This is a genomic window from Polyangium sp. 6x1 (genome assembly GCF_029946515.1).
In the GTDB taxonomy this organism is placed as follows: Bacteria; Myxococcota_A; Polyangia; order Polyangiales; family Polyangiaceae; genus Polyangium.
Window position 1 is genome coordinate 1 of sequence record NZ_JARZHH010000003.1, and the last position, 57,429, is coordinate 57,429.

Sequence of the window (57,429 nt, forward strand, 5' to 3'; positions counted from 1 at the left end):
GGCCAGGCGGAGCCCGGCCGATTCACCCCCCGAGGCGAGCTCGCTTCGCGATCTCGCAGAGCATCGAACTATTCGATGCTCTAGCCGAGCCCCTCTCCCTCGCGGGAGAGGGGAGCCGATGCGCCCGCCATACCTCGCCCGGCGGGCGCAGGGCAGGGGTTCTGCGTCGTTCGCTCCGCGCACGGGATCCACACGCGGAACGTCGTCCCTCGGCCGAGCGTGGAGACGCACTCGATGCGGCCTTCGTGCGCGGTCACGATACGACGCACCGTGGCGAGGCCGATCCCCGTGCCCGGCGCGCGTACGCCGGGGACACGGTAAAACGGCTCGAAGATGCGGTCCTTCGCGCCGTCGGGGATGCCGGGCCCGGTGTCCTCGACGGCGAGCTCGACGAAGCCTCCGTCGGCCCGCGCCGCGCGGATCGAGACGCGCCGCTCCGCCGAGCCCGCGATGTACTTGAGCGCGTTGCCGAGCAGGTTGAGCACGACGACGTGCAAGAGCTCGGGCGAACAGGCGACGCGCGTGTCCTCGACGTGGACCGTGACGTCCACGCGCGCCTCGGCGGCCGCCTGCGCGAGCTCCTCCGCGACCTCTGCGACGACCTCGCGCACCGACGCCTTCTGGCTCGTGTCGTCGGGGCGGCTCGATCGCGAGAACGCGAGCAGGCCCTCGAGCACCGCGTTTGCCCGCGTGACCGATCGTTCGAGGGAGGTCGCGATCCGCTCGGTCGCCTCCTTGCCCTCGGCGCGCCGCAGCCGCGGCGGCACGAGCGCGATCGGCGTGAGCAGGTTCCGCAGATCGTGGGCGATGCGGCCGGCGAACGCGTCGAGATCCTCGTTGACGCGCGAGAGCCGCTCGACCGTCTCCGCGAGGTTTCGCCGCGCCTCCTCGGCCTCCGCGCGGGCGCGCTCCTCCCGCGCGAAGAGCGCGAGCCGCTCCTCGGCCGCGCGGTAGAGCCGGTGCATCGTGCGCGTGAGCAGCACACCGAGGCCGGCCGCGAGCAGGACGGCGGCGCACGCGACGATGACGACGAGCCGTGACGAGCGCGTGGCGGCGCGCCGGGCGTTGTCGCGGGCCACCTCGAGGCGCGAGTCCACGAAGAGCTCGTAGTCGTCGATCGCCACCCCGAGCGCCCCGAGCTTCGGGATCACCTCGGCCGCGACGACGCGCCCCACGTCCTCGTGCGTCCCGCCCGCGCGATGCAACGCGAACGCGCGTGCGAGCGCCTCCTGGTGGGCTTTTTGCGCGGTCGCGACGCGCTCGATCCGCGCGCGCTCGGCCGGGTCCTCCGTGCGCGCGAGCAGCGCGCCGAGCCGCGTCTCGAACGCATGCCGCGCCGCGTAGCTCGCTTCGAGCATCTCGGGATCGCCGGTGAGCAGGTAGGCGCGGCCCTGCGAGGCTTTCGTCATCGCGCCGGTGCGCAGCCGCTCCACTTCGAGCAGCTCCGCGCCGTAGATCTCCTCGACGCGGTCCTGGCTCGCGATCACCGATTGCAGGGCGAAGCTCGCCACGCCGCCGATGACGAGCGCGGCGAGGATCGCGACGAGGTACGCGGCGCCGATCGTCTGTTCGAGCTTGCGCCGCGCAATCGTGCGCTCGGCCTCGCCCTCCCCGACGGAAGCGTTCGCGACGGCGAGCGTCCGTCGCATCGGATCGAGCCTGATCATGGCCCACCGCCGCGCGGCGCCCGGCGGGGCGGGGTGGACGATCCGATAGGCCCTGGAAAGGAAGACAAACGCGAAGCCTTTGCAGGAGGCCGCGCGAAGAGGCTGGCCGGCGGGAACACGAATCGCGCGAGGAGCAGGGCCCGTACCATGCGCGGGGTGCGCGGCCCGTGCCCAGGCCGCGCGTCCGGGGCGCGCGAGGGCGCCGGGAAACGCGCTTCGCGGGGGCGCTTTCGGCGCACATCGCCGGGGGATTCGTCTATCGTGTTTTTCGGCTTTTTTATCGGAGAGGTTCGATCATGTCCGGACGAATGGATGACGGTCATGCGGCCGCGCGCAGGCGGGTGCTGCTCGGTCTAGGTGCGGCGCTGTCGGCGGCCGCCGTTGGCTGCGGCGGCGCGGGATCGGCGACGGACGTCGCGGGCGGCGCGGGCGTGGGCGGCGCGGGCGGCGCGGGCGGCGCCGGTGGAATGGGCGGAATGGGCGGCGAAGGTGGCGCGGGCGGCGGCGATCCGGGCGAGAGCTGCACGGATTCGGGCGGTCTTTCGCCCGAAGAGCTGCTCGCGCCGATCGACACGTTCGTGATCCTGATGATGGAGAATCGCTCGTTCGACCATTACCTCGGGAGCTTGCGCCTCCTCGAGGGGCGCGACGTGATCGGCCTCGACGGCACGGAAAAGAACCCGGCGCCGGACGGATCATGGATTTCCGTGTCGAAGCTCGACGACTTTACCCCGGAGGATCCGCCGCACAACTGGGACGCGGCGCACGAGCAGTGGAACGGCGGCAAGAACGACGGATTCGTCCTGGCCCACGCGGGATCGGCCCAGGCGGACGTGATGGGGTATCACGTCCGGGAGCAAATCCCGATCACGTATGCGCTCGCCGACGCGCACGCCGTCTGCGACCGATGGTTTGCCTCCGTCATGGGGCCGACGTGGCCGAACCGGTTTTACCTGCACGGCGCGACGAGCAAGGGGCAAAAAGGAAATCTCCCCGTCCTCGGCTTCGACAGCGTCTTCAAATACCTCGACGAAGCCAAGGTGAGCCACAAGGTCTATTACCACGACATTGCGTGGTGCTCGGGCGCGTATCTGAAGACGACCGGGCTCGCGGGCATCGAGCAGTTTTTCGAGGACGCGGCGGCGGGCAAGCTCCCGAACGTGGTGTTCATCGACCCGCAATTCTTCGGCGGCGGCGCGAATGACGACCACCCGGATCACGACATCCGTCTCGGCCAAGCGCTCATCGCGAGCGTGTATGCGGCGCTCGCCAAGAGCCCGCAATGGGGCCGCTCGATGTTCGTCCTGACCTACGACGAGCACGGCGGGTTCTTCGACCACGTCGCGCCGCCGACGACCGAGGACGACGAATCCGAATTCGCGCAGCTCGGCTTCCGCGTGCCCTCGATCGTGGCCGGCCCGTTCGCGCGGAAAGGATGCACTGTCGGGACGCAGCTCGAGCACGTCTCGGTGATCCGCACGTTGTGCAGGAAATTCGGGATGCCCGCGTGGAACAAGCGTATCGCGGCGGCGAACGATCTGTCGTCGTGCATTCAGCCGGCGTACCTCTCGGACCCGCAGCCCGCGGTGGAGCTGCCCCCGGTGGATGTCTCGATGGCCGAGCTGATGGCGCGCCGCGAGCACACGGAGACGCATGCGGAGCTCAGGGAGGCGCTCGATCGAGGGCTCATTCCGAGGCACCTCGATCGGCGCGGGGAGGGGATGGCGATTGCGAAGAGGGTGCTCGAGGCGGGCGCGCGGCTCGGGGCGGTGCGGATCCGGGAGTGATCCGATGCGTCAGCCAGGCGCGCCGGAGGCCTCTTCGGGCGCCTGGCCGCGCTCGCCGCGCGTGCCGTACAGGTGCGTCAGCTCGAATGCGGCGGCGAGCGCGGGTTGCTTCGTCTCGCGGGCGGCCGCGCGCGCGGCTTTGCGCGCCGAGCGCGCGAGGGTGACGACGATTCCGTCGATCAAATCGAGCTGCTCGGTCGCGGCCACGGTGCTCTGTCCCTCGCGCTCCTTGGCGGTGGCGCGCAAGGCGTCGGCGGCGATCCCGAGGCGGGCGATGGCGTCCGGGCCGCCACGGTCGTGCACCACGGCCGTCACGCCTTCCCGCTTCAAGACATCCCGCAGGGTATCGAGCTGCACGGCGAGCTTTTCGGCGTCGTCCTGCGCGGCGCGCGTTTGATCGAGGGCGACGGCGATCGCATTCGCGGTGGCCTCGTCGCCTTTCTCTTCGAGATCGTTTCGCCCGGCGTGGAGGACGCTGCGAGCGGTCTCTCGCACGCTTTTTCCTTCCTTCAGTGCGGCGACGAATCCCTTGTTCGTGAGCTTGCGCTGGCCTTCGACCTCGGCGCGCCCGATACCGGCGGCGATGAGCGCGTCGCGCGCGTCCGAGAGCCGCGCGCTGTCGGCGCCATTGAAGCCGTGATTCTTGAGGGTAGGGGCGTACTTGTGGAGGGCTTCGAGCGTCTTGTTGGCCTGGTTCAGGGTATCGGTGGAGCCGAATTGCTTGCCGATGCGGAGGTACTCCTGCCGGGCTTTGGGGGCGATGGTGGCTGTGTCGAGGGGCATGGGGTGTCCTTTCCGTGAGAGGAAGGCGAGGCGTGATGTCGCGTGGGGACAGGAACGCTCGGGAGTGCCTCGGAAAGGTCGGATTCGTGCTCTGGAACGCTGGGGAGCGTCTCGAAACGGCTGGGAGGCGTCTCGAAACGGCTGGGAAGCGTCTCGAAGGAGGTTCGGGGTGTCGATGTACGGCGAGGAGGCGCCTCGAAGGAGGTTCGGGGCGTCGATGTACGGCCGGGAGGCGTGTCAAGGCGAGGCGCGGCGGCGTCGAGGTAGGCGTGAGGCGCGTCGAGGCAGAGGTGGCGCGCGTCAAGGCAAGGCGCGAGGCGCGTCGAGGCAGAGGTGGCGCGCGTCAAGGCAAGGCGCGAGGCGCGCCAAGGCAGAGGTGGCGCGCGTCAAGGCAAGGCGCGAGGCGCGTCGAGGCAGGGGCGGGCGGCGTCGAGGTAGAGGGGAGGCGCGTCAAGGCGCGAGGGCAGGGCTGCGCGGGGGAGGGGTCGCGGCCCACCATGCCCGCACCGCAGAGCAGTGCCTAGGGTGAGCCCCCGTGGGGGAGGGCATGCATCGTGCTCTCCTCGACGCGCGCGTGCGTCCGCACCGCCCTGACCACTTCCTGGATTGCGGCGACGACGAGCCGCGGCGCATCCTTGTGAATATAGTGCCCGCTGTCCACAGCGGTGAAGTGCACGCTATTGGACGAAAGACGAGGAAGCTCGGACTGCATCTCGCGCCATACCCGCGCCATCTGTGCGCCGAGCTCGGCCGAGCCCCCCGGCGGCGGCCCCTCCTTTCCATGGGTCAGCACGACCAGCGGCATGTCTCCGAGCGACCGCTTCGAATTGCGCACGTCCGCCATGCTGGCAAGGAACGCATCAAAATCGAGCCCCTCCGGGTGGTCGGCCAAGGAGGTCCGAAACCCACGCATGTCCTCCTCCGGGATCAGGCTCCAGAAGCGAGTATCCTGCTCCTCCGTCGTCGCGTCGACCAGCACCATGCCGACCACTTCGCGCGGGTGCTCGCTCGCAAAGAACCGGACATTGAGGCCACCGAGCGAGTGACCGACGAGCACATACGGACCGGCGATCCCCGCTCGCCCGAGCAGCGTGTGGAGCTCTCGGACCATCTGTCGGCTCGTGTGGGGTCTCGGCGCAGCGCTGCTCTCGCCCGTGCCAGCGCGGTCATAGGCACAGGCGCGCGTGAAACGACCCAGCTCTGGCTGAACCTCGCTCCATATGCCACCGTCATCGCCGAGCCCGGAGTCGAGCACGACAACCGGGATTCCTTTTCCAATGCAATGGATGTGCAGGGACAGTCCGCCGATATCGACCAACTCGTCCATGACCCCTGCGGGCGTTGCGGTGGGCGTGGTGGTCGCTCCGGGCGTGGCGGGCGGAACGCTCGGCCCCTGGCATGCGGTGAGTGTCATCAGCAGACCGACGCGGTACCAGAACGACATGAGCCCTCCGCTCGACCTACCTACCCGGGTGTAGCAGTCCACGTGAGCGTTCTTCGTTCCTTCGCCGGTCACCCCGCGTTACGGGCCGACCCACAGCGCCATGTAGATGTCGTCGATGTACGCGTTTGGACCGATCTTCAACCGCCGCGTCTTGCGCCCCTCTTCGACGAACCCGAGCGAACGATACAGCGCGATCGCGCGATCGTTCGACGAGCGCACCTGGAGCTCGACTTTTTCGACGCGCGGGTTCGACCGCGCCCAGCGCAAGAGCTCGTTCATGAGGGCCCTTCCGACGCCCTGGCCTTGATGCCCTTCGTGCACGGCGATCGTCAATCGGACGACGTGCGACGTCACCGCGAGCGGGAGCGGCTCCAAGAGCGCATGCCCGACGATCGCGCCCGCGCGTTCGGCGACGAGATACATGCCGCGGCCGCGCTCTTCGAGGTCGACGATCATCCTTCGAACGGCGTCATCGTCGATCTCGTCGGGCCTCGACGCCAGCATCCCCGGCACGCGCGCGATCGCGCGCTCGGCCGCCGCGAGCTGCGGAGCGTCCTCCGGTCGTGCGTTTCGAATCGAGAGCGCGTCCGAGCCCATGACGGCCTTCTTACCACGCGGCGCTCCTTTCGCGTAGCCGTTCGGTCAGGCCAGATCACCTGGACGAGTGCCCCGCTCCGTCGCGCGGCGAGGTAAGGGGGCGGGGAGGAGCGGCGCGTCAAAATGTGCAACCGCCTCGAACCCGGCACGAACTCGCGCCGCTCGGCGTTCGGCGCAGTCCTCGCGACGCTCGGCGCGTGCTCGGCATGGGCGCGTGCTCGACGGCGCAGCCCTCGCGGCGCTCGGCGCGATCGTGCTCGGCGCGCGCCCTGGGTTCGTCCGGCTCATCCACCCCCTTCCGGCGGTCTATTCGATCGTGTACCGTGCCCTACTCGACCCGCGCGTCTTTTGCTGTCAAGCACCATCCCGCCAATGGACCCATGAGAGTGCGTGACGGACGACCAGGAGGCGAATGTAATGGGACGGTTTGCAGTTCATGTGCCGCGGTTTCTGGTGAATGCGTTCAGCGGAGCGGCGTTAGCTGTTTCAGTGGCGGCCTGTGGTCCCTCTCCACCAACGATTGATGACGATGTCTGTCATCGAAGAATGGTGGCCTGTCAGAATCGGTGCGCCAAATCCGGCTTTAGCTTGGCGTGTGATCTTTGTTGCCACAACGAGGCGCGTAAATGCGATTCCGATGGTGGCAACTATAGCTTCTCAAGCTGCGAGGAGTAGTCAGGACTCGCGGAACATGCGCCGGTTGAGCAATGGAATGGGCCACGTGAGCCAACGGTGACGAGGGAGGAAAGGCGATGAGGCGACACCTTTTACTTGCAGTTGGTGCAATCGCCCTGTTCGGACTCCTGGTTCTTGCTGCGGCTACAATGCAGCCTATAGGCCATCGATCGCGACAACGGAACGACGCCGCAAAGCCGACATGTGCAGACTATCAGGAGGTCTGTTACAGTGGCTGCAATACGCGCGGGTTGGGCGCGGATTGCACCGCATGCTGCGACAGGGTAAAAGCCGAATGTGACGCAGGCGGTGACTATATGAGCCAGGCCAAGAAATGCGGAGTCGCCTCGCCATCGGGAAGTATGTGAACTCAACCGTTTCGGTTTGGAGGAGCCGTCGTCCGCGAGTTCAGAAGTGACGGGTTGTTTTTGCTGCATCAAGGCACAATCGTCGCCGCCACAGTCGTCACATTCGCCATCCCCGGCACAGCCGCCACCGTCACCTGTGCTCCAACGACCCGCGCATGCTTCAGCGCCCCTCCCGTCGCATACACGATCTCCGCGTTGGCCCCTGACAAACCGGAAAGCGCGACCGGCGCGGAGGACGTGGTCTGCGGGACCTCGACCGTCGTGACCGCGCCCCACGCCCCGTCCTTGCCACGCACGAAATAGATCCCCTCGTTCAGCACGCCGCGATACGCGACCACGAAATCGCCCGTGATCGTCGCGGCCACCGACGGCGAAAGCCCGGTCGCCGCCGTGCCCACGGTCTCCTCCGCGCTCCACGCATTCTGCGGGGTGATCAGCTTGACCGTGCAGATCAGGTTGTCGCCTTGCCGCACGTAAAAAATGCGGAGGTCCTGGTCCGCGTCGACGAGCGCGAACGGGCGCAGCCAGTTCGCCACGGTCGAGGTCGGCACCTGCGACGAAAGCGTCCACGTGCTCCCGGGGCCGCTCTTCGTGACGTAATAAAGGCGCGCGTCGTCGCCCGCATACACCGCGTACGCCCCCGCCGCGCCATCGCTCGCGAGCGCCGTCGTGCTCGGGCCGAACGCCTGGAGATGCACGATGCCGGCGGGCAGCGGGCTGAACGGACCAAAGGCGCCGCCGTCGTTTTGCGCGAAGTAATGCTTGTTGTCCGTGCCGAGGAACGTCATCAGCGTGGCCACGCCGAGCGGGGATGCCGCGGGGCCGTCCTGCGCGAATCCGAAGTTGCCGACCTTCTGCACGGCCCCGAAGCCCCCGGCCTTCGTCCACGTCGCCCAGAAGAGCTCGTTGTTCTCGGCCGCATCCGCGCTCTGACGGCGCAGGACCGCGACGACGCCCTCCGGCTTCGGCGCCAGCCCTGCCGCGGAAAACTGGAGGTTGACCGAGCCCGTGGCCCAGCCGGCGGCCGGATCGTAATGGGCTTCCCCCGCGCCCGGACCCGCGAGCACGAGCATCGTGCCCGTGGGACCGCCGCCGCCCGCGCCGCCCATTCCACCGGAGCCGCCCATTCCACCGGAGCCGCCCGCACCGCCCATTCCGCCCCCACCGCCGCTGCCGCCGCTTCCGCCCGCGCCGCCATTCCCGCCGCCGCTTCCGCCCATGCCGAAGGCGCCGCCATTGCCGCCCGTGCCGGCGCTGCTGCTCGCGGACGACGAGCTGCTCACGGCGAGCGACGCGCCAGCCCCGGACGTGAAATCGGGCAGCTCGGCGCCTTGGGCGCAGCCGAGGAGCGGGACGAGCGGGGAGAGCGCGAACAATCGGGGAAACATGCCCCAGTTGTCGCTTACTTCGTGGTGACGTCAAGCTTGGAGGAAAATGGGAGGCGGGACGGATGGGGGCGGGCAGCCACCCCCATCCCGACGGATCACCGGATGGTGATCGCGAGCTTGTAATCGAATTCGGCCACGGGGTTGCCCGGCGTCGCCGAGAACGGCGCAGCCTGCACGAGCACGTAATACGTGCCGCCCGCGAGGTTGTGGGCGAATCCGTGCGTCGGCGTCGCGCCGAGGCCGTCGATTGCCGAGCAATACCCGCGACCGCCGTCGTCGTCCGAGCCGAGCTCGACGCCCGCCGCATCGTAGAGCGTCAGATAGCTGTCGATGGGATCCGCGCCATTCGCGCACGACTCCGCGGCCGTCCCCTCGATGACCTCGGCCCGCAGCGATTTGCCCGCCGGGACCGTGATCTCGAAGTAGTCGTAATCGTCGAAGGTCGGGTGCGCGGCCGTGACGACCGTGTCCCAGCCCGTCGCCGCGTTCGCGTCGGCCGTCTGATCGTTCGGCTCGGCCTCCGGGCCGCTCTCCGTGAGCACCTTCGCCCGCAGCATGTACGAGGCGATCGTGCCGTCGTTGTTCATCTCCTCGACGCCGACGTAATACACGCCCGCGGCGAGGTTCATCGTCAGCGCCGAGCAGGAGCCCTCGCCGCTCACGTTGTCGGTGTCGATGAGCTGACCCGTCGAATCGAGCAGGCGCAGCGTCGAGGTGAAGCCGCAGCCGATGCCCGTGGCGTTCAGCGTTTCGAGCACGAGCACCGCGTCCGATGCGAGGTGGAGAGGGAAGAGGTCGACGTCGCCCGCCGCCGCGATGGCGCCCGTCACGTTGCCCGAACCCATCAGCATCACGCCGGAGGCGTCCGCTTCGGCCGTGGCGTTGTTCGGCTCGACCTCGGCCATCGACTCCAGCGCGCACGTGGCGCTGCAGCCGTCGCCCGCCATCGTGTTGCCGTCGTCGCAGGCCTCCGCGCCGTCGAGGTAGCCGTCGCCGCAGACCTCCGTGCGATCGCAGGTCGCCTCGCAGCCGGCGCCGCCGTCGCACTCCTCGCTGCCCTCGATCACGCCGTCGCCGCAGACGGACTCCACGGCCATTTCGAGCAGATACCCGGGGATGACCGTGTTGTTCTCGAAGTCCTCGACCTTGACGAAATACGTGCCCGGGGCGAGGTGCCGCGCGCCCGCGTGCGTCTTGCCCGAGATGCGCGAGCAGATGTTGACGCCGCCGTCATCCGCCGTCGCGAGCACGGTCGTGCCGTCGGGGCCGTAGAGCGTGATCACCGTGTCGAGCGGCAGCGCGCAGGTGCCGGGGCCGTTCGCGTCGTGCGTCTGGAGGCGGACGTCCGAGATCGCGCTCAGCGTGAAGCTGTAGACGTCGACGTCGCTGCCCGGGGTGATCGCGCCGCTCACGATCGCGTACGGCGTGAAGGGGCCGTTTGCGGTCGCAGAGTCGTTGTTCGGCTCCGTCTCCAGCGTCGACTCCTTCATGCACGACGCGTCGCAGCCGTCGCCGGCCGTCGTGTTGCCGTCGTCGCACGTCTCGGGCGCGTCGATGATGCTGTCGCCGCAGACCGCGTTGCGATCGCACGTCATCGAGCAGCCCGCGCCGCCGTCGCACTCCTCGGCGCCCTCGACCTTGCCGTTGCCGCACGTCGCGTCGAGCGTGACTTGCAGGCGATAACCGGGGATCTCCGTGTTGTTGAGGTAGTCCTCGACCGAGACGAAATACGTGCCCGCCGGCAGGTGCCGAGCCGCGGCGTCGCCGGCTTTCTTCGAATCGATCTTGCCGCACGCGCCGAGGCCGCCGAGGTCGCGCTCGAGCAGGAGCGTGGTGCCGTCGGTGCCGTAGAGGCGGAGCAACGTGTCGATGCCGTTGCACGTGCCAGGGCCGTTCACGTCGAACGACTCGACCGTGAGGTCGCTCGTCTGGTCGAGCTTGATCGCGTAGAAGTCGACGTCCGTCGCCGGGCTGATCGCGCCCTGGTAGAGCGCGGGCGGGGCGAAGCCGCCCGACGCTTGCGCGTTCGTGTCGTTCGGCTCCGTCTCCATGAGGACCGACGTCTGGCAGGTCGCGCTGCACGTGTCGCCGTCCATCGTGTTGCCGTCGTCGCAGGTCTCGGGCGCATCGACGTTGCCGTCGCCGCAGACCGCGATGCGATCGCACGTCGCCGCGCAGCCCGCGCCGCCGTCGCACTCCTCGGAGCCGCTCACGGTGCCGTCGCCGCAGAGCGCGTCGTACGTCACGACGAGCTTGTAGCTCGGGATCGCCTTGTCATTGCCCGCCTCTTCGACCTTCACGTAGTACGTGCCCGCCGCGATGTGCCGCAGCGCCGGGCTCGTCGTGCCGTCGAGGCGCGAGCACGCGTTCGTGCCGCCGTCGTCGTCGGAGGCGATCACCGTGGTGCCGTCGCTCGCGTAGAGCGTGACGAGCGTGTCGATGTTCGCGCAGCTCGACGGGCCGGACCCGTCGTACGTCTCGATGTGCAGGTCGACCGTCGCGGGGACGGTGATCTGGATCCAGTCGGCGTCACTGCCGGGGCTGATCGCGCCGCTGACCAGGACGGGCGCCGAATACGGGCCGTTCGCCGTGGCAGCGCCGTTGTTCGGCTCGGTCTCCGTGAACGTGTCGACCACGCACGTCGAGCTGCAGCCGTCGAGGTCCTTCGTGTTGCCGTCGTCGCACTCCTCGGCGCCGGCGACGATGCCGTCGCCGCAGGTCGTGCTGCACGCGCTCGGCTGACCCGTGCAGGTCCAGCCGTTCTCCACGGCGCACAAGCTGCACCCGTCCATGTCGGTCGTGTTGGCGTCGTCGCACGCCTCCACGACGACGACGATGCCGTCGCCGCATTCGCTCACGCACACGCTGGGCTCGCCCGTGCACATCCAGCCCGGTTCCTGCGCGCACGTGGCGTCGCAGCCGTCGTCGGCCGTCGTGTTGCCGTCGTCGCACGCCTCGCCGCCGAGGATCGCGCCGTCGCCGCAGGTCGGCGTGCACACGCTGGGCTCGCCGGTGCAGCTCCAGCCGGTCTCCGTGGCGCACGTGGCGTCGCAGCCGTCGTCCGCCGTCGTGTTCCCGTCGTCGCAGGTCTCGGCGCCGGTGGTCTGACCGTCGCCGCACACGGCCATCGAGCCGCCCGCGCCGCCCTGGCCGCCCGCGCCGCCCTGGCCTCCTGCGCCGCCCTGGCCTCCTGCGCCGCCCTGGCCTCCTGCGCCGCCCTGGCCGCCCTGGCCGCCTGCGCCGCCTTGGCCTCCCACGCCGCCTTGGCCGCCTTGGCCGCCCTGGCCTCCGGTGCCCCCGGAACCGCCTTGTCCTTGCGGAATATCACTCCGATCGACCGCTGCGATCAGCTCGCAGCCCATGGATCCGAACGATCCAAGGCCGATCACGAGCGCCATACCCACGTGCCTCGTTAGCCTCGTCATGCGCGATTCTTCGCTCCCAATGGTTCGCGATGTCTCGCCCGACGCCTGCTTCCGAGACGCGTACCCGAGGGCCTCTGCAAGCGAAGAGCCCGGATACCTCAATGAATCAACGGGCCGGCGTCAAGCGTTCATTGGTCCGAAGTCCCGTCACGCGAGCGTCGCGAGGAACGAGCGCACGGCGTCGTTGAAGGCCCGAGGCGCATCCATGTTCACGCAGTGGTTCGCGCCCGCGATCACCACGTCGCCGCGACACGACGGATCCCGAAGGGCCCACGCGGGTCCTTGTTTCGCGATCGATCCGGCGCGGCTCAGCGCTCCGCGCACGAGCACGAACGGCTTCGGGATGCGGTCGTCTGGCGCGTCACGCAGGCAGCCGAGGACCGCCCTCATCACCTCGATCGTTTCGTGCTTTTCGAGGCGCAACATCGCCTCCTCGCAGTACACACGCACGCTCTCCACGGCCGAGACCGATTGCGCGCTGTGCCTCAACAATGCGCCGTACGGATAGAGCCAGAGCATTGCAGGCGCGAGCCATAGGCCGAGGCGCTCCATCCAGGAGAGCTCCGCCGTGTTGCACGCGCAGTCCACGAGCACGAGCGCGCGCACGCGATCGGGGTGCCTCCGGACGAGCTCCTGCACCAGGTTCCCTCCCATGCTTTGCCCTACGTGCACCGCCGGTGGCGCGCCGACCGTGTCGAGCAGCGCCACCAGGTCGTCGATCACGGTCTCGACCGTGAAACGTGTCCCCATCGGTCGCGAGAGCCCGTGCCCGCGCACGTCCCAGAGGAGCACACGATGCTGCTCGGCGAGCGCTGCGACGTTGTCGCGCCACATCCGGTGATCGAGCCCCGCGCCGTGGGTGAGCACGACGAGCGGACGCCCCGCGTCGCCGACGAGCCAGTAGTGAATCGGACAGCCTTCTCGCTCGAGAACGCGTGGCTCCTGACCCACCCACGTCATCCCATGCAACGTAGAGGCTCCGCGAGGCAACGCGAAGTCTCTTCACCGCCGGCAGGGAATCTCCAGGGTGAAGGTGACGCCCTTGCCCGGTCGATTGTCGACGAGCACCCGGCCGCCGTGCGCTTCCGCCACGCTCTTCACGATCGCGAGCCCGAGCCCCGTGCCGTCGCGATCCGCGTCCGTCGTGAAGAACCTGTCGAAGATGCGCGGCAGGATCGCAGGCGGCACGCCGGGGCCACGATCTTCCACGGAGATGCGGATCACCGCCTCGGGCGGCCCTCCCTCGACGCGCAGATGCACCGGCTCTCCCGGCGGTGAGAATCGCACGGCGTTGTCGAGCAGGTTCCCGAGCGCCGTCTCGACGTCCGTGGGCCGGCAGTACACCTCCCGCTCGCGCGCGGAGAATTCGAGGATCACCGGCTGATCCGGCCCCGACGCGCGCTCCTTCGCCGCGAGCGCGAGCGCCGAAAGGTCGCAGACGCGCATCGGCTCGGCCGAGGCCTCGATGCGCGAGAGCTGGAGCAGGCGCGAGACCAGCCGATCGAGCCGCTCGACGTCGAGCTCGATGTTTCGCAAGAAGCGCACGCGCGCCTCGGGATCGTCGTGCGCACCTTCCCCGAGCAGCTCCGCCGCGCCGCGGATCGAGGTGAGCGGCGACTTGAACTCGTGCGCCACGTCCGCCGCGAACTCCGAGATGTACTGCATGCGCGCGTCGAGCCGCTCTTTCATCGCCGCGAACGACTCGCCGAGCTCGCGGATCTCGCCGCCGCCTCCGATCGGCACCACGACGTCCCGCTCGCCCGCCGCGATGCGCTTGGCCGCGCGTGAGAGCCGACCGAGCGGCCGCGAGATGCTCCACGCGAGCACGAGCGTCACGAGGCCCGTGCCGAGCAGCGCGACCAGGAGCACGCGCCCGAGGCCCGCGCGGATGCGGTAGAGCTCGAACAAAACGGGCTGCGTCGATCGCGCCACGTACACGACGCCCGTCACCTCGCCGCCCGCGCGGATCGGCTCCGCGAGGAAGAGAATCACGCCGGGGTCGCGGTCACGCACGCGCGTGCGTGTCGCCTTCTTGCCGTCGAGCGCCGAGCGCACTTCGTAGCGATCCGCGACGAGAGGCCATCTCTCGCCGGGCGCCGCGCGCATGTCGAGCACCCATCGCACGTCCTTCGGACGCGGCAGCATGAGCGGCGGCGGCGGCTCCGGCCCCTCGGGCGGCCCCTCCGCGTGCGAGTCGCCGATCACCTCGCCGCTCTTGCCGAGGAGCCGGATCCGCGTCCGCGTCCGCTGCGCCGCCGTCGCGAGGATCTTCTGGTGCTCCGGATCCCCGAGCGCGCGGCCCGCGCGGAGGTCTTGCTCGACGAACGAGCGCACGAGGATCGCCTGGTTCGACATGTCGCGCTCGAGCCCGTTCAGCAGCTCCCGCTCGTGGATCCGCGCGAATTCGAGCCCGATCGCGGGCACGAACAGCGCGAGCAAATTCACCGCGAGCAGCCGCACCCGGATGCGGCCGAGCAGGACGAGCAGCCTACGCACCGGCGACCTTGTATCCGACGCCGTGCACCGTCGCGATCGGGTCCTCGCCGCCGGCCGCGCGGAACTTCGCGCGGATCCTGCGGACGTGCGTGTCGATCGTGCGCTCGGTGATCAGGTTGTCGTAGCGGTAGGCGCGCGTCATGAGCTGGCTGCGCGAGAGCACGATCCCGGGTCGTTCGAGCAGCGCGCCGAGCAGGCCGAGCTCCGTCGCCGTGAGGGTCACGGGCGCGCCGTCGAGCCGCGCCTCGTGCCGCTCCACGTCGACCTCGATCCGCCCGTGCGTGAGCACCTTGCGCGTGGCCTCGCCCGGCGCTTCGAGCCTGCGAAACAAGGCTTTTACGCGCGCCACGAGCTCGCGCACCGAGAAGGGCTTCGTGAGGTAGTCGTCGCCGCCGAGGTCGAGCCCGAGCACGCGATCGATCTCGTCACTGCGCGCCGACAGGAACAGGATCGGCACGCGGCTCTCGGTGCGGATGTGGCGGCACGCGGAGAGGCCGTCGACCTCGGGGAGCATCACGTCGAGGATCACGAGGTCCACAGAGCCCTTCGCGACGGCCTCGATCGCCTCGCGGCCGTCGGTCACGACGGAGACCTCGTAGCCCTCTTTTTGCAGCGCGTACTGCAAAACCTCTCGGATGCGCGCCTCGTCGTCGACGACCAGGATGTGCTTGCTCACGTCTCGATCGGCTCCTCGGCGCGCAGGCTCTCTTCGGCTTCGAGGGCGGCGCCGAGGCCCTCGACCCGCGCCTGCACCTCCGAGACGATACCACCGATGTCCGCCGCGGAGGATCCGCTGAAGCGCGCCACCGTCACCTGCGTGCGCAGCGCCTCGGCGAGCGCGCAGAGCTCCTCCAGGGCGCGCGCGTCCCGGTCGCGCAGCAAGGACAGTCGGCGGACGTTGTCGAGGTCGAGCCGCGCCGTCGCGAGCGCGCGGCTCGACCCCGAGGCGCGCTCGATCTCGCGCACGCGCGCCTCGGCCCGCGAAAGATCGAACGCCTCCTTCCGGAGGAGCGCTTCGAGCTCCGCGTGCCGCTCGACGCGCCGCGCGACCTCCGCCTCGATCCGCGCCGCCGCTTCCGCCGGCAGCACGCTCGCGAGCGGCGTCCCCCGCGACGCCTCGACGGCCTCCGCGAGCGCCGCTTTCACCCGGACGAGCGCGCTCCCCGCGGCGCCCTTCGGCGTGTCCGCCGCGCGCTTCGCGGTCAGCGCGATCGGCGCCCAGAGCGGCCAGAGCGGCACGGCCAGCGCCGCCGACACCGCCGCGCGCGAGCCTCCCTCGGGGGACGACCGATAGATCGCTACCGCGCAGCAGATCCCCGCGACGAGGTAGAGCAGCGACAGATCCCGCAGGCTCATTGCCCGCCCTCCTCCTCGAAATCCTCCTCGACCTCGCGCGACCGCGTGCGGCCCTCCCACGCATCGGACGCGGGGGCAGGCGGCGCGTCGATCCGATACGGCCGGTCGCTGTAGATCGCGGCCGACGTCAAGCTCGTCAGCACGGACTCGGCGAAGCTGCCCTCGCGGTCGCGCAAGAACGGCACGTTCGTCGCGCGCGGCCGCACCAGATACGGACGCAGGATCCACGCGGTTTGTCCGCCGACCGCGAAGAACACGCCGATGAACGCGATCGCCGTCGTGATCCGCCCTTTCCCTTCGCCGAGCCCGCGCACGAGCAAGGACAGCGCCGCGAACCCGGCCACGGCGTACGCGCCCGACGCCACGATCGCCGCCGTGTGGTAGCCCATGCCGAGATCGAGCATCAGCCAGAGCGCGGGCGCGAACGCGAGCAGCACGAGCGACGATCGACCCGCCGACGCGAGCGCGAGCGCCACGATCGATCGCATCGGCCAGGGCCGGCCGAGCACCGCGGCGAGCGCGTGGAACGCCGGCACCGAGAGCGCGAGCGTCGCGAGCACGGCGAGCGGCACCTTCGCCGCGCCGTAGAGGATCTGCGCGCCGCCGCGGAAGCTCCCGATCACGCCGCCGAACGCGGCCGCGCCGAGCGCGATCGAGGCGAGCGAGGTCGCGGCGATGGCGCGCACCTCCGGATCGTCGTCGCGACAAGCGCGGGCGACGTCACCGGGCGAGCGGAGCAAGCGGGCGAGGACGGTGGCGCTCACGGGGCACCTCCGAAGATCGGCAGCGTGCTCCACCAGACCCGCGCCGACAGCGCCGTCGCGAAGATCGCGAAGCCTGCGAGCGCGAATCCGCTCATCGTTCGCACGCCCGCGGGGGCGCGCCCGAGCGGCGTCCCGATCGCCCCGAGGAACGCGCGAAGCCCGAAGATCCCCGCGAGGAGGAGGCCGAGCCCCGCCGAGAACGCCGCGCCGATGCGCGAGCTCGACGTCGTCACGAAGAGCGCCATCGCAGGCGCGAGACCGCCGAGCACAAGGCCCGTCGTCGCGGCCCCGCGCGCCGCGGCCTTCACCGCGGCCGGCGGATCGACCGGCGCGTCGAACATCGTGAGCACGATGAACAGCGCGGGCACGCCGAGCCCTGCGACGGCGAGCGGCGCGAGTGGCACCGCGGCCGCGTGCTTCAGGATCGAAAGCCCGCCGTCTCGCGTCCCGATCGAAAGCCCGTAGAGCGCCGACAGCGCGAGCGCCGTGGCGAACCTCCGCGCGTCGTCGCGCAGCGCGGCCGCGACGCCTTCCGGCCCATCGCCGAGCAGCGCCTTCGCGAACGACGGAGCGCCCTCGTCGGCGGGGGGAACGGGGGCGACGACCTGCGCCTCTTCGGGCTGGCTCGGGGGCGGGGCTCCCTGGGGCTCGGGCGGGGCGTCGCCCGCGAGGGCATCGACGTACGAAGCGTGGGCTTGCATGATTCCTCCGGTGTGGCGGCCACGGGCCGCGCCAGACCCCTCCTTCGTATCGCCCCGGTTTGGCGCTCCTCTGCCTTCCCCGCGGAAGACTCGTGGAATGAATTCGACGAAATTGTGGCAAGGTGGATCCTCGATGATCCACCCACGCGCCGCCGACCCGTTGTGTCGTCCTCGGTTTCGCTGCTAGTAAGGGGGCCATGAAGGTTCTCGTCATCGGCGGGACGCGGTTCGTCGGTCCGCTCCTCGTGCAGCGGCTGCTCGCGGCGGGGCACCAGGTGACCTTGTTCAATCGCGGGACCCTGCCGGATCCGTTTGGCGCGCGGATCGAGCGGCTCCAGGGCGACCGGACGACGGCGGACCTCGCGCGGCTCCTGCAAAACCGCCACTTCGACGCGGCCGTCGATTTCGCCGCGTATCGCGCCGAGGACACGCGCGGCGCGGTGGATGCGCTCGGCGGCCGCGTGGGGCACTACGTCTTCATCAGCACGGGCCAGGTGTACCTCGTGCGCGAGGGCGCCCCGCGGCCGTCGCGGGAAATCGACTATGCCGGCCCCGTCATGCCCCGCCCGACGGACGAGGACGAGCTCGGGAACTGGGAATACGGCACGGGCAAGCGCGACTGCGAGGATACGCTCGTGGAGGCCTTCGAGACATCGCGCTTCCCGTCCACGCGTATCCGTATCCCCGTCGTCAATGGCGAGCGCGACTCGTCTCGCCGCATCGACCGTTATCTCTTCCGCCTCGCCGATGGCGGCCCGGTCCTCGTCCCGGACGGCGGGACGCACCTGGTTCGTCACGTCTATGCGGGCGAGGTCGCGCGTTTCCTCACGGACATCCTCGGCAACGCGCGGACGTTCGGCGAGGCGTACAACGTCTGCCAGCCGGAGATGCCGTCCCTCGTCGAGCTGCTCGGGATCCTGAAGGGAATGCTCGGATCCCGGTCCGAGCTCGCGCCCGTCCCGTCCGCGGACGTCGTCGCCGCGGGGCTCTGCCTCCGCGACGTCTCGCCGTTCAGCACCAAATGGATGTCGATGGTGGATCCCTCGAAGGCCGAGGCCGAGCTCGGCTTCCGCCACGAGCCGCTCACGACGTCGCTCGGCAAGATCGTGGCGAGTTTCCTCGCGTACGGGTATGCGACGCCGCCGCCGGACGGCTACGAGCACCGCCCGAAGGAGATCGAGCTGGCCACGCGCTGGCTGGCGGCGCGGTAGAGCGCGTTTTGCGCGGCGGACGCACGATCTGCGCCGCCGCGCAAAGCGCGCACGTCCCCGGCCGCTCGCTCTGCTTTCGCGCTGCAAAATGAGGCATTCCTGGTGATGGCATGACGCTTGCCAATGCATTCCCTCACCAGCCACCTGCACCTGGAGAGCGATGATGCAACGTACGATGAGGGCCGCGGTCGTTCGGGCGTTTGGACAGCCGCTTGCCATCGAGGAGGTCCCCGTCCCCGTGCCGAGCGCCGGCGAGGTCCTCGTTCGAATCGTGGCGAGCGGTGTTTGTCACACCGATTTGCACGCGGCGAACGGCGATTGGCCGGTCAAACCCGCGCTGCCCTTCATCCCTGGCCACGAGGGCGTCGGTCACGTCGCGGCGCTTGGCGCCGGCGTCACCACGCTCAAAGAGGGCGACCGCGTCGGCGTCCCCTGGCTCCACAACGCCTGCGGCGCCTGCGACCATTGCATCACCGGCTGGGAGACGTTGTGTCCGTCGCAGCAAAACACGGGGTATTCGGTCAACGGCGGCCACGCTGAATACGTCGTCGCGCCCGCGGCCTACGTCGGGCGTCTTCCGGACGCGCTCGGCTTCGTCGAGGCCGCGCCGATCCTCTGCGCCGGCTTGACCAGCTACAAGGGCCTCAAGGAGACGGAGGCGCGCCCGGGGCAATGGGTCGTCGTCTCGGGGATCGGCGGCCTCGGGCACCTCGCGATTCCGTATGCAAGAGCGATGGGCCTGCGCGTCGCGGCCGTGGACGTGGGCGCGGACAAACTCGACCTCGCCCGCGAGCTCGGCGCGGAGCTCGTCGTCGACGCCCTGCACGTCGATCCGGCGGCCGAGGTCCAGCGGCAGATCGGCGGCGCGCACGGGGCGCTCGTCACGGCGGTCTCGCCGAGCGCCATCCGTCAGGCCCTCGGGACCCTTCGATCCGGCGGCACGTGCGTGCTCGTCGGCCTCCCGCCCGGCGATTTCCCGACGCCGATCTTCGACGTCGTGTTGAAGCGCCTCACGCTCCGCGGCTCGATCGTGGGCACGCGCATGGACCTGAAAGAAGCGCTGGAGATCGCCGCGCACGCCGGGATCAAGCCCACCACCGAGGTCCAGCCGCTCGAGGCGATCAACAGCGTGTTCGCGCGCATGACGGAAGGCACGATCCACGGCCGCGTGGTGCTCGCCCTGCGCGCGGATGAAAAGGGAGAGGTCAGCGCGCCGCGCTGATCGAGAAGAGCTGATTGACGCAGGGCGCGCCGAAGAGCCCGCCGAAGCAGCTACAGTCCGACCCCGTGAACGTCATCTGATAGAGGCCCGTCCACGAATTCGGCCCGTTGAAGCTCCCGACCAGACTGTACGTCTCCGTGCAGCCGCCGGCGATCGAGGCCGAATTGCTGAAGTTCCCCGACGGGCAGGTCGTCGCCTGGCCGGCCATCGTCGCCGGGTTCGACGGCGACGAGCCGATGATGGCCCCGTCCCCGGCAAAGACGAACTTCGAGATGTTCACGTTCACGGATCCATTGCAGCACGTGTAGCTGATCGGATTGCCGACGATCGTGTACGTGCCGTCCGGATCACACGCGGCCGCCTCGATCTGGCACGTCGCCGAGCACCCGTCGCCGGGGGCCTGGTTGCCGTCGTCGCAGCCCTCGCCGGGGTCGATCTTGCCATTGCCGCAGGGGTTGCAGCTCGACGTGTCGAACGTGCACATGCTCGCGCACTTCAGCGTCCCGCTGCCGAACCCTTGCGTTACGCACGTCTCCTTGTCGAGGTCCGGGCCGTCGCATTCCTCGCCCGGGTCGACCTTGCCATTGCCGCAGGGATCGCAGCCGGCCGTGTCGAGCGTGCAGCTCGGCGAGCATTGCAGGTTGCCGCCCCCGAAGCCCAGCGACACGCAGCTCTTGCCGCCGAGGTTTTGCCCGTCGCAGGCCTCGCCCGCCTCGATGTTCCCATTTCCGCAAGGATTGCAGCCCGAGGTGTCGAACGTGCAGCTCGGCTTGCACGCGAGCATCCCGCTCCCGTACCCGAGCGATACACACGTCGTCACGCCGAGGTTCTGGCCGTCGCACGCCTCGCCGAGATCGAGCATCCCGTTGCCGCAGGGGCTGCACCCGGACGTATCGAACGTGCAATCGGGCGTGCAGGCGAGCGTCCCGCTGCCGAAGCCCTCGGACACGCAGGTCCTTCCGCCGAGGTTCGACCCGTCGCAAAGCTCCTCGTCGTCGAGCGTGCCGTTGCCGCAGAGGCAAACCCGGATGTCGTATTGACAGTCCGGATTGCAGCCGGGGTTCGCCCCGCTGTTCGGATACCCGAGGCTCTGGCAGGTGGCCGCGACGAGCGGATCGCCCTGCGCGTCGAAATCGCATTTCTCGCCGATCTCCGGCTGAATGACCCCGTTGCCGCAGTCCTCGCATTGCTTCACGTCGAGCGTGCAGCCCGCCGTGCACATCGCCTCGCCGCTCGCGTATCCGAGGTCCACGCAAGGCACGCCGTCGCCGTCGCACGCCTCTCCCGGCTCGACCACGCCATTGCCACAAACCGGCGCGCCTCCGCCCATGCCTCCCGCGCCGCCCGTGCCGCCGGCGCCGCCCATGCCGCCCGCGCCGCCGATTCCTCCTGCGCCGCCGATTCCCCCTGCGCCGCCGGCACCGCCCATGCCGCCCGTCCCGCCGTCGCCTGCTTGTCCTCCTGCGCCGGCGACGCCGCCCCGCCCCCCGTCCCCCGACGAACCACTCCCCGTGTCCGTCGTCGCGCTCCCCTCCGCGCAGGAAACGAGGCCCAGGCACGCACCCAAAAGCAAGGCTCGCGCGAACGTTTGCACGTGTCCCTCCACGCGCGAGCGTAGGGCAACCCGCGCGGAACTGCGAGAGGGAATCGCGCCGTCTCTGGCAAAACGCGACGCGTCGAAACGCACGGTGTCGTCGCCGCCGACCGCTTCACTCGTCAAACGTGTACGTCGCCCCGATGGCGGGCGCCCCCGGTTCCCGCATTCTTGCGGCCTCGCCGCGATCCAGGCATCCTGCCGATCCTGCCCATGCGCATGTCCCTCTTCGTCAGTGCCCTCGCCGTGCCCGCCTTGCTCCTCGCTTGCGGCGCTCGCTCCGATCCCATGGCGTTCGACCTCGGGACCGGCGGCGGCGCCGGCGCGGGCGGGGCCGGCGGCGCGGGCGGAACGGCGGGAGGGCCTCCCGTCTGCACCGTCGAGCTTTGCAACGGCATCGACGACGATTGCGACGGCCAGATCGACGAGGAGAGCCAGAACGCGGGCGCCGATTGCATCACGGACAAGCCGGGCATCTGCAAGGACGGCACCGTCGTCTGCACGGGAGGCGCCCTCGCGTGCGCCCCGGACGTGGCCCCGAAACCCGAGATTTGCGGCAATGGCATCGACGAGGATTGTAATGGCATCATCGACGACGCGTGCGCCAAGGCAAATGGCTGCGGCGACGGCACGCGCGAGGGGTTCGTCGACGAGCAGCAATTCCCTCTGATCGCGGGCTGCTCCGGCGGCTGGAACATCCAGGGCTTGATCGTGGCGCCCGACGCGCAATGCAACCACGGAGCCGGCAACACGAGCGCGAATCCGAACGGTATGGGCTGCAGCGCGGCCGACCTCTGCTCGCCCGGCTTCCACGTCTGCAACGGCGCGGACGACGTCGCTGCCCACGCGCCCGGGGGCTGCGCCGGCGTAAGCTTCGAACCGAACCTCTTCTTTGCGACACGGCAGGGCTCGACCGGCTGCGCGATATGCGCCCTCGGCACCGAGACCGACCCGAACATCTGTACCGCCGGAAGCTGCGCCACGGACTGCGCGTCGAGCGACGTCACGGCGAACGATCTCTTCGGCTGCGGCACGCTCGGCATTCCCAGCGACGGCAACTGCGGCGTGCTCACCACGACCTCGGGGAACGTCTGCAGCGCTCTCGGCACGCCGTGGTGGTGCGGCGGAAACAGCGGCGGTTACGACGAAGCGAACGTCGTCATCAAGTTCGGCCCCGAGGGCGGCGGCGTTCTCTGCTGCGCGGATTGATCGGGGCGGGGGCCTTGACGACGGACCGCGTCCCGCGAATCATGGGCCCCATGCCATCGGGTGGGCCGAGGCTCTGCGTGCTCCACGTCTCGGACCTGCATTTCTGCGCGGCCGAAGCGCAGGGCCACTACTGGAACACCGAGGCCACCGAGCTCGCCGTCGCGCCCCACAACCGCCGCGGGCTCCTCGGCAGCCTGCTCTACGACCTCCGCAACGAGGGCCTCGCGCCCGACCTCGTCGTCGTCTCGGGTGATCTCCTCGACCGCGGGAGCGAGACCGGCATCGAGCCCGTCGTCACGTTTCTGAAGTCCCTCGTCGAGGGCCTCGGCCTCCCTGTCTCGCGAATCGTCATCGCCCCGGGAAACCACGACGTCCTGCGCGGTGGCGAACCCGCGGGCCGGTATGCCCTCTACGACCGCATCCGCGCCGCGCTCTACGGCGACACGCGCCCGCCCTTCGCGGAGGGCACGCCGCCGCACAAGCGCGTCGATCATCACGTCTTCGAGGACCTCGGCGTCGAGGTCGTCGCGTTCAACTCCTGCGAGGAGCTCGAGGCGAGCGCGCAGAAGGAGCACGGCTCGGTCGGCATTGGCCAGCGCGACCACGCGGACGGGCTCCTCCGGCGTACGCGGGACAAGGGCCTCTTCCGCATCGCGGTCGTCCACCACCACCTGGAAAGCCCGGCGGGCGTCGGCCGCACCGATTACAGCGTCATGACCGACGCGGGCGGCATGCGGCGCTGGCTCGCGCGCGAGCGATTCCAGCTCGCACTCCACGGCCACCAGCACGTCGATTGGCACGACGTACGCGAGCTCGACGGCTGGTTCCTCGCCATCGCGGCCGCGGCGAGCGCGGGCGTCGCCGCATACGGCCGCAAGGAGTGGGCGCTGCCCATTGCCTACCAGATCGTCGTCGTCGAGGGCTCGGCCCGCGGGCGGCGCATTCGCCGCGAATACGACCCGCAAACCATGGAATGGGCGGACGCGGGCCGCGGCGAGGACACCCAGGCCCTCCGGTTCGGCCCCGCGGACGCGGCCGTCTCCTCGGGATCGCGGCCCGAGCCCGTGGCCAAGACGCCGCCGCCCGAGGAGCCCTCGCCGCCGAGCCTCACCCGCAAGGGCCGCATCGCCGTGAAGATCCAGCACCTCGAACGCGCGATCGATTCGCACCGCACCACGCTCCGCGTGCAGCTCGTCAGCCTCGGGGCCGCCCTCGCCCTCGCCGTCGCGCTCGCGGCCTACCTCTTCCGCATGCTGCCGCCGGTCCTCTCCGTATCGGGCGGCTTCGCGCTCCTGTTCGCGGGCTCGATCGGGTTGCCGATGCGGCTCGCGTCGTACCGCGAGGCGATCGACAGGCTTCATTTCTTGAAAGACGGCTATCAGCGGTGTGCGTCGCATCGCGACGACGAGCTCGTGCGGGTGCTCGACGAGCGATTCCAGCGGCTCATTTGAAGGGCGAGCGAGCCATGTCCATGGATGAAAGAGAAAGGTTGGAAGCGGAGCTCTCGGCGCTGGAAGAGCGCGCGCGCTCGCAGCGCCAGCGGAGCATGCTCCTGACGCTCGTCCCGGTCCTTTTGACGGCGCTCATCGTCGTGTACTTCGCGATCGACATCGCCCAGAAGAACATCGAGCTTTACGACACGCGGAAGGCCAAGGAGGAGCTCGACCAGAGGCTCAGCGAGGGGCAGACCAAGCTCGACGAGGTCGAGAAATCGCGAAAGAAGCTCGAAGACGAGACGCGCCGCCTCGAGGATCGCAAGAAAGACCTCGAAGCGTACCTGCGCAGCCAGCGGGCGGAGTCGCCCCTCGCCAGCGCCGGGATCGCGCGCACCGCCGACGCGCCCGAGAGCGTCGTCCTGACCGAGGAGGGCAAGGTCCCCGAGGGATTGCGCCCGACGCCGCGCGTGCGGGTACTGCAGCGCCCCGGCATTCGCGGCAACTCCGTCTTCGACGTCATCCTCTCGCTCGACGTACCCGAGGCGCAGAAGGACACGATCAAGCGCGTCGTGTACGAGCTGAACCCGGTCTTCTACATCTCGAAGAGCGAGCTCGTCGGCGGCGACGCGCCGTCGTTCGAGGCCGCGGCCACGGTCAGCGCCTGCAAGTCGACCGTCGTCGCGAAGATCGAGCTCCGCGACGGCTCCCGCATGGAGCTCGATTTCGACTGGTGCCGCACCGAGGGGTGGCCGCAGAAAAAAGCGGACAAGCAGATCGTCGAGAAGCAAAGCCCGCAGGAGGTCGAGCGGATGCTCGGCGTGGCGACCCCGCCGCAGCAGCACGTGCCCCCGCCGCTCGTGACCCAACCGATCGTCAACGATCCGCCGCGCCCGCCCCGGTAGGCCCTCGGATTCTCTCCGCCCTCTCCGCGGTTTCGAGCTTCATCGGTTTTTCCCGCCAGACGATCGACGTGTCCACGTCGAAATCGTCCTGATGAGCGTGAATCGTCCCCGCTGCGCCGCGTCGAAGAGTCGCTGCCGACGTAATGGCTGCGTGGAGGTTTCGAAATGAAGAAGTACGCGACGATCCTGGCATTTTGCGCCCCTCTGCTCGGGCCGGCGATGGAGGCGCGAGCGGACGTCGGGATCGACGCGTCGCTCGATGCGTCCTTCCTCGGCAAAGTGCAGATGAGGACGCCTGCGCAGACGAGGACGCCCGTGCCATTCGCGCAGATGCAGTCGCCGATGCAGATGGGGGCGCCCGTGCAGATGCAGTCGCCCGTGCAGACGGCGCCCCCGGCGGTGCGGCCTTACGGCCCTCGATCGGTCCCGCGCCCGCCGCAATATGGTCCCGCCCCCACGCCGAGGCGTTACGCGAACCAGTACCCCGGCTACACCGAGCTGCGCGTCGCGCCGGCATACGGCGGGATCGCCTGGATCTACGACGGTAGCACCCTCGTCGGCTCGATCGAGGGCAGCCCCGGCGTCATGTTCGTCCCCGAGGGGCGCGCCTACGGCGTCGTCATGACCCGCGGCGACCGCAGGGTTTGGCAGGGCCAGGTCCAGGCCACGCCCGGCGTCGTGGCCCTCTCCCTCGACCGTCATGGCTCGCCGATCGTCGAGCGCGTCCCGCCGCCGCCCTCGCACGACGCTTATGCGCCGCCCTCGTTCGAGCTCGAACGGCCCCTCTCGGCCATCCAGTTCCGCACCGCGATCACCGACATGGAGGCCTTGCGGGACGACAGGAGCCGCCTCGCGTTCCTCTCCGAGGTCTTCGGGAGCCGCGCCGTCACCGTCGGACAAGCGCACGATCTGATCAATCGCTTCGCATTCGAAGAGTCGCGCCTCCGCGCGCTCGAGATCCTCGCCCCCGACCTCGTCGGCCGCGGCGACGCCTCGCGCCTCCTCGACGGCTTCGTCACCTACGAGGGGCGCGCCCGTGCCGCCGCCATTCTCCGCCTCCCGTGACTACCCGCAATATCCGCTCGACGTCCCGTCCGGCGGCACGCACGAGAGCCCGAGGGTCGCGCAATCGACCGTGACCCTCGATCCGGCGACGCAGACCGAGATCGACGTCCCGTCGCAGACGTCGATCCCGGGATCGAGCGGCGAGCACGCTTCAACGGCCCGCGCGCAGCGCGCGCCTCCGTCCTCCTCGACGCACCCTTTGCCCATCGCCGCGCAATCGAACTCCGAGGCGAGCGAGCCGTCGCAGACGCGCACCCGCGCGTCCTTCGGGGCGCACGACGTCGCGCCCGGCTCGTCGCACGGAAAGACCCCGTCCTCGGTCGCGCATTGCGCGTCCGCTCCCTCGGCGCCCTCCGGGCACGTGAGCCCCACCGTGTTGCAATCCTTCGCGACCTTCAGGTTCGTCGCCGGATCACAACGCACGTACACCCCCGACGTGCAGCGCGGCGGCGCCGCGGCATCGGGCAGGCAACCGCTCAGCGCGCACCGCCCCTCGCTCGCGAGCCCGAGACGGCATTCGCTCCCGGCGCCCCAGTGCGGCGTCACGCAACGCTCGGCGTAGCGGCTCGTGCAATCGACGAGCATCCCCGTGGACGCGCACGCGTCGCCCGCCACGCCCATGCAACGCGTATCTCCCTCGTCGAGCGGCTCGACGAAGGCGCACGCGAGCGCCTCCGCGCACCCTTCGGCCTCGCTCACGCAGCCGAGCAGGCTCGCCTGCGCCGCGAGCCCGAACCGGCTCGGCGGCAGCGGACCCGCGAGCCACCCGAGGCACGTCGAGTATCGCGTCGCGCTCGCCGGCACGCCGATGGACCGCGCGATCGCCTCGGAGAGCATCGGGCAGCGGAAGACGAGGCTACACGCCCGCGCGCCCTCGTCGATCGACAGGTAGCCGGCGAGCGCGCTCGCCTCCGGGGGCGGCGTGAGCCCATCGAACACGGTACATCCGAGGAGCCCGAGGAAGAGCCAAGCCAAGAGTTTTCCACGCATCACCGGCGATTGTCGCCGATCTCTCCCGCTCGATACGGATTCGCGTGCAGATCCCACCGCGACGCGGGTGCTTTGGGTCGCGCCGATCCCGACGCCGTGACCGAAGCCGGCCTCGCCTCGGCCGCCGCTGCCCGAACGGGCCCGCTCCCGCCCGGCGCCTCGCCGCGCGGCATGTTCGTCCCGACAATCACCACGCCCTCCCGCGCCGCCGCCACGCTCGCGGCCACGCCCGCGTTCGCCCGCGCGGGGCTCGGCGCGCCCCGTCGCATCGCGCCGAGCGCGAGGAAACCGCCCCCCGCGAGCGCCGCCGCCGAGGCCAGCATCATGATCGCCCGCGACGACGATCGCCTTCGCGGCGTGCTCTCCGGGGCCTCGACCCGCGGTTGGTCCAGAAAAACCCGCACCGCCTCCCGCCGCCGCTCGATCTCCGCCGCCCCGAGCCGCGCGAGGATCGCCCCGACCTCGCGCGGCGGCGCCGGCGAGAGCGCGCGTTCGAGCGCCTCCGCGAACGCCGCGGCCGAGGCGAAGCGCTCGTCGGGATCGCGAGAGAGCGCGGATTCGAGCACCTGGTCGATCGCGGGCGAGAGGCCGAGCGCCGCCTCCGACAGCCGCGGGATCTCGTCGGCGAGCACGCCGATCAGCACGTCCGCCTCGTCCCGCCCGTCGAAGAGCCGCTCGCCCGTGATCGCCTCGTGCAGCACCACGCCCGCGGCGAACACGTCCGCGCGCCGATCGAGCTCGCGACGCCGGAGCTGCTCCGGCGCCATGTACGCGATCGTCCCCTTCATGATCCCGCTCTGCGTCTGCGTGATCCGCCGGGCCGCTTTTGCCACGCCGAAATCGATGAGCCGCGCGCGCCCGTCCGTGCCGACGAGCACGTTCCGCGGGCTCACGTCGCGGTGCACGATCTCGAGCGGCTCGCCGCGCAGGTCCTTCGCCTCGTGCGCGGCGTCGAGCCCGGCGAGCACGTCGAGCAGGATCCGGCTCGCGACCGCGGGCGGCAGCCGCTCGCCTGCGCCTCGGGCCGCGTCGAGCAGCGCGCCGAGCGAGAGCGACTCGACGTAGGGCATCACCAGGCAAAGCTCGCCCGACGCGTCCACGACGTCCTCCACGGGCACCACGTTCGGGTGCCGCATCGACGCCGCCACGCGCGCCTCGTCGCCCAGCATGTCCCGGAGGCTCGGCTCCTTCAGCAGGTGCGGATGCACGCGCTTCAGCACGACGAGCCGCTCGAAGCCGACTTCGCCCGTCTTTCGTGCCAGGTACGTCGTTGCCATGCCGCCGGAGGCGAGCTCGGCGATCACCTCGTACGGCCCGATCCGCTCGCTCGATCGCGGCATTCAAAAGCTCCCCGAGGCCCCGACGAACGCCGGACCTCCGAGCACGGGCGGTACGAGCTTCAGTTCGACGCGCATGACGATGCCCTTTGCCCCGAGCCCCACCTTCACGTCCTTGCCACTGCGGCCCATGAGCCAGAGCGACCCGAGCGCGCCCGTGACCGCGCCGAGGCCGAGCGACACACCCACGAGCACATTCGTACGGAACTGTTTGTCCCGACCCTCGTAGAGTTTGTCCCAAGACGGCGCCGCGTCGTAGTCCGATCGTGCGATCAGCGTGTCGACCCCCGACCACACGACGAGCCCTGCGCTCACGAGCGTCGCTGCCCCGCTCGCGACGAGCGCCGGCACGAGCCATGGTTTTTCGGCGGGCGTCGCGGGCGGAGCCTTGGCCGGCGGTCGCTGTGCCTTCGTGATCGGCCGCGGTGGCTCGCTCGGCGCGTCGTGCGTGGATTCTTTCGGCGCCGAAGCAATGCCCTCCGCGACGAGCGCCACGCTGCGCACGTTGCCTGCTTGGAGCTCCTCCGTCCGCCGCACCTCGATCCCGCGCACGCGCCCTTCGATCACGTGGGTCCCTGGGTGCACGTACACGCTCGTCCCTTCGAGCGGCTGATCATCGACCCGCACGTCTTCAACCTCGGGCGCGAAGACCTCGATCCGCCCGAGCCTCGCCGCGAGCTCGCCGAGCGCCTTGCCTGCCTCGTCGCGATCGGGCGCGCCTTGTGGCGCCTCGCGCAGGTACCGCGCGTATCCGTTCGCCGCGCGTGCGATCTCGCCGGCCTTGTCCCACGAGCGCGCCGCGTTCCAGAGCGGCGCCGGGTGCGGGGCTTTGTGGTACGCCTCCTCGAACCGTTCGGCTGCTCTTGAAAAATCACCGGCTCGATACGCGCGTTCGCCCTCCTCGAATGCGCGCGTCGCGGCCTCGCGATCCGCGGCGCTGACCGCGTGATCCTCGGCCCACGCCGGCGCGATCCCGGCGCCTGCCGTCGTGGCGAAGAGCGCGATCGTGGACACGACGAGGCCGGCTCTTTTTCGAGAAACGAGGCGGGCGAGGACGCGCATTCCGCGATAAGATACCACGCCTTCCGAGCGCGCCGTGGCTCACCCCGGCGCGGGGAGCAGGGGTATGACACATTCTGTCCTTCCCTCTCGCGCGACGCGTGCGTCCATCGTCTGCCTTCTCGTCTTCGCGGCGCCCGCCTGCGGCCCCGCCGAGGGCGAGGACGAGAGCGTCGACGTCGAACAGGCCCTCGACGCGTTCGACGTCTCGCAGAACGAAGCGGCGCTCGTCGTCGCCTCGATCGCGCGCCTCGATCCGAAGAGCGCGAATCCCGACCTCGCCGCGTTGAAAGCGGCGGCCACGGCGGGCCTCGTCTTTCGTCCGACGGATTGCGTCACGACCAGCCGAAAAGACAACACGGTGAAATACCTGCTCTCCGGTTGCCTCGGCCCGTTCAAGACGGCGAAGCTCGACGGGACGCTCGACGTCGTCTACTCGGTCGGCGCGAGTGGCCTGCACGCGCTCGCGTCCGCGCGTGATCTCCACGCCTCGCGGGCGATCCTCGACATCGACTCCGAGGGGTTTTTCTCCCTCGACGCGGACGGCGTGACGCGGCGCCTCGAGGTCGAGACGAGCGGGGAGGGCCAGGGCCCGCGGGGGCATCGAATCGAGCGCGCGGGCGCCTACACGGTCACCTGGAATGCCACGGAGAAATGCGCCACGTTCGAAGGTGATTTCGAGACCCGCGTGGGCACCCGGGCGTTTCATACCGCGGTGAGCGGATTCGCGCGCTGCTCCGGCGAATGCCCCGCGGCCGGCGGCGAGATCGTGCACGAAAAAACGGACCTCGGCATCCACATCCGCATCACGTTCGACGGCAGCGCCGAGGCGTCCTGGTCGAGCTCGCGTGGCCTCCACGGAAGAATCCCGCTATTCTGCGCCGCGGGATCATGAACGAACGAGGTCATCGATGAGCGAGGCGGCGGAGGAGGGCGACGTCTCGCTCGTCGAGCGGGTCCTCGCGGGGGATCGGAGCGCGGCGGACGCGCTCGTGAGGCAACATCAGCCGGGGATCTTGCGCCTCGTCCGCCGGTACGTCCGGCGCCCCGAGGACGCCGAGGACGTCACGCAGCGTGCCTTCCTCAATGCATTCGAAAAGCTCGCCGATTTTCGTCGCGAATCGAGCTTCCGCACCTGGCTGTATCGTATCGCGGTCCACGTCGCGCTGAACCACGTCCGCGGATCCTCGCGGGAAGGCCCGCTCGCCGACATGGATGATCTGCCCGCGTTCACGAGCTCCCTGGAGACGAGCCGGCTCGTCGCCGCCGAGGTCTGGGGCCGCGTCGCGCAGCGCCTCGACGAGCTCCCCCCGAAGCAGCGCCTCACCGTCGAGCTGCGCCTCTTCCACGAGCTCAGCTTCCGCGAGATCGCGGTCCTCGCCGATTGCAGCGAAGACAGCGCGAAGGTGAACTTTCACCACGGCATCAAGCGTCTGCGGGGGCTGATCCCGGATCCGAACGGCTGATCGCGCGGGCCCTTCGCCGCCGTCTCCATCCGGCGATCCCCGCGCCGAGCGCGCCGAGCGCCGCGGCGAGGCCCAAGGCCCGCGGCGCCGACGGGAACGAAATGCGCGGGTCTGTCCGGACCGATGGTTCGTCCTGCCGCACCTTCGCGGGCGCCGCATAGGCCGCGCAGATCCCGGCCACGTCGTCCGGATCGAGCGCGCGCCTCGCCGCGTGTCCCGGTTTGAGCCCCGCGCGCATCACGGCCGACGTGTGCCCGCTGTGCGCGAGCCCCGCCGCGTGCCCGATCTCGTGGAGCAGCACCGTCTCCAGATCGAGCGCATCCGCCGGCACGACCTCCGCGTCGCTCCACCGTCGCGTCGCGTCGAGCTCGATCACCACGCGCCGGATCTCGCCCGTCCACTTGTCGCTCTCGACGTCCGTGTGCGCCGCGATCACCGGGCCGTGACGCCACCCCGAAGACACGGGGCGCACCTCGATCAGCGCTTCTTCACCGGAATTCGCCTCGACAAACGAAACCTCGCGCGCATCACAATGCACGCTCGACCACGTCGCCATGGCCCGGAGCAGCGCGCCCCGGCCCCCATCGAAAAAGCCCGGCACGGGTGTGGCAAGACGCACCCGTGCCGGAAGCGAAGCCAAGCGAAGGCGCGCGCCGTACTCGGATCGCCCGTGCTCGTAGCCCCAGGCTGGAGGCGTGAACGAAAGGGCCACGAGCACCCCGAGGGTTGCCCGGACGAACACGAGCACGGCGCGCGCCCGAATCATGCGTTCACTGGCCGATCGCGTCGGCCGCGTCCGCCTCGGCCGCGTCGATGTCCATCGCGCCCGACTCCTCGAGCAGCGCGTCGAGCTCCGGATCCGTGTCCTGCCCATTCTCGTTCACGTCGGCCTGATCCGGCGGCGCTTCCTCCGCGAAGCCGGCGCACATCGCGAGATCGCCCTCGTCCGGGTTCGTCTCGTCGTTGCTCGGGTTATCGTCCTTGTACGCCGAGCGCAGGCCCTCCTTGTCCCAGCACTCGTGCGCCGTGCCGAGCAGCTTCGCGTCCGGCCCGAGCGAGGCCACGGCCGCGACGGCGCGCCCGCCTTCGCCGGCCTTCCACAGGATCCGCAGGCCGATCGCCTCGTTTCCCGGCAGATCCGGGATCACGTCGCCCACGCCCACCGACCGGAACCGCCCGCCCACGCCCACGAGCCGCACGAGGTCGGCGCCATAGTTGACCTTTTGCATCTGCGGGTCGTCCCGACGAACCACGTTCAGGTAGGCGATGCGCCGGCCGCGCTTGTCGCCCTTGTGGTTCGCGAACCAGAAATGGACCGACCCGTCCGCGCCCGGAGCATTGTAGAGATCGCTCACGTTCGACAGGTTCACGTGGAACCGCCCGCCGCCCGTCTTCGGGCCCTTCTTCACGAAAATGCCCGTGAGCAGCGGCTTCTTCGCGCCGTCCGAGGCCTTGCCCTGCACGAGGTATCGCAGCCGATCCTGCGTCATGCGCACGGCCGAGAACGTGATCTCCGCGCCCTGGATCGTCTTCACCCATTGCGCATACGCGCGGCCGTCCGCCGTCACGCCTTTGCGCGCCGGCTCGCCCTGGGCCGCCTCCTTGATGAAGCTCATCACCGCGGCGACGTCGCTGCGCACCTTGTCGCCCTGCTTCTTCCCCTCGGCGAGCAGCGTCGCGGGATCGCCGACCACCTCCGCGGCCGCGGCCGCGTCCTGGTCCTGCTGAATGAGATCGCCGAGGTCGACGATCTCGTCATCGGCGATCGGATCGGCCGACGGCTCGGGCTCGGAATTGCCGCCGCAGCCGGCGAGCGCGAGGGCCGAGGAAAGGACGAGGCTCGAGAGCGTGTAACGAAGCCATTTCATGCCGAGATCTCTCCCTTCGATCCTCCACGCGGGGCAGAGGATCGTCATTCGAACGAGGGCGGGACGCGCGCCCCTCCGGCGCGTGCTCTCACCTCGTTCGCGCTTCTAGACACCCCGGCGGGCGAAAGGGAAAATCAGCGCTGCGCGTGGACCTTCACGGCCAGCAGGCCCGGGCCGTCGCCCTCGCGAAAGCCCTCGAAGCTCGCCTCGTACTGGAAATAACGACCCCGCGGCACGTCGATCGCCATGTCCGCGGGCGGGCTCAGCGTGCCCTTCGGATCGACGAACCACCCGTCGCCACCGCCCGGACCCACGAATGCGGGATCGTTCGCGCAAGCCGCATCCTCGCAGGTGCGCACGCGCAGCGCGAGCCGCGCCCCGCCGCGCCGGTACATCGCCATGACCTCGTCCGGCTCGAGCGCGCGTTTCCAGACGGCGACCTCGTCGTACGTCCCCTCGGCCTGGTAGTTGCCTGCGAGCAGTGTGCCGAGGGTGAACTCGGAGCCGGACAGGAAGATGGGGATGTTGAACGTGGTCCCGAGCGTCGCCTCGGCCTTCCCGTCGACGTAGAGCACGACCTGGCTCTGCGCGTGGCCCTTCTTGACGGCCGCGAGGTGGTGCCACTTCCCGTCGTTGATCTGGCTCGTGCCGCAGAACGGCACGCCGTCGGCCGGATCATCGCTCGTCGATTTGAACGTGCCCGCCGCGCGGCCCTCGGGCGAGCCCGGGCCACAGGCGCTGAAGGCGTCCCCGTCCGCGCAGCCGAGCCAGAGGTGCGGGCCGCTGAACCCGGTGTCGACGCCGAGGAAGACCTTGTTGACCGTGCAGCTCGAGGACGTCTTGACCCAGAGCGCCCAGGTGAAATCGTCCTCGTCGAAGTCGAAATCGAACGTGCCCATGACCGTGTCGATCGCGAGGTACGTCGTGAGTTTGTCCGCAATGCCCTGCCCGATCGGCGCCTCCTCGAACGAGAGCGTCGTACCCACAGGCGCGGTCACGACGGCATTGCTCTTCCCGCCGGACGTATCCATCGCCGCGGCCCCCGAGGTCAGCGCGCCCGTGCCGTCGAGGTGGAGCAAGAGGACGTTCGCGGACATGTCGCTCGAACCCTCCGCATACCCCGATTCCTTGCCACGGGAATCCGGCAATGCCTTGAGGTACGGCCCCGCGGGGGTCCACGAAAACGTCGTCCAGTCGACGTCCTCCCCCGCGTCGAAGACCCGCGAGCGGAACGTGCCGTCGATCGATTCCGATTTCAGCCGCAATCGCTCCCCGCCCCACTCCGTGTCGGCGAACGACCCGAGCTCGAATTCGCCTTTGAACGCGTCGTCGACGAATTCGTACGTCCCGTCCGGCAGCACGACCGGCCCGGGCGGCTTCCCCGGCGTCCCGGTCTCTCCCGACGAAAGCGCGTCGAGATCGACGAGCGCCGAGCAGCCCAGAGCGAAGGAGGCGAGGGGGAAGAGCGCCGCGAAAAGGTGCGACTTCATCAGAAAGCTCCTCGAAGGCTCAAGAACCCGCCGCCGATCGTCGGGGCAAACTCGATCCGGGGCATCGCGCTCTTCGTATCGTCGCGCGACCCCGAGGCGAAATACACGACGGCCGCCGTCCCCAGGAGCGCGAGCGACGCCCCGGCCGTGATGTCCGCCGCGAGGAGCTTCGTTCGAATGGGATCGACGTCCGCCGCCACGCAGTTCGGCGCGCACGACGCTTCGAGGTCCGATTTCGCCGAGAGCGCGAGGAGCCCGATCACCCCGGCCGCGCCGAGCCCGAGGATCCCCACGCCGCCGAGCACGATCGGCGCGACCGGCACGCCGCTGCCCTTGTCGGCGGGTGGAGCCTCCGGCGCCTTCGGCTCCTTCAGGAACGACGCCTCGATCCGCACGAGTTTGTCCCCCTCGTGCACGATCACCTTGCGGGTCACGGGCTCTGCGCCGTCTCGCTCGAACCGGAGCACGTGCTCGCCGGGATCCATCGGCATGGCTTTGCCGTCGAGCCGCTCGCGCACGAGTTTGTCCCCCTCGAACACGCGCACGTCGGCCGTCTCGTCGCCCTTCTCGTCCCGCGCGGCGAGCACCACGGTGGGCAGGCTCTTTTCGATCTCGGCGAGCCACTCGGTGCAGTCGCCGCGCACGACGCGCGGGCAGTCGTTGTGCGAGCAGACGAGCGCCGCCTCGCGCGCTTGCGCGAGCTTGCCATCCTTGCGCAGCGATTGCGTCTGTTCGTACGACGCCACGCACTCTTTTTTCGTCGTGGCAGAGGCGGGGGTCGCGAGCGAGAGGGGCGCCGCGGCGAGGAGAACGAGGGCTCGAATCTTCACAAACACTCCGGCTTGATGCGGCGGATGCCCTTCGCGTCGATGGTGTACGGCGGGCTGCAGCCCTCCGCGCGGGGCGCCGCTTTTCCGCTCGTCGTCGTCGCCGCGCCCGTCGGCGCGCCCTTCGCCGTCGATCGCGTCGTCGCCGTCGGCGTCGGTGTCGCGACAATCGCGCTCGCGCTCGGCGCCGTCGTCTCCGCGGGCGCGGGCGCGACCGTGGGCTCGGGCGGCTTCGGAGGCGTGTTCGCCGTCGAAGGCGCGCTCGGGGGCGCGACTGGCTGGATCCCCGTCACCGGCTCCTCGCGCCCTCGATCGAACCAGAGCAGCGCGGCGCCTCCGAGCGCGGCGATGAGCACGGCGGCCGCGAGGATCACGACGTATCGTGGCAGCGCCACGGCTTGCGGCGCATGGGGCACCGAGATCCCCGAGACCTGCGAGGAGCGGGATCGCATGGCCGACGGCATGCTCGCCGCGTCCACGCTCCCGTCGTGCGACGACGGCAGCGGCGGCACGTCCGCGTCCGTCAGCGACGCGTGCTCGATCGTTTGCACCTCGCGCGCGCGCCGCTCGATCCCCTCGGGCGCCACCTTCGCGAGCCACTCGCCGACCTCCCACGCGGGGGCCGGCGGCACCGCTGCTTCGAGCGCCATCGCCATCTCCCGCGCGGTCTGGAAGCGATCGGCGGGATCACGCGCGAGCCCTCGCATCACCACCGCTTCGAGCTCGGGCGGCACGGCGACGCCGATCTGCTTCAGCGGCAGGATCTCGTTCATCGTCACCTGCGCGATGATCGCGAGCTCGCTGTCGCCGTTGAACAGCCTGCGCACGGCGAGCATCTCCCAGAGCACGATGGCCGCGGCGAACACGTCGACGCGCCGGTCCACGCTGCTCCCGTGCCGGATCTGCTCCGGCGCCATGTACGCGTATTTGCCCTTGAGCTCGCCTTCGCGCGTCACCTGGGCGCGGCCCATCGCCTTCGCCACGCCGAAGTCGAGCACGCGCGTCGTGCCGTCGGCGCCGATGATCACGTTCTGCGGCGACACGTCGCGGTGCACGATCCCGAGCGGCGCGCCTCGCTCGTCGACCGCATCGTGCGCGGCGTGCAGCCCGTGCAGCACGCTCGCCATCACGCCCGACACGATCTTCAGCGGCGGCCGCGACCCGCCGCGCTCCATGTTCTTGAGCACGCGCGCGAGGCTCTCGCCGTGCACGTAGTCCATCACGAGGAGCAGCTCGCCGCCCTCGGAGATCATGTCGAGGATCGGCACCACGTTCGGGTGCTTGATCCGCGCGGCGAGGCGCGCCTCGTCGAGGAACATCGAGCAGAACTCGGGGTTCTTCGCGAACTGCGGGTGCAGCCGCTTGATCGCGACGGTCCGCGCGAAGCCCGACGGTCCGAGCAGCCGCCCGAAATGGACCGTGGCCATGCCTCCCGACGCGATCTCGCCGTAGAGGGCGTACCGACCGACCTTGCGCGCGCCCGCGTGCCCTCCTGCCATGGAGCCTGCGGCACTCTAACAGACCGCGCCCTCACGCGGCCACTTCTCTTACCCGCCCTTCTTTTGCCGTGCCTTCCAGGCCCAGAACGCCTTCGAGCTCGCGCCGCGCTTGCCCTTCGCCGTCGTCCCGCGGGCCTTCTTCTTCGGGGCCTCGTCGAGCGTCACGAACCGCGTGGGCGCCCCGCCGCCGTGCGTTTGTCCTTCCTCGGTCAGCGACACCCGCTGAAACTCGATCCACTCCCCGCCCTTCTGGAACGAGTCGGACCGTACCTCGCAGAGCCCCGCGCGCACGAGCCCGTTCACGAGGTGCTCGAACGACCGCCGATCGAGCGACTCGCCGAACGTCTCGCGGTGGAGCCTTCCCATCGGCTGCCCGTCCTCGTCGGCGAGCGCGTCGAGGATCTTCTGGATCGCCGCCGTTTCGGCGCGGCTCGGCTCGCGGAACTTCCTCCCGACGCAGCCATCCGGCGCGCACACGTCGCACACGCCGCAGGGCCTCCCGTCGTCCTCCTGGTCGCCGAAATGCCGGACCAGGTGAAGCATCCGGCAGCCGTGCCCTTCGGCGTACCGCGCCATCTTGGCGAGGTCTTCCTGCTTGTGCTTGCGCTGCGCCACGTACTCGCCGAGGAAATCCTCGCTCCCCCTCCGGATCCCCCCGTCCGCGTCGAGGATTGCGCCGCCGCTGATCCACAGCTTTTCGAGCACCTTCTCGAACTTCTCCGGATCCGACTCCACCCGCGGGGCCAGCGCCTCCTTCGTCTGCGGCCGCGGCCCGAGCGTCGCGAACAGCGCCGAAAGCAGCGCCGGCTCCGGGTAATCGCGCTCGAAGAAAAACTCGTGCGTCCGTCGATCCGTGAACGAATGCATCAGGATCGCCCTCGAAGGCAGCCCATCCCGCCCGGCGCGCCCGATCTCCTGGTAATACGCCTCCACGCTCCCGGGCAGCGCCAGGTGGACCACGGTCCGCACATTCGATTTGTCCACCCCCATTCCGAACGCGATCGTCGCCACCACCACGTTGAGCTCCCCCGACAGAAACGCCGACTGAATCCGATCCCGCGTCCCCGTCTCCATCCCGGCGTGATACGCCGCCGCCCCCAGCTCCGACAGCTCCCGCGCCGTCTCCTCCGCGTGCTTTCGCGTCGGCGCATACACGATCGCGGGCCGCCGATCCTTCGGCGCCAAGAGCTTCTTCACCGCATCCGCCCTCGCTGCTGGCGAAAGCTCCACCACCTCGATCCCGATGTTCGTCCGGCGAAACCCGTGAATGAACCGCGCCGCCTCGGAGAGCCCGAGCTCCCGCGCGATATCGTCCTGCACCATCGGCGTCGCGGTCGCCGTCAGCGCCACGACCGGCGCCGGCCGGAGCGAGGGCAACCGCTGCCCGAGCATCCGATACTCCGGCCGAAAATCATGTCCCCAATGGGAAATGCAATGCGCCTCGTCCACCGCGACCAGCGTCGGCTTCCGCTTCGCGAGCATCTCGGGAAACCCCGGCACCCGCAGCCGCTCCGGCGCAACGAACAAAAAGTCTAACCGTCCCGCCAGATACTCCGCGCAAGCCGCCCGCGAGCTCAGCCGATCGCGCCCCGAATGAATCCGCTCCGCGGCAAACCCCTGCGCCCGGAGCTTCCCCACCTGATCTTCCATCAAAGCAATGAGGGGACTCACAACCAACGTCGTCCCCCGCCGCGCGATCCCCGGCAACTGATAACAAAGCGACTTCCCGGCCCCCGTCGGCATCACCAAAAGCACATCCTGCCCCTCGGTCACGGCCCGACAAACCGCCTCCTGATAAGGCCGAAACCCGGGAAAACCAAATCGCTCCCGTAAAATCTCCCCCAGCGACGCGCCCGCGCGCACCTCCCGCCGCTCCGCCATCGGCAGCTCGACCTGCCGATTCACACCCCGCGTTTGTTCTGCCATACCATTCACCACCCCCGCCGACGCGAACGCCGCCCCCTTCGACTCGACCTTCCCCTTCTTCGCCCCCTCCTTCTCCTTCCGAGGACTCTTCGCGCGCGACGCACGTGGTTCGAGGCCTGCGGGCGTCGTGGCTTTGGAGGGCCGGGGCGGTGGGTCCTGTTGTTTGAGGGCCCGCTTTGCGGGCCCGAGTTCGGGGGAACCGCCCCGGCCCTCCAAAGCCACGGCGCCCGCGGGCCGATCGTCCCCATCCTGCACCGCGCCCACCACGTACTTCACATACGCTTCAATCCCCCGCATGAACGTCTTCAAATCCCCCTCACCGCGCGACAACCTCGCCAATCGCGCCTCCCATTCCCCGGTCATCGCGGCGCTCTTCACGTGCGGATGAACCGCCTCCACCAGCAGCATTCCCTTGTCCGTCGCCGCCAGGCTCTTCCCCATCCGGACCACGTATTCTCGCTTGATCAGCGTCTCGATGATCGCCGCCCGCGTCGCCGGCGTCCCGAGCCCCGTGTCCTTCATCGCGTCCGACAGCTCTTTCTCCTCCACCGTCTTTCCGGCCGTCTCCATCCCCGTCAAGAGCGTCGCCTCCGTGAACCGGCTCGGCGGCTTCGTCGTCTTTTTCTCCGCTTTGGCGCCCACGACCCGCGCCTTTTTTCCTTCCGCGAGCCCCCGCGGCAGCTTTTGCGCTTCCGCCTCCTCCTCGGCCCCCGCCCCCTCGGCGTCGCCCTTCTTTCGTTTTTTCGGCCCTTCTTTCGTACCGGCTCCCCCGAGGTCCAGCACCTTCCAGCCCACCTGCTCGACGACCGTCCCCGCCGATCGGAATCGATCCACCGCTTCGGCCGACGTCACCTCGGTGATCACCGTCGTCGTCCGCTCGATCAGATCATCGTGCCACGCCGCGAGCAGCCGCCGACAAACCAGATCGTAAAGCTTTTGCTCCTCCGTCGACAGCGATTTGCCCCCGGCCGTCGTCGTCGGCACGATCGCGTGGTGGTCGGTCACCTTCGTGTCGTCCACGAATCGCCGCCCGAGCGCCCTTTGCCCCGTCCCCGGCGCAAGGAGCCCCTGGTAGTTCCCCTCGATCGCCTTCACCACCGCGGGCAGCGTCTGCGCCACGTCCGTCGACAGATGCCGGCTGTCCGTGCGTGGATAGCTGATCAGCTTGTGCCGCTCGTAGAGCGCCTGCGCCAGATCGAGCGTCCGTTGCGCGCTCCACCCGAACAGCCGGTTCGCGTGCCGTTGCAGCTCCGTCAGATCGTACAGCAATGGCGGCGGGATCCGTCGCGTCTCCGCCGACACCTTCGTGATCACCGCTCGTCCCGTGCTCACCCGCCGCGTGATCCGGCTTGCCTCTTCCCCGTCCGGGGGCAGCCGCCGCGGTTTTTCCGGGCCGCCCGGTTTTTCCGGGACGTCGAGCAAGATCCCCTCGTATCGACTGTCCGGCCCGTCCGGCGCACCTTCCGGCGCGAACGTCGCCCGCACTTCGAGGTAGTCCTCCGGCACGAACGACCGGATCGCTTGCTCTCGCTCGACCACCATCGCGAGCGTCGGCGTCTGCACCCGCCCGACCGACAGATCGTGCCCGAGCGACAGCGAGTAGGCCCGTGACAGGTTCATCCCGACGAGCCAGTCGGCTCGGCTCCGACCGCGCGCCGCGTCCGCCAGCGGGTCGTAGTCCCGCGCGTCCCGCAGCTTCCGGAAGCCGGCGCGGATCGCGTCCGGCGTCAGCGACGAGATCCAGAGCCTCCGCACCGGCTTCTTGCAGCCCGCGGCGTCGTGGATGTAGCGGAAGATCAGCTCGCCTTCTCGCCCCGCGTCCGTCGCGCAGACCACCCACTCCACGTCCGCGCGGTTCAGGATCTTCTTCACGACCTCGAACTGCTTGCGCGTCTCTTCCAGCACCGAGAGCGGCCAGGTCGGCGGCAGCATCGGCAGTGTGCGCAGGTCCCAGCGCTTCCAGGCCGGGTCCATCTGGTGCGGCTGCGCCAGCGCCACGAGGTGACCGATCGCCCAGGTCACCACGTAGCCGCCGCCTTCGAGCGCGCCGTCGCTCGCCTTCGTCGCGCCGAGCACGTGGGCGATGTCTCGGGCCACGGACGGCTTTTCGGCGACGACGGCGATGGTCATGGGCAAAGCCCCCCGACTTGGGGGCGGCGCATCATGACAAAGGGCGCGGGGATGGGCAATCCATGCCGCGCCGGCCTGTGCGCTTCAGGGCGCGGGCGCTTCGCAGCGGGGCAGGGGAGGTTCGGCCGGGAACGACGTGTTCGTCTCTCTGCACACCGGCGCCGGGTTCGTGGTGGGCGGCTTCGCCAGCGCCCCGTCGCAGGGCGCGTTCGCTCGGTCGCTCGGGTGCCGCGCCAGCGTATCGCAGGCGAACGTCGTCGTGCGCCGCGCGTGCGTGAGCGCGTCCTCGACCGTGCGCAGCGCGCTGGCTGCATACGCGAGCTGCTTTTGATCTCCGGGCGGCGAACGCTCGAGCTCGCTGCAAGCCTGGAACGCTTCGTACTCCATCAAGAATGCCGTCTGGGCCATCCGATCCACGATGCGGATCCAGTCCTTGTGCTCCTTCGGCGTCGCGCGGAGCAGCACCTCCAGCATCTCGAGCTCCTTCCGGAGCGGCAGCCCCCTGCAACCTCGTCGCGACATCTCCCCCATTATTTGTGCCCCACGTGACAGCGTGCGCGCACCACCTGCTTCCGATGGTTTCGGACACACAGCCCTCGTCGCTCGCAAGAAGGTGTCGACTTCCGGGGGCGTGGTCTTTGCATTTTCCTGATCGAAGGAGGAGATCCAATCCGTGGCGGTGCCGAGCGGCGGGCCTTCCGGCGGTGGCGTCGTCGGCCGTGTCGGCGCGCATCCGACGAGCAAGCATGCGAGGACACATGCGATCGTTCGGGTCAACGCGGAATTCGTGCGCACCATGTCCCTGCTCGTACACTTACCGCCGCGTACCCTTGGACAGATGTCAGCAATAGCCCGACGTTGGGGACGATGGACCGTCGTCGTCGACAGGTCTATCGTTCGTTCTCGACGGGCGGCTTTGGGGGCGCGTCGCGACTCGTTCCGGCGCAGCCATCCAGCATGGAAAGAGGCTTCGATGAGCAGCATTGGCATCGTGGGAGCCGGCATCGCGGGCTTGCAGCTCGGATTGTACCTCCGGAGGCACGGCATCCCCTGCACCCTTCATACCGACCGATCGGCGGACGAGCTCCGCGCCTCGCGTCTTCCGAGCACCGCGGCGCTGCTCGGGTCCACCCGCGCGCGCGATCGCGAGCTCGGCATCAACCATTGGGATGACGACGCGTTCGGATGTTTTCACGTCGACGTGCGTATCAAAGGATTGCCGGAGCTCTCCTTGCGGGGCCGGGTCGATCCTCCCGCGCTTTTCATCGACATGCGCCTCTACCTGCCCCGCCTGCTCGAGGATTTCGAGGCGCGCGGCGGCCGCGTCGTCCGCTCCGGCCTCCTCGATGCGTCGGACGTCGAGCGCCTCGGCGAACAACATGACCTCGTGGTCGTCGCGAGCGGCCGGGGCGAGCTCGGCACGATGTTCCCGCGGGACTTGCATCGTTCTCCCTGGCTCGAACCGCAGCGCCGCCTTTTCGCGGGCCTCTTTCGGGGCATCGATTTCCCCGAGGAGCTCGGCTTGCTCTTCCAGATCGTCCCGGGGCACGGGGAGATATTCGAGAGCCAGCTCCTCACGGCGGAGGGGCCCGTCAGTTGCCTCCTCTTCGAGGCCATCCCCGGCGGCGCGCTCGACGCCGTCACGCGTGTCCCCTGCGACGACGATCCGCACGTGGTCGAGAGCCTCGTGCTCGATTTGCTGGCGGCGAACGCGCCGAGCGCCCATGCCCGCGTCGATCGGCAGATGTTTCACCTGACGAACCCGACCGATTGCATGCAGGCCGCGATCGTCCCGACGGCGCGGCGCGCGTACGTCGAGCTCGGCGAGGGCCGCTACGCCGTCGCGGTCGGGGATGCCTTTGCGACGCACGATCCCGTGCTCTGGCAAGGCGCGAACGCGGCCTCGCGCGGGGCGTGGGCGCTCGGTGAGGCGATCGTCCAGGCGCTCGCCGCGGGTCGTCCGTTCGATCGTCGGTTCTGCGACGGCGTGGACGAGCGGCTCTGGTCGCTCATCGGCCCTTCGATGGAGTGGACGAACGCCTTCCTTTCGCCGCCGCCGCCGCACGCGATGGCGATCTTCTCGGCGGCGTCGCGGGATCAGGGCATCGCGGACGCGTTCGTCTCGAACTTCGACGACCCCGCCTTGCAATGGCGGATCTTCCGCGGCCCCGAGGGCGTCGACGCGTTCCTCGAAGGTTTTCGACGCGCGAAGGCCCCGCGGCCGAGCGGCGCCGTCACGGCGGCTCCTGCATCGGTCTAGGCGGAACACCTCGGGTGTGTGGTAGGCTGCGCGCCCCATGCGGCGCCGCCTCGAACGAGTCCTCTTGCTCCTCGGGCTGCTCGCCCTTCCGCTCGTGGTCCTGCGCGTGCCGGCCGTGCACCGCGCGCTCATCTCGCTCGTGGGGTTCATGCGCGAGGCGGGCGCGGCCGGCGCGCTCGTGTTCCTCGGCGTCGAGGTCTTCGCCCTCGCGGTCACCACGCCCCTCTGGGTCATGTCGGGCCTCGCGGGGTACGCGTACGGCTTCGGCAAGGGGCTCTTGATCGCGTGGCCGGGCGTCACCTTCGCCGCCTGCGCCTGCTTCCTCCTCGGCCGCGTATCGATCGGCAAGTTCCTCTCGGCGCGCGCGGGCGAGACCCATTTCTGGCGCGCCGTCGAGCGCGCCATCCGTGCCGACGGCTTCAAGATCACCTTCCTTTTGCGCGTCACCTTCGTCTTCCCGCAGAACTTCGGGACGTACATGCTCTCGGCCACGCCGCTGCCGCTCCGTGATTTCGCGGCGGCCTCGTTCCTCGGCCTCTTGCCGGCCACGCTCTTTCACGTCTACGTCGGCGCGAGCGTCGAGAGCGCGGCCGCGCTGCTCTCGGGCGAGGCCAAGGCGCCTGGATCGCTCGGCTGGGTGACGCTCGCGCTCGGGTTCGTCGTGACGCTCGGCGCGCTCGTCGTCACCTCGCGGATCGCGCGCCGCTCGCTGGACAAAGCGCTCGCCGCTCCCTCGCCGGCGGCGGAGCCCTGATGGCGGCCCGGAAAAACACCTTCGACGACAAACTCGCTCGCATTCGCGCGCTCGCCCATGCCGAGCCTCCGTCGGCCTCTGCGCCAGAGCTCGGCCGATTCCTCGCCGACCCGACCCCGTTCCTCGTGGGGGAGGCGGCGAAGGTCGCTGCGGATCTCGAGCTCCGCGTGCTCGTGGCCGACCTCGTCGCGGCCTTCGAGCGGCTCCTCGGCATGCCCGCGATGGCCGATCGCGGCTGCCACGCGAAACAGAAGGTCTTGGAGGCGCTGATCACGCTCGAAGCGGATGCGTGGGACACGTATCGAAGAGGCCTCCGGTACGTGCAGATGGAGGTCACCGTGGGCCCGCCCGTCGATACGGCGGGGCTCGTCCGCGGCCTGTCGGCGCATGCGCTCGTCCGGACGAACTTCCCGCGGGCCGCGCTCGAAGTAGCTCCGCTCCTGTTCGACGAAATGCCCGAGGCCCGCGTCGCCGCGGCCGAGGCGCTCCGGGACACGTGCGAGGTCGTCTGCGCGGCCGTGCTCCACACCCGCGTGATCGTGGGGGACGCCGAGCCCGACGTGCTCGGCGCGTGTTATCGAGGAATGCTCGCGCTCGAGCCGCGCCACTATTTGCCCGTCGTGGCGGCCGCGCTCGACGCGGGGGTCGAGGCGGCGGCGCTCGCGCTCGGCGAGTCGCGCTTGCCGGAGGCGCTTCCGGTCCTGAAAGAGGCCGTCTCGCGCGCGGACGAAGAGCTCGCGAAGACCGTGCTCCTCGGCGTGGCCCTCCTCCGCACCGACGAGGCCTTGACGTATTTGCTGGACCTGCTCGCCGAGGCCGCGGAGGGCCGCGCGATCGCCGTGATCCAGGCGCTCTCGCTCCACCGGCACGATACGCGGCTCGCGTCGCGCGTGGGCGAGATCGTATCCGCTCGCAAATCGCGAAAGCTCGCGCGTGTTTTCGCGGAGCGGTTTGGCCCAAGCGAAGGTTGACGCGATCGTGTTAGTGATCCGCACGCTGGAACACGGCGCCGCGTATCGCGCTTCGCTCCATGTCGCCGGGGTGCAAACCAAGGTTTGCATCGCAACGTTTTCGCGGCGCGAAAGTGACGAAATCGTGGACAGCAAGACGCCCGTGGCTTTATCTTTCGACTTCGCCCATGACGTCCGCCGCTTGCCGCAGCCATCGCCGTTCGTTCCGGGGGGGCAACGTGTTCTGGGAGGAGTGGGCTCCGCATGGAGGGCTCGCCTACGAGCGCCAGAGGCCTGTCGTTCTCGTGCACGGCCTCACGGATACCTGCCGGACCTGGAACAAAATCGCCCCGGCCCTCGCGCGGGATCGGCGGCTTTATGCCCTCGATCTGCCGGGACACGGGCAGTCGAGCCGATACGACGCCTCGTATGACGTCTCGTGGTACGCGAGCCTCGTCGTCGAATGGATTCGATCGCTCGGGCTCTCGGACTTCGACCTCGTCGGCCATTCCCTCGGCGGCGGCATCGCGATGCACGTGCTGCTCGAACAGCCGGGGCGCGTGCATCGCCTGGCGCTCGTCGCCGCCGGCGGGCTCGGCCTCGAGGTCGCAGCACCGCTGCGCCTCGCCGCGTCCATGGAAATGCTCGATCTCGCGGCGCCGGTGCTCATGGGCCTCGGCACGAGCGCGGGCCTGCGCGTGCTCGGCGGCAATTTCGACGAAGCGGAGCGCAAGCACCTCGTCGAGGTGAATGGGCGTCCGGGCACGGCGCGCGCCCTCTTCCGGACGCTGCGAAATGCCGTCGATCTGCGCGGGCAACGCGAGCACCTGCTCGATCACGCGCATCGGCTGCGCGAGCTGCCGCCGCTCGCGGTGTACTGGGGCGATCGGGATCCGGTCATTCCGGTGAAACACGCGGAGACCGTGCACCATTACCTCGACGGCGCCGTCGTGCGGCGTTTCCCGAACGTCGGCCATTACCCGCACCGCGAGGCCGTGCCGGAGATGCTGTCCGAGCTCTTCCGGTTCCTCGACGGACCGCAGCGCTCGCCGCGGGTGCGCCCCGGCGCTCGTCCTCCCCGCGCGCCCGAGGACGCGCGCCCCTCGCTCTGGCGCAGGCTCGCGGGGGCGCGGCTCGCCGAGGTCGAGTGACGCCGCTCCTTCAGGAGCTCGTCGCGATCGCGTCGTATCCCTTTTCGGAGAACTGAATCAGGCAGAGCCCGTGCCCGAACGGATCGGCGAGCATGACGATCCGGCCCCAGGCATGCGCGGCGACGTCTCCCTCCCGCAATGCGCCCGCGGCTTCTGCCTTCGCGAGCGCGCCTTCGAGGTCCTCCACCACGAAATCGAGGTGGACCGGCGTCCAGTGGCGGCCATACGACCGCGGCGAGGTCGACCCGGGAAAGGGAGCGCTCTCCGCCTGCTTCACGAGCAGGTAGATCGCGGCATTCGCGCCCAGAAGCTCCACGCCGGCGCGGCCGAAGCGGCGGCCGATGCGGAGGTCGAAGGTGTCCGTATAAAAGCGTATCGCGCGGTCGAGGTCGTCGACGTCGATGTTGACGAGCAGGGTGGCCATGGGTTTGTCGACGCTCATGGAAGCACAGGTCGTCGCTGGTTTCCAAGCCACGAGAGCCCCGCGTTGTAGATCACGTCGTGTCCGCCGAGGAACACCACGACGGTCGCGCGTTCGCTCGTGCGTTCGAAGACCACCTTCGCCTTCGCGGCCTCGTAGAGCGGGCGCACCTCCGGGGCGCCGAGGGTCTCCGGGATGCTGCGTGTCTTCTGGATGCGCGCGATGGCCTCCTCCGGGACCCGATCCGCGGGCGCCGCGAGCTCATTGAATGCGCGCAGGGCGTGCTCCGGGGGGACGAGCTGGTCCCAGATCCCCACGCCGAGATAGACGTTCACGCGCCCGCGCGCGGCTTCGAGGTGGGAGCGCGGGCTGCGCCGGCGGCATTCCTGCTCCGCGGGCGTACCCGGCCGGGGCGCGCCGCCGCAAGCCGCGGCGACGTCCTGCGCGTAATGGCGATCGGGCAGGTTCGAGCGCAGCCAGCCGTACCAGTCCACGAGGTCGTAAATGGGCACCCAGGACACGACGCCGGCCCAGACCTCCGGGTGCCGACCTGCGAGCACGAGCGACGTCATCGCGCTGCCGGAATAACCGACGAGATAGATCCGCGTCGGATCCACGCGGGCGCGCCGCTTCGCGTATTCGACGGCGTCGAGCACGTCCCTCTGCGCGAGCTCGGAGGCCGTCGACGTGGGGGACCGGTAGGGGCCACGGTGATCGGGGTGGATGAGCAGCCAGCCATTCCGCTCCGCGAAGATGCCGTAGGGGATGCCGATGTTTTGCAGGTAATTCTCGCTCCAGCTATGGAGCGCCACGAGCAGCGGACGCGGCTCGGACAGGCCCGGATCGTAAAACAGCGCGCGCTGCTTGCTCCCGTCGAGGGACGAGGAGATCTCGACCTCCTCGATCCGCGGGACGCGCGCCCGCCATACCGAGAGATCCTGCGCGCCGAACGGGAACGGGCCGCCGGCCGCGCGTGGAAACTCCGGAATCAATGAAAGCGGCTCTCGCGCGCGCTCGCCTGCCGCGGGCGCTGGCCGCAGTCGAGGCGCGGACGTGGGCAGCGGTGCGTGGGTCTCCGCGTGCGCGGTGGGTGTTTCCCGACATCCGGAGAGGAGGATCCCCGCGAAGAGCACCAGCATGGAAACGATGGGGCTCGGCATTGCACCCTCCCAGCGCGGCGCTTTCGCGCCTGGATACGTTCGTCCCGCGCCGGTGGGGAACGCAATCGTCGTGCCTCTTTCCGCCCTAGGTCCGTGCACGGGCGGACAGGCACGACGCTCGCAATTCGTGGGGGATGCATGGCCCCGGCTGGGTGGAGCCGCTATACCCGCGCTCCGAGAGACGACCGCATGAATTGCATCCAGAATCGTGTTCGGTTCCTTGCCATCGTGGCGCTCGTGGCGCTCTTTTCGCTCGCGGAGGGGCCGGCGCGCGCCGACGGCGCGAAGCGCGTGGAGCCCGTGTTCACGCTCGCCTCCCGATTTCCAGGCGGCGAGGGCGCCTCGGGCCTCGGGGCCTGGAAAGAGCGTGTGCCCGGCGTCGAGGCCATCACGCTCAAATCCTCGACCGACGGCGCGGAGCAGCGCGCGATGTTCCTCGACTCGGGCGCGCCTGGAAAACGCCCGCTCCTCGTGGTCTTGCATAGCTGGAGCACCGACTGGCGGCAGAACATTGGGATCCCGTATGCCATGTTCGCCGCGCAGAACGACTGGGTCTTCGTGCACCCCGATTTTCGCGGCCCGTACCTGAGGCCCCAGGCCGCGGCCTCCGACCTCGTCGCGCAAGACATCCTCGACGCCATCGCCTACGCGAAGCAGCGCGGCCACGTCGACGAGACGCGCATCTATCTCGCGGGCTTCTCCGGCGGCGGAATGACTGCGCTCGCGATGGCGGGCCGGCACCCGGACCTCTGGGCGGGCGTCGTCTCGTGGGCGCCGGTGTACGACATCCCCGATTGGTACACGTACAACCGAAAAGGTTTTCCCAGGCGGCATTACGCTCGCTTCATCGAGGGCGTGTGCGGCGGCGCGCCGCGCCCGGACACGCGCGCATTCCACGAGTGCTCCCGCCGCAGCCCGAGCGCGCTTCTTTCGCGGGCGAAGCAGGCGGGCGTGCCGGTCTACGTGGCCACGGGCATCCGCGACGACATCGTCCCCCCGCGGCATTCGATCTCCGCCTTCAACGACCTCGCGGATCCGGCCGATCGCGTGGGGGACGACGTACTCGCGAAGCTCCTCGCCCCCACGGCGACGCGACGTGTATCGAAGGCTTCCTCCGACGATATCTACGAGCGCGCCGGCGCACCGTCGTACCTCACGCGCACGTCCGGTAGCGCGACGCTGGTGCTCTTCGAGGGCGGGCACGATGTCGTGTTCGACGCAGGCCTCGCTTGGCTCCGTGACAAGCGCCGCGCGCCGAAGACCAACTGAGCGGCCTCGCCGCGCGAGGATTGTCGTTGTGGTAGGGCGGGAAAACCTGTAGAAGACGCGAATCCGGGCGACGCGGTGCTCGCGTGTGCCCTACGGAGGAGCTTCTACATGATCCATTCCCGCCTCGGTTTTGCTTCGATCCTCGGATTGGTCCTCGTCTGCGCGGCCGCCTCTGCGTGCGGCGACGAAAATACCGGCGGCGGAGGCGCGGGGGGCAATGCGGGTGCGGGCGGCAGCGGCGGCAGCGGCGCCACTGGCGGCAGCGGCGGCGCGGGCGGCAGCGGCGGCGCGGGCGGCAGTGGCGGCGCGGGCGGAGGTAGCGCGGACCTCGTCATGACCGAGGCCGATTTCGATTGCATCCTCGATTGGCAGAAGGTCCGCTCCTTCCGCATCACGAACAAGCTCGGCAACATCGACGCGACGCTCGCCGCGGCCAATGCCCCCGGCACCACCGATTACCCCGTGGGGACCGTGATCCAGCTCGTCCCCTTCGAGGCGATGGTCAAGCGCGCGCCGGGGTTCGCCGCGGAGTCGAACGACTGGGAGTTTTTCTTCCTGGAAGTCTCGGAGATGGGCACGAAGATCGTGCAGCGCGGCTCCACGGACGTCGTGAACCAGTTCGGCGGCAATTGCCTCGATTGCCACAAAAAGGCCCTGCCCGAGTTTGATTTCGTCTGCGAGAAGGGCCACGGCTGCGATCCGCTGCCCCTCACGGACGACGAGATCCAGATGGTCCAGAACGGGGATCCGCGCTGCCCGATGCCCTGATCGCCCATTGCATCGATGAGCGAGGAGCATCACATCGGCAAGCACGTGCTTCGTTTCGAGCAGGAGGACCTGCTCTTGATGGAGTTTCACGGCGACGTCGAGCCGGGGGAGATGGCCGCGATGTATCGCGTGCACGATGCGCGGCTCCTCGCGCTCGGCCGTATCTTCGTGCTCGCCGATGTCCGGGGCGCCGCGGGCATGGCGCGCGTGGCGAAGGGAGAAGGGATCGGCCGGCCGAAGCCGTTGCCGCCGCACGTGGTGGCGGTCGTCGGCGCGCCTTTCTCCCTCCAGGTCGTGATCGAGCTGCTCGCGCGCGCCACGACGCTGCTCACGGGCGGCGCGACGACGCTGCGGTTCTTCAGGACAATGGCGGACGCGCGCGCCTACCTCGACGAATGCAGGCGCTCCTGGAAGCCGAGCTCGCCCCAGCGCGCGTGAGCCTTGCGCCGCTCCTCCATCCTCCGCAGGACGGCGTGTTTTTTTCGGATGCGTTAGGACCTTCCGTCCGCTAAGTAGGCGCCCCGCATGATCCGGCTCGACTCCATCGGCAAGCGCCATGGCAAGCAGATCCTCTTCGTCGAGGCCTCGGCCGCCGTCAACCGCGGCGAGAAGATCGGCCTCGTCGGCCCGAACGGTTCGGGCAAGACCACGCTCTTCCGCTTGATCACCCGCGAGGAGGCGCCGGACGAGGGGCAAATCGCCATCGATCGCGGCGTCACGGTGGGGTATTTCCGGCAAGACGTCGGCGAGATGAAGGGCAAGAGCATCGTCGCCGAGACGATGGACGGCGTCGGCCCCGTCTCCGAGATCGCGGCCGAGCTCGCCGAGCTCGAAGGGGCGCTCGCCGATCCGGACCGCGCCGACGAGATGGAGGAGCTGCTCGAACGATACGGGCAGGCCCAGGCGAAATGGAGCGAGCTCGACGGGTATGCGCTCGACGCGCGGGCGCGCGAGATCCTCGCCGGCCTCGGCTTCTCGAACGAGCTCATGGATCGCGACGTCGGCACGCTCTCCGGCGGCTGGAAGATGCGCGTGGCGCTCGCCCGGATCCTCCTGCTTCGGCCCGACGTGCTCCTGCTCGACGAGCCGACGAACCACCTCGACATCGAGTCGATCATCTGGCTCGAAGGCTTCCTCAAGGCCTACGAGGGCGCGCTCGTGATCACCGCCCACGATCGGGCGTTCATGAACCGGATCTGCACGAAGATCCTGGAGATCGACGGCGGCGAGCTCACCACGTTCACGGGCAATTACGATTTCTACGAGCGGCAGCGCGCGATCGCCGCGGAGCAGGCCGAGGCGCAATACGAGCGGCAGCAGGCGATGCTCGCGAAGGAGATGCGCTTCATCGAGCGGTTCAAGACCCACGCGGCGAAGGCGGCGCAGGTCCAGAGCCGGGTGAAGAAGCTCGACAAGATCGACAAGCTCGAGCCGCCGAAGAAGAGCAAGCGGCCGCAGATGTTCGATTTCCGGGCGCCGCCGCGGTCGGGCGAGGACGTCGCGAAGCTCGACGGCGTGGTGAAGCGCTACGGGAGCCGCACGATCTACGAGGGGCTCGATTTCCTGGTCCGCCGACGCGAGCGCTGGTGCGTGATGGGCGTGAACGGCGCGGGCAAATCGACGCTGCTCAAGATGATCGCCGGCGAGCTCGCGCCCGACGCGGGCGGCGCGGCGATCGGGGCGAGCGTGAAGCTCGGGTATTTCGCGCAGCACGCGATGGACGTGCTCGACCCGGAGCTCACGGTGGTCGGCACGCTCATCCATTCGTTCCCCGATGCCTCGCTCGGCACGCTGCGCACGCTGGCGGGCTGCTTCGGCTTCTCGGGCGACGACGTGGACAAACCCGTCCGCGTGCTCTCCGGCGGGGAGAAGGCGCGGCTCGTGCTGGCGCGGATGCTCTACGATCCGCCGAATTTCCTTATCCTCGACGAGCCGACGAACCACCTCGACATCGCCACGAAGGAGATGCTGGTGGAGGCGCTGTCGAATTTCGAGGGGACGATGCTGTTCGTCTCCCACGACCGCCATTTCCTCGCGAAGCTGTCGAACCGCGTGCTCGAATTGACGCCGGAGGGCGTGCACAAGTACGGCGGCGGCTACCTCGAATACGTGGCCACGAGCGGGCACGAGGCGCCGGGGCTGCGGCGCTAGCTCGCCGGCGGCGGCGGGTTGCACCCGCAGACCGACATCTGGCCCCACACGGTGGTCGTCCACTGACCGCTCCAGGTCACGCGGCCGAGCTGGCTCGGACATTTCGTCTTCGCGTCGTCGTTGCTCCAGATCGGCCCGACCGGCACGTCGACCCCCTTGTCCGTGCCGCAGACCGACATCTGGCCCCACACGGTGGTCGTCCATTGCCCGTTCCATTGCAGGCCGCTACAGACGGCCGGGCACTTGTTCTGCGCGTCGGCGTTGTTCCAGATGGGACCCGCGTTGACATCGAACGCCATGGCGTCACGGAGGAACAAAAGCCCGCCGGCGATTGCAAAAAGACTGATCACGAGCTGCTTTTTCATGATTGACGACTCCTCTTCGCGAGAGCTTTTGGCTCTTTGTGTTGAAACCGCCGTCGTCGTCCATCCGCGCGGAATCGATCGGCGCACGGCTCCACAACCCACCTTGTGCTGGCCGACATGGCGTCAATGATTCGCGTGGGGCCATCCCTACGAGGGGTCGGGACGTAATGGTGAACCGGGCCGCGTCCGGCCGGATGTCAAGGCCTGGGCGGCGGCCGGAGCGCCAGGTAAACCGTACTCCAGAGCTGGAGCGCGTTCGATTCGTCCACATGGCCGCGCGCCTGGCCAAATGGGATGAGCGCGGCTTTGCCGCCCACAGGCTCCCAGCTCCACAGCTCCTCGGCGCGCCGCGCGTGGGCGGCCTCGATGCCCTCCCATAATGCACGCTCGGCGAGGAGGAGCGCTTCGCGCGTGGCGGCCGGGAGATCCTTGCGCGCGAGCTGCCGGGAGAGGCCCGCGGCCATCGCGGCTTGTTGCCACGACCAGACCACGGTCCCGTGGTAATCGGCGCGGGTGAACATCGCGGCGAGAGCAGGATCGCCGGCATATGCAGGATTCGCCACCAGCATGCCGACGTCCGTGCGAAGCCCGGCCGGGAATGGGCGCAAGAGCTCGCCGGCCACGAGGGTGAGGAATTCGGGCGACGGCTCGTCGAAGAGCAAGGCGAACGCCGTGTCCGAATGCATCACCGGGATCGGTTTGCCCGCGGCGTCGAGCGCGAGGGCGAAGAAGCGGATCGGCGCGTCGATCGATGCGACCGCAGGCGCGCCGTCGAGGTCCACCGAGGCGGCGTATTCGCTCACGCGCGCGCGCGCCGTCGCAGCGGGGATCTCCACCCTGAAAAAGCGCTCGACCCCCTTCCACGCATCGGCGAGGGCCCGCGCTTCGCCGGCTGCGGCGGGGTCCGGGCCGAGAAGGTCGCTCGCGTAGAGGCGCGCGGCGGCGCGCAATGCGGCCGGGACGAGGGCCACGTTGACGTCGAACGGGAAATGCCCGCCGCCGAGCCCCTGATTCGAATCCCGCCAGTTTCCCACGGCAAGGCCCGGCTTCAGCGCGACGAGCGTCTCCGGGCCCGGGTGGGCCGCGAAGGGGGCCGCGCGCGAGAGCACCAGCGCGAGGTTTTTCCGGAGCGCGTCGCGATAGAGCACGCCGGAAGGAGTTTTGCGGGCGAGGAAGGCTTCGGCACGCGCGCTGCCCGCGGGCATGTCGAGGAGATAGGCCGCGGCCATGGGGGCGAGGAGGAAGTCGTCATCGATCATCTTGTCATCGAGGACGGGCGCGCGCAGATCCGCGGGCCGCGGGATCGCCATTTCGTTGAGCCAAACCGCATACTCGCCGATGGCCTCCTCGTGCGCGACGTCGCCGTCCGGGGCGAGCCGATCGAGCACCGAGCCGAGCCCCGCCTCGATGGCAGGGGGCTCCAGGGCGGGCCGGAGCATGTACAGCGCGAGCAGCGTGTCGCGCCCGAAATAGGTCAAGAAGCGCCAGGAGCCGGCGAGGAGTTTTTCTCGGTACGTGAGGAAGGAGAGGGCCCGGCGCGCCTGCAGATCGCTTGCCGCGTGTGTATTGACGAGATCCTCGACGGGAAACGGCGCGAGCGGCGGCTCGTCCTGGAGGGCCGTGACGAGGAAATGAACGTCGCCGTCGGGGCCCGCCCGAAGGACGATTTCGTTTTTGTCGAGCGTGAGGGTGGTGCCTTCTTGGGGCTCGATGCGGAGCTCGATGCGTCGGCCGTCCAGCATGATGCGGCGCAGGGCGAGGGGCGGGCCGGGATCGATCTCGTGCGCGAGCGAGGGCGCCCCAGGGCCGAGGCCTCCACCCATCTCGTCGCGCAGGAACCGAATTCCGGCGAGCATCGCGTGGTGGACGCGGAGCGAGGGCGCATGGGCGATGAGATGCGCCGTGACGCCGCGCATTCCATCGGGCTCTTCGACGCCGCCCGGCGTGGTGAGAGGCGCGAGGTCGAAAGCAGCGGGCTGCGCGAGGGGCGCAAAGCCGAGGACGATGCCGGCATTCCCCGCGGGAAACGCGACGAGGAGGCGGGGAACGGGGCCGGAGGTCGTGAGGAGGTGCGCCGCGACCGGGCCGCGGCGATAAAAGTGATTCGCGATGGATCCTGACATGATGTCGAAGCGCAGAAGCTCGGGGGCAGGGGAGATCGCGGCGCGCGGTGACGGCGCGACGTCCATGCCGTGATCTGCATAGCCGCGGTTCGTGCAGGCGGCGAGCGCCAAGAGCACGCAGGTCAGGATGCGGAATCTGTGAAATCGTGGAAGGCTCGGCGTAGGCGGCGTGCGCATGGGCTCTCCCACGGAGGAAGAATGCAAGGAGGGCGCCGGCGCCGCCGTTTCCGTTTCGGCTTCCTTTTCCGTTACACGAGCTCCGCGATCGCGTCGATCTCCTCCCGCAGCGCGGTCACGAACGCGTCGAGCTCGTGCTCCTCGATATCGAGCCGCGGCTGGAGCCGGAGCGTGCTCCATTGGTGCCCGCACACGAAGCAATAATAGCCGCGCTTGTACATGCGGTGGCAGACGAGCAGGCCGATCGGCGAATGCCCCTCGAGCTCGTCCATGCCGAAATGCTCGAACGAGAGCCACGGGTGGTCCGAGGAGCGGAGCTCGACGCCCGCGATGAGCCCCGCGCCGCGCTTTTCCACGACGAGCGGCGAGCCCGCGAGCGCGCGCCCGAGCGCCGCCTGGAAATGGTCGCCGCGCGCCTTGGCCACGGAGAGGACCTCGGGCGTGAGCAGGTCGAGCATCGCGAGCGCCGCGACGCACGACATCGCATTGCCGCCGAACGTGACGTTGTGCGCCTCCGCCGTGGCCATGTCCTTGCCATAGGCGCGCAAAAAGGTTTGTCGTCGCGTCAGCATCGCCGAGCACGGCAAGAGGCCGCCGCCGAGCGCCTTCGCCAGCACGATCACGTCCGGGCGGCGCGGCCAGGTCGAGGTCCCGAGGAATCGACCGAGCCGGCCGAGGCCCGTCTGCACCTCGTCCGCCACGAGCAAGGTCCCGTGCTTCTCGGTGAGCTCGCAGAGGGACGTGATGTATCGGTCGGACAAAGGATACACGCCCCCTTCGAGCTGGATCGGCTCCACGATGATCGCGGCGACGTCCCCGGGTTCGAGCGCGCGCGCGAGCGCGTCCACGTCCTCGCGCGGGACGGGCGAGACGCCGGGGAGGTGGGGCGCGAAGGGATCGCGGAACATCCCCGGGTTCATGAGCGCGCAGCTCCCCATCGTGGTGCCGTGGTACGCGCCGAGCAGCGAGAGCACGCGCGGGCGCCCGGTGGCGGCGCGCGCAAGCTTCATCGCCGCCTCGACCGCGTCGCTGCCCGACATGCCAAAAAAGGCGTTGTCGTAGCCCGTGCGCTCGAAGAGCGCACGCCCGAGCCGCCCCGCATAGGGATTGACCCGCGACGGATACCAGGACGGCGCGTCGGTCGCGAGCCAATCCCGCACGGCGTCCGCCACGGCCGCGACGCGGTGCCCGAGCGATTGCGTGCCGTGCAGATCCTCGATGAGCCGCCCGTCCTCACAGACGAGTTTTCCTTCCCGTGTTCCGGCAATTCGATAAGGCTCGCCGGTCATGGCCACCCGCGCAGCGACGAGCGGATTGACGAATTGTTTGAAATCCTCGACGCCTCTGCGGAGGATGTCTGCGTGATCCATCAATGCCATTTGTCACCTCGCGAGATCGAGCGGCTCGATCCCGGCTTCGCGGAGCAGGCGGCAGAGCGAGAGCAAGGAGAGCCCCACGATGGCCGACTCGTCCCCGCCGCGCACGGATTCGAAGAGGCCGATGCCCCGTTTTTCGAAGAGATACCCGCCCGCACTGCCCACCGGATCGTCGAGCGTGACGTATCGATCGATCAGGGCCGGCGAGAGCTTCCGCATCACGAGCTCCACCGTGACCGTCTCGCCGAGCATGCGGCCCCCTTCGGCCGACCAGAGCACCACGGCCGTGTGCAGCATGTGCGTGCGTCCGGAAAGCTCCGCGAGCTGCGCTCGGCAATCGTCCTGGCTCTCGGTTTTTCGCAGGATGTGGCCGTCGTATTCGGGCACCTGATCGGCGCCGATGACCCACGTCCCCGGCGCGCCCGCGAGGCTCTTTGCCTTGCCCTCGGCGAACGCGCGGGCCACGTCCCGAGGCGCCATGCCCTCGGGCGGGATTTCGTCGAAGTGGGGCGCGCGGGCCTCGTAGGGGAGGCCGAGGCGGTCGAGCAGCGCGCGGCGGAAGCGAGACGTGGATGCGAGGATCAGCCGGTCCATCGCCGCGGAGCATACCCCTCCGCCTGGGCTCCGCGAAGCGCGCGAGCGACCCCGTCCTGGAGCGTGCTGCACGTGACGAGCTCGCCGAATTTCACGTCGAGCGCGAGGAGCGTCTGCGCGACGGGGCCGCGGATGCCCGTCAGGAACACCCGCGCGCCGAGCAGCGCCGCCGCGCGGGCGGCCCGCAGGATGCCGTGCGCCACGTGCGAGTCGACGTCGCTGACGCCCGTGATGTCGACGATCGCCACGCGCGCGCCCCGCCGCGAGACGCCTTCGAGCAAGGCCTCGAGCATCTGCTCGGCGCGCGATTCGTTCAGGGCACCCACGAGCGGCATCAGGAGGACGCCCGGGGCGATCGGCAAAAGCGGCGTGGAGAGCGCGCGGATCGCCGCGGCCTGCGAGGCGATGATCTCCTCCTGGAGCTGCATGCGCGCCTCCTCCGCGGCGACGAGCGGGCCCTTGTCGCGGAGCAACATGAAGCGCGCGGCGACCCGATCGCCCGTGACGCGCGCGTCGAACGCCGTCACGTCCGCGTTATACACGCCCCCGTTCACGCGCCGCAGGCGGATCTCGCCGCGCCCACGCCCGGTCCGATCCACCGCCTCGTGCAGCCTCGCGAGCGCCTCTCTCTGGTCGTCCTCGACGAGCGAGGCGAGCCTCCTGCCCGGGTTGTTCTCGCCGAACGCCTCCTTGAAGGCCGTGTTCGCGTACAGCACGGCCTCGTCGCGTAGCGTGAGCGCCACCGGATCGGGCGAGGCATCGACGAACTTCCGGAAGAGCCGGTCGCCCGCGATTTCCTGCACCTCCGCGCCGTGGAAACACGCGTCGATCTCCGCGTGCACCGCGCCGAACGCATCTATCAACTTGAGCGCGCCTTCGCGGGCTCCGGGAACGCCGCGGGCGAACGCGTCGAACGTGAGGTCCAGGTAATCTTTCCGGATCTCCTCGACGGTCTGGAGCACGAGCGCGCTGCCCCTGTCCAGGGTGACTTGGCTCTCGCACCAGCTTCGTGCACGGGTGCGGAGGTCGGAGAAATCGGGGGCGATGAGCGCGTGCGCATACGCGAGGGCGTCCTTGCCGATCGACTCCACGAGGGCCTCCCTGGGCAGCTCGTCGAGGAAGGGGAGGAAAGGCCTCGCCCGCTCGATCGCGCGATCGACCAGGACGTCCTTTTGCGCGAGCAACGCGGCGTGGAAGACAGCGAGGGGGTGTTCTTCCGAGGGTCGTT

At 69.6% G+C, this 57,429-nt stretch carries 47 protein-coding genes (1 of these 47 only partly in view); 17 read left to right on the forward strand and 30 right to left on the reverse strand.

The features are described 5' to 3' along the window. Positions 1-80: 80 nt before the first annotated feature. Positions 81-1,649: an ATP-binding protein gene (locus tag QHF85_RS04990; RefSeq protein ID WP_281325890.1), complete on the reverse strand. Its 1,569-nt coding sequence runs from the start codon at positions 1,647-1,649 to the stop codon at positions 81-83. Between the two features lie 314 nt (positions 1,650-1,963). On the opposite strand from QHF85_RS04990, the gene QHF85_RS04995 reads away from it, so the two are divergent. Then, positions 1,964-3,454, forward strand: coding sequence for an alkaline phosphatase family protein (locus QHF85_RS04995; RefSeq protein ID WP_281325891.1), 1,491 nt, complete (start codon positions 1,964-1,966; stop codon positions 3,452-3,454). A 9-nt stretch (positions 3,455-3,463) separates the two neighbouring features. Here the strand turns inward: QHF85_RS04995 and QHF85_RS05000 are convergent, their stop codons facing one another. The 11 genes from QHF85_RS05000 to QHF85_RS05050 all read right to left on the reverse strand — a co-directional run bounded on the left by QHF85_RS05000 (position 3,464) and on the right by QHF85_RS05050 (position 17,451). Continuing rightward, entirely contained in the window at positions 3,464-4,237 is a 774-nt protein-coding gene (locus QHF85_RS05000; protein WP_281325892.1) for a hypothetical protein, read from the reverse strand. Positions 4,238-4,757: 520 nt separating this feature from the next. Then, the gene (locus tag QHF85_RS05005; protein WP_281325893.1) at positions 4,758-5,681 is read right to left on the reverse strand and encodes an alpha/beta fold hydrolase; all 924 of its coding nucleotides are present in this window, start codon (positions 5,679-5,681) and stop codon (positions 4,758-4,760) included. Between the two features lie 78 nt (positions 5,682-5,759). Further along, positions 5,760-6,278: an N-acetyltransferase gene (locus tag QHF85_RS05010; protein ID WP_281325894.1), complete on the reverse strand. Its 519-nt coding sequence runs from the start codon at positions 6,276-6,278 to the stop codon at positions 5,760-5,762. Positions 6,279-7,389: 1,111 nt separating this feature from the next. Next, positions 7,390-8,709, reverse strand: a complete 1,320-nt coding sequence (locus tag QHF85_RS05015) for a hypothetical protein (RefSeq protein WP_281325895.1) — start codon at positions 8,707-8,709, stop codon at positions 7,390-7,392. 95 nt (positions 8,710-8,804) lie between these two features. Further along, complete coding sequence (locus QHF85_RS05020) at positions 8,805-12,134, reverse strand: DVUA0089 family protein (protein ID WP_281325896.1); 3,330 nt, start codon at positions 12,132-12,134, stop codon at positions 8,805-8,807. Positions 12,135-12,281: 147 nt separating this feature from the next. Next, positions 12,282-13,094: an alpha/beta fold hydrolase gene (locus QHF85_RS05025; RefSeq protein WP_281325897.1), complete on the reverse strand. Its 813-nt coding sequence runs from the start codon at positions 13,092-13,094 to the stop codon at positions 12,282-12,284. Positions 13,095-13,136: 42 nt separating this feature from the next. Next, positions 13,137-14,630 (reverse strand): ATP-binding protein, encoded by a 1,494-nt coding sequence (locus tag QHF85_RS05030; RefSeq protein WP_281325898.1) that lies wholly within the window; start codon positions 14,628-14,630, stop codon positions 13,137-13,139. Further along, positions 14,623-15,306: a response regulator transcription factor gene (locus QHF85_RS05035; protein ID WP_281325899.1), complete on the reverse strand. Its 684-nt coding sequence runs from the start codon at positions 15,304-15,306 to the stop codon at positions 14,623-14,625. The genes QHF85_RS05030 and QHF85_RS05035 overlap by 8 nt, the downstream gene beginning before the upstream one ends. After that, positions 15,303-15,986 carry a hypothetical protein gene (locus QHF85_RS05040; protein ID WP_281325900.1) on the reverse strand — a complete coding sequence of 228 codons (684 nt, stop codon included), beginning with the start codon at positions 15,984-15,986 and terminating at the stop codon, positions 15,303-15,305. The genes QHF85_RS05035 and QHF85_RS05040 overlap by 4 nt, the downstream gene beginning before the upstream one ends. Then, positions 15,983-16,750, reverse strand: coding sequence for a hypothetical protein (locus QHF85_RS05045; RefSeq protein WP_281325901.1), 768 nt, complete (start codon positions 16,748-16,750; stop codon positions 15,983-15,985). Before QHF85_RS05045 ends, QHF85_RS05040 begins: the two co-directional genes overlap by 4 nt. After that, positions 16,747-17,451: a hypothetical protein gene (locus tag QHF85_RS05050; RefSeq protein ID WP_281325902.1), complete on the reverse strand. Its 705-nt coding sequence runs from the start codon at positions 17,449-17,451 to the stop codon at positions 16,747-16,749. Before QHF85_RS05050 ends, QHF85_RS05045 begins: the two co-directional genes overlap by 4 nt. A gap of 197 nt (positions 17,452-17,648) precedes the next feature. Here QHF85_RS05050 and QHF85_RS05055 point away from each other — a divergent pair, with 197 nt between their 5' ends. Together QHF85_RS05055 and QHF85_RS05060 are read left to right on the forward strand one after the other, a co-directional pair. Continuing rightward, the gene (locus QHF85_RS05055; protein WP_281325903.1) at positions 17,649-18,662 is read left to right on the forward strand and encodes an NAD-dependent epimerase/dehydratase family protein; all 1,014 of its coding nucleotides are present in this window, start codon (positions 17,649-17,651) and stop codon (positions 18,660-18,662) included. A gap of 163 nt (positions 18,663-18,825) precedes the next feature. After that, positions 18,826-19,884 carry a zinc-dependent alcohol dehydrogenase gene (locus tag QHF85_RS05060; RefSeq protein WP_348652718.1) on the forward strand — a complete coding sequence of 353 codons (1,059 nt, stop codon included), beginning with the start codon at positions 18,826-18,828 and terminating at the stop codon, positions 19,882-19,884. Here the strand turns inward: QHF85_RS05060 and QHF85_RS05065 are convergent. Beyond that, positions 19,868-21,478, reverse strand: a complete 1,611-nt coding sequence (locus tag QHF85_RS05065) for a hypothetical protein (RefSeq protein ID WP_281325905.1) — start codon at positions 21,476-21,478, stop codon at positions 19,868-19,870. The genes QHF85_RS05060 and QHF85_RS05065 overlap by 17 nt on opposite strands. Positions 21,479-21,691: 213 nt before the next feature. On the opposite strand from QHF85_RS05065, the gene QHF85_RS05070 reads away from it, so the two are divergent. The 4 genes from QHF85_RS05070 to QHF85_RS05085 all read left to right on the forward strand — a co-directional run bounded on the left by QHF85_RS05070 (position 21,692) and on the right by QHF85_RS05085 (position 26,090). Then, positions 21,692-22,687, forward strand: coding sequence for a MopE-related protein (locus QHF85_RS05070; protein WP_281325906.1), 996 nt, complete (start codon positions 21,692-21,694; stop codon positions 22,685-22,687). A 77-nt stretch (positions 22,688-22,764) separates the two neighbouring features. Next, the gene (locus QHF85_RS05075) at positions 22,765-24,138 is read left to right on the forward strand and encodes a metallophosphoesterase (RefSeq protein WP_281325907.1); all 1,374 of its coding nucleotides are present in this window, start codon (positions 22,765-22,767) and stop codon (positions 24,136-24,138) included. Positions 24,139-24,158: 20 nt separating this feature from the next. Continuing rightward, positions 24,159-25,025, forward strand: a complete 867-nt coding sequence (locus QHF85_RS05080) for a hypothetical protein (RefSeq protein WP_281325908.1) — start codon at positions 24,159-24,161, stop codon at positions 25,023-25,025. 165 nt (positions 25,026-25,190) lie between these two features. Continuing rightward, positions 25,191-26,090 (forward strand): DUF4476 domain-containing protein, encoded by a 900-nt coding sequence (locus QHF85_RS05085; RefSeq protein ID WP_281325909.1) that lies wholly within the window; start codon positions 25,191-25,193, stop codon positions 26,088-26,090. On the opposite strand, the gene QHF85_RS05090 is transcribed toward QHF85_RS05085, so the two are convergent. From QHF85_RS05090 to QHF85_RS05100, 3 genes are read right to left on the reverse strand one after another with little or no spacing between them, the layout of a single operon-like run. Continuing rightward, positions 26,091-27,080, reverse strand: a complete 990-nt coding sequence (locus tag QHF85_RS05090; RefSeq protein WP_281325910.1) for a hypothetical protein — start codon at positions 27,078-27,080, stop codon at positions 26,091-26,093. Continuing rightward, positions 27,080-28,420 (reverse strand): serine/threonine-protein kinase, encoded by a 1,341-nt coding sequence (locus QHF85_RS05095; RefSeq protein ID WP_281325911.1) that lies wholly within the window; start codon positions 28,418-28,420, stop codon positions 27,080-27,082. Before QHF85_RS05095 ends, QHF85_RS05090 begins: the two co-directional genes overlap by 1 nt. Continuing rightward, positions 28,421-29,431, reverse strand: coding sequence for a hypothetical protein (locus tag QHF85_RS05100; RefSeq protein ID WP_281325912.1), 1,011 nt, complete (start codon positions 29,429-29,431; stop codon positions 28,421-28,423). It abuts the gene before it with no gap. Positions 29,432-29,543: 112 nt separating this feature from the next. On the opposite strand from QHF85_RS05100, the gene QHF85_RS05105 reads away from it, so the two are divergent. Both QHF85_RS05105 and QHF85_RS05110 read left to right on the forward strand, forming a co-directional pair. Then, positions 29,544-30,371 (forward strand): hypothetical protein, encoded by an 828-nt coding sequence (locus QHF85_RS05105; RefSeq protein ID WP_281325913.1) that lies wholly within the window; start codon positions 29,544-29,546, stop codon positions 30,369-30,371. Positions 30,372-30,387: 16 nt separating this feature from the next. Next, complete coding sequence (locus QHF85_RS05110) at positions 30,388-30,942, forward strand: RNA polymerase sigma factor (protein WP_281325914.1); 555 nt, start codon at positions 30,388-30,390, stop codon at positions 30,940-30,942. Here QHF85_RS05110 and QHF85_RS05115 read toward each other — a convergent pair. The 7 genes from QHF85_RS05115 to QHF85_RS05145 form a co-directional block, all read right to left on the reverse strand. Beyond that, a complete protein-coding gene (locus QHF85_RS05115) occupies positions 30,902-31,708 on the reverse strand; it encodes a matrixin family metalloprotease (RefSeq protein WP_281325915.1) in 807 nt (268 codons plus the stop codon). The two genes, QHF85_RS05110 and QHF85_RS05115, sit on opposite strands and share 41 nt — an antisense overlap. Positions 31,709-31,712: 4 nt before the next feature. Beyond that, the gene (locus QHF85_RS05120) at positions 31,713-32,810 is read right to left on the reverse strand and encodes a hypothetical protein (protein WP_281325916.1); all 1,098 of its coding nucleotides are present in this window, start codon (positions 32,808-32,810) and stop codon (positions 31,713-31,715) included. A 134-nt stretch (positions 32,811-32,944) separates the two neighbouring features. Further along, positions 32,945-34,300 (reverse strand): LamG domain-containing protein, encoded by a 1,356-nt coding sequence (locus tag QHF85_RS05125; RefSeq protein ID WP_281325917.1) that lies wholly within the window; start codon positions 34,298-34,300, stop codon positions 32,945-32,947. Then, on the reverse strand, positions 34,300-35,130 hold the full coding sequence (locus QHF85_RS05130; protein ID WP_281325918.1) for a hypothetical protein: 831 nt from the start codon (positions 35,128-35,130) through the stop codon (positions 34,300-34,302). Before QHF85_RS05130 ends, QHF85_RS05125 begins: the two co-directional genes overlap by 1 nt. Beyond that, positions 35,127-36,626, reverse strand: a complete 1,500-nt coding sequence (locus QHF85_RS05135) for a protein kinase (protein ID WP_281325919.1) — start codon at positions 36,624-36,626, stop codon at positions 35,127-35,129. The genes QHF85_RS05130 and QHF85_RS05135 overlap by 4 nt, the downstream gene beginning before the upstream one ends. A gap of 48 nt (positions 36,627-36,674) precedes the next feature. Then, complete coding sequence (locus QHF85_RS05140; protein ID WP_281325920.1) at positions 36,675-40,682, reverse strand: DNA topoisomerase 3; 4,008 nt, start codon at positions 40,680-40,682, stop codon at positions 36,675-36,677. 84 nt (positions 40,683-40,766) lie between these two features. Further along, the gene (locus tag QHF85_RS05145; RefSeq protein ID WP_281325921.1) at positions 40,767-41,204 is read right to left on the reverse strand and encodes a hypothetical protein; all 438 of its coding nucleotides are present in this window, start codon (positions 41,202-41,204) and stop codon (positions 40,767-40,769) included. 451 nt (positions 41,205-41,655) lie between these two features. On the opposite strand from QHF85_RS05145, the gene QHF85_RS05150 reads away from it, so the two are divergent. From QHF85_RS05150 to QHF85_RS05165, 4 genes are all read left to right on the forward strand, one after another. Further along, positions 41,656-42,942: a styrene monooxygenase/indole monooxygenase family protein gene (locus tag QHF85_RS05150; RefSeq protein ID WP_281325922.1), complete on the forward strand. Its 1,287-nt coding sequence runs from the start codon at positions 41,656-41,658 to the stop codon at positions 42,940-42,942. Positions 42,943-42,979: 37 nt separating this feature from the next. Then, positions 42,980-43,696, forward strand: a complete 717-nt coding sequence (locus tag QHF85_RS05155; RefSeq protein WP_281325923.1) for a VTT domain-containing protein — start codon at positions 42,980-42,982, stop codon at positions 43,694-43,696. Continuing rightward, positions 43,696-44,667, forward strand: coding sequence for a hypothetical protein (locus QHF85_RS05160; protein ID WP_281325924.1), 972 nt, complete (start codon positions 43,696-43,698; stop codon positions 44,665-44,667). Before QHF85_RS05155 ends, QHF85_RS05160 begins: the two co-directional genes overlap by 1 nt. Before the next feature lie 167 nt (positions 44,668-44,834). Beyond that, complete coding sequence (locus QHF85_RS05165; RefSeq protein ID WP_281325925.1) at positions 44,835-45,797, forward strand: alpha/beta fold hydrolase; 963 nt, start codon at positions 44,835-44,837, stop codon at positions 45,795-45,797. A gap of 10 nt (positions 45,798-45,807) precedes the next feature. On the opposite strand, the gene QHF85_RS05170 is transcribed toward QHF85_RS05165, so the two are convergent. Beyond that, positions 45,808-46,239 carry a VOC family protein gene (locus QHF85_RS05170; protein WP_281325926.1) on the reverse strand — a complete coding sequence of 144 codons (432 nt, stop codon included), beginning with the start codon at positions 46,237-46,239 and terminating at the stop codon, positions 45,808-45,810. Further along, positions 46,236-47,378: an alpha/beta fold hydrolase gene (locus QHF85_RS05175; RefSeq protein ID WP_281325927.1), complete on the reverse strand. Its 1,143-nt coding sequence runs from the start codon at positions 47,376-47,378 to the stop codon at positions 46,236-46,238. The genes QHF85_RS05170 and QHF85_RS05175 overlap by 4 nt, the downstream gene beginning before the upstream one ends. A gap of 189 nt (positions 47,379-47,567) precedes the next feature. Here QHF85_RS05175 and QHF85_RS05180 point away from each other — a divergent pair, with 189 nt between their 5' ends. From QHF85_RS05180 to QHF85_RS05195, 4 genes are all read left to right on the forward strand, one after another. Next, on the forward strand, positions 47,568-48,647 hold the full coding sequence (locus QHF85_RS05180) for an alpha/beta fold hydrolase (protein WP_281325928.1): 1,080 nt from the start codon (positions 47,568-47,570) through the stop codon (positions 48,645-48,647). A 108-nt stretch (positions 48,648-48,755) separates the two neighbouring features. Beyond that, on the forward strand, positions 48,756-49,415 hold the full coding sequence (locus tag QHF85_RS05185; protein ID WP_281325929.1) for a hypothetical protein: 660 nt from the start codon (positions 48,756-48,758) through the stop codon (positions 49,413-49,415). Between the two features lie 15 nt (positions 49,416-49,430). Next, complete coding sequence (locus tag QHF85_RS05190; RefSeq protein ID WP_281325930.1) at positions 49,431-49,853, forward strand: hypothetical protein; 423 nt, start codon at positions 49,431-49,433, stop codon at positions 49,851-49,853. Positions 49,854-49,940: 87 nt separating this feature from the next. Next, on the forward strand, positions 49,941-51,566 hold the full coding sequence (locus QHF85_RS05195; RefSeq protein ID WP_281325931.1) for an ABC-F family ATP-binding cassette domain-containing protein: 1,626 nt from the start codon (positions 49,941-49,943) through the stop codon (positions 51,564-51,566). Here the strand turns inward: QHF85_RS05195 and QHF85_RS05200 are convergent. From QHF85_RS05200 to QHF85_RS05220, 5 genes are all read right to left on the reverse strand, one after another. Beyond that, positions 51,563-51,931: a mannan-binding lectin gene (locus QHF85_RS05200; RefSeq protein ID WP_281325932.1), complete on the reverse strand. Its 369-nt coding sequence runs from the start codon at positions 51,929-51,931 to the stop codon at positions 51,563-51,565. The two genes, QHF85_RS05195 and QHF85_RS05200, sit on opposite strands and share 4 nt — an antisense overlap. Before the next feature lie 197 nt (positions 51,932-52,128). Next, positions 52,129-54,231: a hypothetical protein gene (locus QHF85_RS05205; RefSeq protein ID WP_281325933.1), complete on the reverse strand. Its 2,103-nt coding sequence runs from the start codon at positions 54,229-54,231 to the stop codon at positions 52,129-52,131. 71 nt (positions 54,232-54,302) lie between these two features. Continuing rightward, positions 54,303-55,601 (reverse strand): aspartate aminotransferase family protein, encoded by a 1,299-nt coding sequence (locus QHF85_RS05210; protein ID WP_281325934.1) that lies wholly within the window; start codon positions 55,599-55,601, stop codon positions 54,303-54,305. Positions 55,602-55,613: 12 nt separating this feature from the next. Beyond that, positions 55,614-56,201 (reverse strand): nucleoside triphosphate pyrophosphatase, encoded by a 588-nt coding sequence (locus QHF85_RS05215; RefSeq protein WP_281325935.1) that lies wholly within the window; start codon positions 56,199-56,201, stop codon positions 55,614-55,616. Further along, positions 56,189-57,429: the 3' portion of an STAS domain-containing protein gene (locus QHF85_RS05220; protein WP_281325936.1), read on the reverse strand. 16 nt of this gene lie beyond the right edge of the window; only the last 1,241 of its 1,257 coding nucleotides appear in the window; its start codon lies off the right edge, out of view — the gene reads right to left on this strand; it ends in the stop codon at positions 56,189-56,191. Before QHF85_RS05220 ends, QHF85_RS05215 begins: the two co-directional genes overlap by 13 nt.

Bases quoted from the DNA above. Each gene is read 5' to 3' on its own strand.
- QHF85_RS04990 (WP_281325890.1), bottom strand. From the start codon at position 1,649: ATGCGACGGACGCTCGCCGTCGCGAACGCTTCCGTCGGGGAGGGCGAG.
- QHF85_RS04995 (WP_281325891.1), top strand. From the start codon at position 1,964: ATGTCCGGACGAATGGATGACGGTCATGCGGCCGCGCGCAGGCGGGTG.
- QHF85_RS05000 (WP_281325892.1), bottom strand. From the start codon at position 4,237: ATGCCCCTCGACACAGCCACCATCGCCCCCAAAGCCCGGCAGGAGTAC.
- QHF85_RS05005 (WP_281325893.1), bottom strand. From the start codon at position 5,681: ATGTCGTTCTGGTACCGCGTCGGTCTGCTGATGACACTCACCGCATGC.
- QHF85_RS05010 (WP_281325894.1), bottom strand. From the start codon at position 6,278: ATGGGCTCGGACGCGCTCTCGATTCGAAACGCACGACCGGAGGACGCT.
- QHF85_RS05015 (WP_281325895.1), bottom strand. From the start codon at position 8,709: ATGTTTCCCCGATTGTTCGCGCTCTCCCCGCTCGTCCCGCTCCTCGGC.
- QHF85_RS05020 (WP_281325896.1), bottom strand. From the start codon at position 12,134: ATGACGAGGCTAACGAGGCACGTGGGTATGGCGCTCGTGATCGGCCTT.
- QHF85_RS05025 (WP_281325897.1), bottom strand. From the start codon at position 13,094: ATGACGTGGGTGGGTCAGGAGCCACGCGTTCTCGAGCGAGAAGGCTGT.
- QHF85_RS05040 (WP_281325900.1), bottom strand. From the start codon at position 15,986: ATGAGCCTGCGGGATCTGTCGCTGCTCTACCTCGTCGCGGGGATCTGC.
- QHF85_RS05050 (WP_281325902.1), bottom strand. From the start codon at position 17,451: ATGCAAGCCCACGCTTCGTACGTCGATGCCCTCGCGGGCGACGCCCCG.
- QHF85_RS05055 (WP_281325903.1), top strand. From the start codon at position 17,649: ATGAAGGTTCTCGTCATCGGCGGGACGCGGTTCGTCGGTCCGCTCCTC.
- QHF85_RS05060 (WP_348652718.1), top strand. From the start codon at position 18,826: ATGCAACGTACGATGAGGGCCGCGGTCGTTCGGGCGTTTGGACAGCCG.
- QHF85_RS05070 (WP_281325906.1), top strand. From the start codon at position 21,692: ATGCGCATGTCCCTCTTCGTCAGTGCCCTCGCCGTGCCCGCCTTGCTC.
- QHF85_RS05080 (WP_281325908.1), top strand. From the start codon at position 24,159: ATGGATGAAAGAGAAAGGTTGGAAGCGGAGCTCTCGGCGCTGGAAGAG.
- QHF85_RS05085 (WP_281325909.1), top strand. From the start codon at position 25,191: ATGAAGAAGTACGCGACGATCCTGGCATTTTGCGCCCCTCTGCTCGGG.
- QHF85_RS05090 (WP_281325910.1), bottom strand. From the start codon at position 27,080: ATGCGTGGAAAACTCTTGGCTTGGCTCTTCCTCGGGCTCCTCGGATGT.
- QHF85_RS05095 (WP_281325911.1), bottom strand. From the start codon at position 28,420: ATGCCGCGATCGAGCGAGCGGATCGGGCCGTACGAGGTGATCGCCGAG.
- QHF85_RS05105 (WP_281325913.1), top strand. From the start codon at position 29,544: ATGACACATTCTGTCCTTCCCTCTCGCGCGACGCGTGCGTCCATCGTC.
- QHF85_RS05110 (WP_281325914.1), top strand. From the start codon at position 30,388: ATGAGCGAGGCGGCGGAGGAGGGCGACGTCTCGCTCGTCGAGCGGGTC.
- QHF85_RS05115 (WP_281325915.1), bottom strand. From the start codon at position 31,708: ATGATTCGGGCGCGCGCCGTGCTCGTGTTCGTCCGGGCAACCCTCGGG.
- QHF85_RS05120 (WP_281325916.1), bottom strand. From the start codon at position 32,810: ATGAAATGGCTTCGTTACACGCTCTCGAGCCTCGTCCTTTCCTCGGCC.
- QHF85_RS05125 (WP_281325917.1), bottom strand. From the start codon at position 34,300: ATGAAGTCGCACCTTTTCGCGGCGCTCTTCCCCCTCGCCTCCTTCGCT.
- QHF85_RS05135 (WP_281325919.1), bottom strand. From the start codon at position 36,626: ATGGCAGGAGGGCACGCGGGCGCGCGCAAGGTCGGTCGGTACGCCCTC.
- QHF85_RS05140 (WP_281325920.1), bottom strand. From the start codon at position 40,682: ATGACCATCGCCGTCGTCGCCGAAAAGCCGTCCGTGGCCCGAGACATC.
- QHF85_RS05145 (WP_281325921.1), bottom strand. From the start codon at position 41,204: ATGTCGCGACGAGGTTGCAGGGGGCTGCCGCTCCGGAAGGAGCTCGAG.
- QHF85_RS05150 (WP_281325922.1), top strand. From the start codon at position 41,656: ATGAGCAGCATTGGCATCGTGGGAGCCGGCATCGCGGGCTTGCAGCTC.
- QHF85_RS05155 (WP_281325923.1), top strand. From the start codon at position 42,980: ATGCGGCGCCGCCTCGAACGAGTCCTCTTGCTCCTCGGGCTGCTCGCC.
- QHF85_RS05160 (WP_281325924.1), top strand. From the start codon at position 43,696: ATGGCGGCCCGGAAAAACACCTTCGACGACAAACTCGCTCGCATTCGC.
- QHF85_RS05165 (WP_281325925.1), top strand. From the start codon at position 44,835: ATGACGTCCGCCGCTTGCCGCAGCCATCGCCGTTCGTTCCGGGGGGGC.
- QHF85_RS05170 (WP_281325926.1), bottom strand. From the start codon at position 46,239: ATGAGCGTCGACAAACCCATGGCCACCCTGCTCGTCAACATCGACGTC.
- QHF85_RS05175 (WP_281325927.1), bottom strand. From the start codon at position 47,378: ATGCCGAGCCCCATCGTTTCCATGCTGGTGCTCTTCGCGGGGATCCTC.
- QHF85_RS05180 (WP_281325928.1), top strand. From the start codon at position 47,568: ATGAATTGCATCCAGAATCGTGTTCGGTTCCTTGCCATCGTGGCGCTC.
- QHF85_RS05185 (WP_281325929.1), top strand. From the start codon at position 48,756: ATGATCCATTCCCGCCTCGGTTTTGCTTCGATCCTCGGATTGGTCCTC.
- QHF85_RS05190 (WP_281325930.1), top strand. From the start codon at position 49,431: ATGAGCGAGGAGCATCACATCGGCAAGCACGTGCTTCGTTTCGAGCAG.
- QHF85_RS05195 (WP_281325931.1), top strand. From the start codon at position 49,941: ATGATCCGGCTCGACTCCATCGGCAAGCGCCATGGCAAGCAGATCCTC.
- QHF85_RS05200 (WP_281325932.1), bottom strand. From the start codon at position 51,931: ATGAAAAAGCAGCTCGTGATCAGTCTTTTTGCAATCGCCGGCGGGCTT.
- QHF85_RS05205 (WP_281325933.1), bottom strand. From the start codon at position 54,231: ATGCGCACGCCGCCTACGCCGAGCCTTCCACGATTTCACAGATTCCGC.
- QHF85_RS05210 (WP_281325934.1), bottom strand. From the start codon at position 55,601: ATGGATCACGCAGACATCCTCCGCAGAGGCGTCGAGGATTTCAAACAA.
- QHF85_RS05215 (WP_281325935.1), bottom strand. From the start codon at position 56,201: ATGGACCGGCTGATCCTCGCATCCACGTCTCGCTTCCGCCGCGCGCTG.